Annotated in this window: 56 protein-coding genes and 1 pseudogene (2 of these 57 cut by a window edge); 25 read left to right on the top strand and 32 right to left on the bottom strand. The window is 57.2% G+C overall.

Features of this window, described 5'->3' with window-relative positions; translation table 11 throughout:
* The 9 genes from hisH to tatC form a co-directional block, all read left to right on the top strand.
* A protein-coding gene (gene hisH, locus IPP88_05725; GenBank protein MBL0122238.1) for an imidazole glycerol phosphate synthase subunit HisH crosses the window boundary here: on the top strand, positions 1 to 554 show its 3' portion. Its footprint begins 79 nt before the window's first position; 554 of the gene's 633 nt are visible here — the last part of the coding sequence; its start codon lies beyond the left edge, outside the window; the stop codon is at positions 552 to 554.
* An 80-nt stretch (positions 555 to 634) separates the two neighbouring features.
* The gene (hisA, locus tag IPP88_05720; protein ID MBL0122237.1) at positions 635 to 1,375 is read left to right on the top strand and encodes a 1-(5-phosphoribosyl)-5-[(5-phosphoribosylamino)methylideneamino]imidazole-4-carboxamide isomerase; all 741 of its coding nucleotides are present in this window, start codon (positions 635 to 637) and stop codon (positions 1,373 to 1,375) included.
* A gap of 105 nt (positions 1,376 to 1,480) precedes the next feature.
* Positions 1,481 to 2,242 carry an imidazole glycerol phosphate synthase subunit HisF gene (gene hisF / locus IPP88_05715; GenBank protein ID MBL0122236.1) on the top strand — a complete coding sequence of 254 codons (762 nt, stop codon included), beginning with the start codon at positions 1,481 to 1,483 and terminating at the stop codon, positions 2,240 to 2,242.
* Positions 2,242 to 2,646: a phosphoribosyl-AMP cyclohydrolase gene (gene hisI, locus IPP88_05710; protein ID MBL0122235.1), complete on the top strand. Its 405-nt coding sequence runs from the start codon at positions 2,242 to 2,244 to the stop codon at positions 2,644 to 2,646. The genes hisF and hisI overlap by 1 nt, the downstream gene beginning before the upstream one ends.
* Before the next feature lie 7 nt (positions 2,647 to 2,653).
* The gene (locus IPP88_05705; GenBank protein ID MBL0122234.1) at positions 2,654 to 2,992 is read left to right on the top strand and encodes a phosphoribosyl-ATP diphosphatase; all 339 of its coding nucleotides are present in this window, start codon (positions 2,654 to 2,656) and stop codon (positions 2,990 to 2,992) included.
* Complete coding sequence (locus IPP88_05700; GenBank protein MBL0122233.1) at positions 2,989 to 3,351, top strand: histidine triad nucleotide-binding protein; 363 nt, start codon at positions 2,989 to 2,991, stop codon at positions 3,349 to 3,351. The genes IPP88_05705 and IPP88_05700 overlap by 4 nt, the downstream gene beginning before the upstream one ends.
* A gap of 118 nt (positions 3,352 to 3,469) precedes the next feature.
* The gene (gene tatA / locus IPP88_05695; GenBank protein ID MBL0122232.1) at positions 3,470 to 3,691 is read left to right on the top strand and encodes a Sec-independent protein translocase subunit TatA; all 222 of its coding nucleotides are present in this window, start codon (positions 3,470 to 3,472) and stop codon (positions 3,689 to 3,691) included.
* A 139-nt stretch (positions 3,692 to 3,830) separates the two neighbouring features.
* A complete protein-coding gene (gene tatB, locus IPP88_05690) occupies positions 3,831 to 4,340 on the top strand; it encodes a twin-arginine translocase subunit TatB (GenBank protein MBL0122231.1) in 510 nt (169 codons plus the stop codon).
* A 13-nt stretch (positions 4,341 to 4,353) separates the two neighbouring features.
* Entirely contained in the window at positions 4,354 to 5,109 is a 756-nt protein-coding gene (gene tatC / locus IPP88_05685; GenBank protein ID MBL0122230.1) for a twin-arginine translocase subunit TatC, read from the top strand.
* Here tatC and IPP88_05680 read toward each other — a convergent pair.
* Together IPP88_05680 and mscL are read right to left on the bottom strand one after the other, a co-directional pair.
* On the bottom strand, positions 5,106 to 6,290 hold the full coding sequence (locus IPP88_05680; GenBank protein ID MBL0122229.1) for a trypsin-like peptidase domain-containing protein: 1,185 nt from the start codon (positions 6,288 to 6,290) through the stop codon (positions 5,106 to 5,108). The two genes, tatC and IPP88_05680, sit on opposite strands and share 4 nt — an antisense overlap.
* A 117-nt stretch (positions 6,291 to 6,407) precedes the next feature.
* Positions 6,408 to 6,821, bottom strand: coding sequence for a large conductance mechanosensitive channel protein MscL (gene mscL / locus IPP88_05675; protein MBL0122228.1), 414 nt, complete (start codon positions 6,819 to 6,821; stop codon positions 6,408 to 6,410).
* 267 nt (positions 6,822 to 7,088) lie between these two features.
* Here mscL and petA point away from each other — a divergent pair, with 267 nt between their 5' ends.
* From petA to IPP88_05650, 5 genes are all read left to right on the top strand, one after another.
* Complete coding sequence (gene petA / locus IPP88_05670; GenBank protein ID MBL0122227.1) at positions 7,089 to 7,688, top strand: ubiquinol-cytochrome c reductase iron-sulfur subunit; 600 nt, start codon at positions 7,089 to 7,091, stop codon at positions 7,686 to 7,688.
* Positions 7,689 to 7,735: 47 nt separating this feature from the next.
* Positions 7,736 to 9,016 (top strand): cytochrome bc complex cytochrome b subunit, encoded by a 1,281-nt coding sequence (locus IPP88_05665; GenBank protein ID MBL0122226.1) that lies wholly within the window; start codon positions 7,736 to 7,738, stop codon positions 9,014 to 9,016.
* Positions 9,017 to 9,057: 41 nt separating this feature from the next.
* Positions 9,058 to 9,801, top strand: coding sequence for a cytochrome c1 (locus tag IPP88_05660; protein ID MBL0122225.1), 744 nt, complete (start codon positions 9,058 to 9,060; stop codon positions 9,799 to 9,801).
* Positions 9,802 to 10,065: 264 nt separating this feature from the next.
* Positions 10,066 to 10,665, top strand: a complete 600-nt coding sequence (locus tag IPP88_05655; GenBank protein MBL0122224.1) for a glutathione S-transferase N-terminal domain-containing protein — start codon at positions 10,066 to 10,068, stop codon at positions 10,663 to 10,665.
* A 75-nt stretch (positions 10,666 to 10,740) separates the two neighbouring features.
* Positions 10,741 to 11,226, top strand: a complete 486-nt coding sequence (locus IPP88_05650) for a ClpXP protease specificity-enhancing factor (protein ID MBL0122223.1) — start codon at positions 10,741 to 10,743, stop codon at positions 11,224 to 11,226.
* 63 nt (positions 11,227 to 11,289) lie between these two features.
* Here IPP88_05650 and ilvA read toward each other — a convergent pair whose 3' ends face one another.
* On the bottom strand, positions 11,290 to 12,801 hold the full coding sequence (gene ilvA, locus IPP88_05645) for a threonine ammonia-lyase, biosynthetic (GenBank protein MBL0122222.1): 1,512 nt from the start codon (positions 12,799 to 12,801) through the stop codon (positions 11,290 to 11,292).
* Between the two features lie 85 nt (positions 12,802 to 12,886).
* Here ilvA and rpiA point away from each other — a divergent pair.
* Both rpiA and phoU read left to right on the top strand, forming a co-directional pair.
* Positions 12,887 to 13,583 (top strand): annotated as a pseudogene (gene rpiA, locus IPP88_05640) (ribose-5-phosphate isomerase RpiA).
* Positions 13,584 to 13,690: 107 nt separating this feature from the next.
* Entirely contained in the window at positions 13,691 to 14,401 is a 711-nt protein-coding gene (phoU, locus tag IPP88_05635) for a phosphate signaling complex protein PhoU (GenBank protein ID MBL0122221.1), read from the top strand.
* Between the two features lie 64 nt (positions 14,402 to 14,465).
* Here the strand turns inward: phoU and IPP88_05630 are convergent, their stop codons facing one another.
* The 3 genes from IPP88_05630 to IPP88_05620 form a co-directional block, all read right to left on the bottom strand.
* Positions 14,466 to 14,738, bottom strand: coding sequence for an oxidative damage protection protein (locus tag IPP88_05630; GenBank protein MBL0122220.1), 273 nt, complete (start codon positions 14,736 to 14,738; stop codon positions 14,466 to 14,468).
* Between the two features lie 38 nt (positions 14,739 to 14,776).
* A complete protein-coding gene (argA, locus tag IPP88_05625; protein MBL0122219.1) occupies positions 14,777 to 16,111 on the bottom strand; it encodes an amino-acid N-acetyltransferase in 1,335 nt (444 codons plus the stop codon).
* Between the two features lie 100 nt (positions 16,112 to 16,211).
* Entirely contained in the window at positions 16,212 to 16,952 is a 741-nt protein-coding gene (locus tag IPP88_05620) for a 16S rRNA (uracil(1498)-N(3))-methyltransferase (protein MBL0122218.1), read from the bottom strand.
* A gap of 147 nt (positions 16,953 to 17,099) precedes the next feature.
* Here IPP88_05620 and IPP88_05615 point away from each other — a divergent pair, with 147 nt between their 5' ends.
* The 5 genes from IPP88_05615 to msbA all read left to right on the top strand — a co-directional run bounded on the left by IPP88_05615 (position 17,100) and on the right by msbA (position 23,144).
* A complete protein-coding gene (locus IPP88_05615) occupies positions 17,100 to 17,885 on the top strand; it encodes an inositol monophosphatase family protein (protein MBL0122217.1) in 786 nt (261 codons plus the stop codon).
* A gap of 186 nt (positions 17,886 to 18,071) precedes the next feature.
* Positions 18,072 to 19,193, top strand: coding sequence for a putative lipopolysaccharide heptosyltransferase III (gene rfaQ / locus IPP88_05610; GenBank protein MBL0122216.1), 1,122 nt, complete (start codon positions 18,072 to 18,074; stop codon positions 19,191 to 19,193).
* Positions 19,190 to 20,305, top strand: a complete 1,116-nt coding sequence (locus IPP88_05605) for a glycosyltransferase family 4 protein (protein ID MBL0122215.1) — start codon at positions 19,190 to 19,192, stop codon at positions 20,303 to 20,305. The genes rfaQ and IPP88_05605 overlap by 4 nt, the downstream gene beginning before the upstream one ends.
* Before the next feature lie 119 nt (positions 20,306 to 20,424).
* Positions 20,425 to 21,357 carry an SDR family oxidoreductase gene (locus IPP88_05600; protein MBL0122214.1) on the top strand — a complete coding sequence of 311 codons (933 nt, stop codon included), beginning with the start codon at positions 20,425 to 20,427 and terminating at the stop codon, positions 21,355 to 21,357.
* Positions 21,358 to 21,401: 44 nt separating this feature from the next.
* Positions 21,402 to 23,144 (top strand): lipid A export permease/ATP-binding protein MsbA, encoded by a 1,743-nt coding sequence (msbA, locus tag IPP88_05595; protein ID MBL0122213.1) that lies wholly within the window; start codon positions 21,402 to 21,404, stop codon positions 23,142 to 23,144.
* 121 nt (positions 23,145 to 23,265) lie between these two features.
* On the opposite strand, the gene IPP88_05590 is transcribed toward msbA, so the two are convergent.
* Both IPP88_05590 and IPP88_05585 read right to left on the bottom strand, forming a co-directional pair.
* Positions 23,266 to 24,372: a glycosyltransferase family 9 protein gene (locus IPP88_05590; GenBank protein MBL0122212.1), complete on the bottom strand. Its 1,107-nt coding sequence runs from the start codon at positions 24,370 to 24,372 to the stop codon at positions 23,266 to 23,268.
* Between the two features lie 2 nt (positions 24,373 to 24,374).
* The gene (locus IPP88_05585) at positions 24,375 to 25,496 is read right to left on the bottom strand and encodes a glycosyltransferase family 4 protein (protein MBL0122211.1); all 1,122 of its coding nucleotides are present in this window, start codon (positions 25,494 to 25,496) and stop codon (positions 24,375 to 24,377) included.
* Positions 25,497 to 25,629: 133 nt separating this feature from the next.
* On the opposite strand from IPP88_05585, the gene IPP88_05580 reads away from it, so the two are divergent.
* From IPP88_05580 to IPP88_05570, 3 genes are read left to right on the top strand one after another with little or no spacing between them, the layout of a single operon-like run.
* The gene (locus IPP88_05580; GenBank protein ID MBL0122210.1) at positions 25,630 to 26,583 is read left to right on the top strand and encodes a glycosyltransferase family 2 protein; all 954 of its coding nucleotides are present in this window, start codon (positions 25,630 to 25,632) and stop codon (positions 26,581 to 26,583) included.
* Between the two features lies 1 nt (position 26,584).
* Positions 26,585 to 27,535 carry an NAD(P)-dependent oxidoreductase gene (locus IPP88_05575; protein MBL0122209.1) on the top strand — a complete coding sequence of 317 codons (951 nt, stop codon included), beginning with the start codon at positions 26,585 to 26,587 and terminating at the stop codon, positions 27,533 to 27,535.
* On the top strand, positions 27,525 to 28,697 hold the full coding sequence (locus IPP88_05570) for a glycosyltransferase (GenBank protein MBL0122208.1): 1,173 nt from the start codon (positions 27,525 to 27,527) through the stop codon (positions 28,695 to 28,697). Before IPP88_05575 ends, IPP88_05570 begins: the two co-directional genes overlap by 11 nt.
* 66 nt (positions 28,698 to 28,763) lie before the next feature.
* Here the strand turns inward: IPP88_05570 and IPP88_05565 are convergent, their stop codons facing one another.
* The 23 genes from IPP88_05565 to gspE all read right to left on the bottom strand — a co-directional run bounded on the left by IPP88_05565 (position 28,764) and on the right by gspE (position 55,936).
* The gene (locus IPP88_05565) at positions 28,764 to 30,023 is read right to left on the bottom strand and encodes an O-antigen ligase family protein (protein ID MBL0122207.1); all 1,260 of its coding nucleotides are present in this window, start codon (positions 30,021 to 30,023) and stop codon (positions 28,764 to 28,766) included.
* 28 nt (positions 30,024 to 30,051) lie between these two features.
* Complete coding sequence (locus tag IPP88_05560; protein ID MBL0122206.1) at positions 30,052 to 30,744, bottom strand: class I SAM-dependent methyltransferase; 693 nt, start codon at positions 30,742 to 30,744, stop codon at positions 30,052 to 30,054.
* A gap of 154 nt (positions 30,745 to 30,898) precedes the next feature.
* Positions 30,899 to 33,163, bottom strand: coding sequence for a tetratricopeptide repeat protein (locus IPP88_05555; protein ID MBL0122205.1), 2,265 nt, complete (start codon positions 33,161 to 33,163; stop codon positions 30,899 to 30,901).
* Positions 33,160 to 35,475 (bottom strand): tetratricopeptide repeat protein, encoded by a 2,316-nt coding sequence (locus tag IPP88_05550; GenBank protein MBL0122204.1) that lies wholly within the window; start codon positions 35,473 to 35,475, stop codon positions 33,160 to 33,162. The genes IPP88_05555 and IPP88_05550 overlap by 4 nt, the downstream gene beginning before the upstream one ends.
* Complete coding sequence (locus IPP88_05545) at positions 35,469 to 35,765, bottom strand: hypothetical protein (protein MBL0122203.1); 297 nt, start codon at positions 35,763 to 35,765, stop codon at positions 35,469 to 35,471. Before IPP88_05545 ends, IPP88_05550 begins: the two co-directional genes overlap by 7 nt.
* Positions 35,766 to 37,163, bottom strand: coding sequence for a tetratricopeptide repeat protein (locus IPP88_05540; protein MBL0122202.1), 1,398 nt, complete (start codon positions 37,161 to 37,163; stop codon positions 35,766 to 35,768).
* Positions 37,160 to 38,416 (bottom strand): ABC transporter ATP-binding protein, encoded by a 1,257-nt coding sequence (locus IPP88_05535; GenBank protein ID MBL0122201.1) that lies wholly within the window; start codon positions 38,414 to 38,416, stop codon positions 37,160 to 37,162. The genes IPP88_05540 and IPP88_05535 overlap by 4 nt, the downstream gene beginning before the upstream one ends.
* Before the next feature lie 115 nt (positions 38,417 to 38,531).
* Positions 38,532 to 39,308, bottom strand: a complete 777-nt coding sequence (locus IPP88_05530) for an ABC transporter permease (protein MBL0122200.1) — start codon at positions 39,306 to 39,308, stop codon at positions 38,532 to 38,534.
* Positions 39,309 to 39,320: 12 nt separating this feature from the next.
* Positions 39,321 to 40,049, bottom strand: a complete 729-nt coding sequence (locus IPP88_05525) for a peptidylprolyl isomerase (protein ID MBL0122199.1) — start codon at positions 40,047 to 40,049, stop codon at positions 39,321 to 39,323.
* A gap of 289 nt (positions 40,050 to 40,338) precedes the next feature.
* Positions 40,339 to 41,973 (bottom strand): putative Ig domain-containing protein, encoded by a 1,635-nt coding sequence (locus IPP88_05520; GenBank protein MBL0122198.1) that lies wholly within the window; start codon positions 41,971 to 41,973, stop codon positions 40,339 to 40,341.
* 210 nt (positions 41,974 to 42,183) lie between these two features.
* Complete coding sequence (locus IPP88_05515; GenBank protein ID MBL0122197.1) at positions 42,184 to 43,830, bottom strand: hypothetical protein; 1,647 nt, start codon at positions 43,828 to 43,830, stop codon at positions 42,184 to 42,186.
* A 168-nt stretch (positions 43,831 to 43,998) separates the two neighbouring features.
* On the bottom strand, positions 43,999 to 44,424 hold the full coding sequence (locus IPP88_05510) for a hypothetical protein (protein ID MBL0122196.1): 426 nt from the start codon (positions 44,422 to 44,424) through the stop codon (positions 43,999 to 44,001).
* Between the two features lie 142 nt (positions 44,425 to 44,566).
* Positions 44,567 to 46,732: a type II secretion system secretin GspD gene (gene gspD, locus IPP88_05505; GenBank protein ID MBL0122195.1), complete on the bottom strand. Its 2,166-nt coding sequence runs from the start codon at positions 46,730 to 46,732 to the stop codon at positions 44,567 to 44,569.
* Between the two features lie 138 nt (positions 46,733 to 46,870).
* Positions 46,871 to 47,650: a hypothetical protein gene (locus tag IPP88_05500; GenBank protein MBL0122194.1), complete on the bottom strand. Its 780-nt coding sequence runs from the start codon at positions 47,648 to 47,650 to the stop codon at positions 46,871 to 46,873.
* A complete protein-coding gene (locus tag IPP88_05495) occupies positions 47,650 to 48,300 on the bottom strand; it encodes a hypothetical protein (GenBank protein MBL0122193.1) in 651 nt (216 codons plus the stop codon). Before IPP88_05495 ends, IPP88_05500 begins: the two co-directional genes overlap by 1 nt.
* On the bottom strand, positions 48,297 to 49,682 hold the full coding sequence (locus tag IPP88_05490) for a hypothetical protein (protein MBL0122192.1): 1,386 nt from the start codon (positions 49,680 to 49,682) through the stop codon (positions 48,297 to 48,299). Before IPP88_05490 ends, IPP88_05495 begins: the two co-directional genes overlap by 4 nt.
* Positions 49,683 to 49,704: 22 nt before the next feature.
* Positions 49,705 to 50,580: a general secretion pathway protein GspK gene (locus tag IPP88_05485; protein ID MBL0122191.1), complete on the bottom strand. Its 876-nt coding sequence runs from the start codon at positions 50,578 to 50,580 to the stop codon at positions 49,705 to 49,707.
* 94 nt (positions 50,581 to 50,674) lie between these two features.
* Positions 50,675 to 51,385 (bottom strand): prepilin-type N-terminal cleavage/methylation domain-containing protein, encoded by a 711-nt coding sequence (locus IPP88_05480; protein ID MBL0122190.1) that lies wholly within the window; start codon positions 51,383 to 51,385, stop codon positions 50,675 to 50,677.
* A 43-nt stretch (positions 51,386 to 51,428) separates the two neighbouring features.
* Positions 51,429 to 51,866, bottom strand: coding sequence for a prepilin-type N-terminal cleavage/methylation domain-containing protein (locus tag IPP88_05475; protein MBL0122189.1), 438 nt, complete (start codon positions 51,864 to 51,866; stop codon positions 51,429 to 51,431).
* A 32-nt stretch (positions 51,867 to 51,898) separates the two neighbouring features.
* Entirely contained in the window at positions 51,899 to 52,396 is a 498-nt protein-coding gene (locus tag IPP88_05470) for a GspH/FimT family pseudopilin (protein ID MBL0122188.1), read from the bottom strand.
* A 20-nt stretch (positions 52,397 to 52,416) separates the two neighbouring features.
* Entirely contained in the window at positions 52,417 to 52,866 is a 450-nt protein-coding gene (gene gspG, locus IPP88_05465) for a type II secretion system major pseudopilin GspG (protein ID MBL0122187.1), read from the bottom strand.
* Positions 52,867 to 52,893: 27 nt separating this feature from the next.
* Positions 52,894 to 54,150, bottom strand: a complete 1,257-nt coding sequence (locus tag IPP88_05460) for a type II secretion system F family protein (GenBank protein ID MBL0122186.1) — start codon at positions 54,148 to 54,150, stop codon at positions 52,894 to 52,896.
* A 13-nt stretch (positions 54,151 to 54,163) separates the two neighbouring features.
* Positions 54,164 to 55,936: a type II secretion system ATPase GspE gene (gene gspE / locus IPP88_05455; GenBank protein ID MBL0122185.1), complete on the bottom strand. Its 1,773-nt coding sequence runs from the start codon at positions 55,934 to 55,936 to the stop codon at positions 54,164 to 54,166.
* 472 nt (positions 55,937 to 56,408) lie between these two features.
* On the opposite strand from gspE, the gene IPP88_05450 reads away from it, so the two are divergent.
* On the top strand, positions 56,409 to 57,254 hold the full coding sequence (locus IPP88_05450; GenBank protein MBL0122184.1) for an IS30 family transposase: 846 nt from the start codon (positions 56,409 to 56,411) through the stop codon (positions 57,252 to 57,254).
* Between the two features lie 33 nt (positions 57,255 to 57,287).
* Here IPP88_05450 and rfbD read toward each other — a convergent pair whose 3' ends face one another.
* Positions 57,288 to 57,671, bottom strand: the 3' portion of a protein-coding gene (rfbD, locus tag IPP88_05445; protein MBL0122183.1) for a dTDP-4-dehydrorhamnose reductase. The gene runs 525 nt beyond the window's last position; the window shows 384 of its 909 coding nt (coding positions 526-909); its start codon lies off the right edge, out of view; the stop codon is at positions 57,288 to 57,290.

The raw sequence follows: 57,671 nt of genomic DNA, 5'->3' as shown, positions 1-57,671 counted from the left end.
AGGCGGCTGTCCCCGTGGAAGTGCTGATCAGCGGCTCACCCGACGTCGTCAGCGCAGCAGACCGGGTAGTTTTCCCCGGGCAAGGCGCCATGCCCGACTGCATGCGCCATCTACGGGAAAGCGGACTCGAAGCCGCGGTTCGGCAGGCGGCCGCGGAAAAACCGTTTTTTGGCGTGTGTGTGGGCATGCAGATGCTGTTCGACAATTCGGAGGAAGGCGATACCGCCGGGCTAGGCATTTTCCCTGGGACCGTGAAGCGTTTTCGACCGATCGATCACGCGCTTAAAGTGCCACATATGGGCTGGAACGAGGTCAATCAAACTTCGTCGCATGCTTTGTGGCAAGATATATCCAGTGGTGAGCGTTTTTACTACGTGCATAGTTACTATTGCGATCCATCGAACCCGAAGGACACAACGGCAACAACCAATTATTCAGGGCACTTTACGGCGGCGATTGCGCGCGATAATATTTTTGCAACCCAATTTCATCCCGAAAAAAGCCACCACGCCGGACTCACGCTATACAGGAATTTCCTGAACTGGCATCCTTGATCGCGCGAACAACCCGAACCAGTACGCTCACTCCACGCCAACCTGATCTCAAGCCTCCTTTTCTTCTCATACCTACGACGATGTTGATCATCCCGGCCATCGATATCAAAGACGGAAAGTGCGTGCGCCTTGAACAGGGCGACATGAACTCCGCAACCATCTTTTCCGACAAAGCGGGCGAGACCGCGGGCAAATGGAAAGGGCTTGGCGCGCAGCGCTTGCACGTAGTCGATTTAAACGGCGCCTTCGCCGGCAAACCCAAGAATGAAGCGGCCATCAAGGAAATCGTTGCCGCGATGGACGATGAAGTGCCGATTCAACTGGGTGGCGGTATTCGCGACCTTGAAACCATCGAGCGCTACCTTGATGACGGTATAACCTGGATCGTCATCGGCACCGCCGCCGTAAAGAGCCCGGGCTTTTTGCACGAAGCCTGCGATGCGTTTCCGGGGCACATCATTGTCGCCCTCGACGCAAAGGACGGCAAAGTGGCGACCGATGGCTGGTCGAAACTGACCGGTCACGATGTTATCGATCTCGCCAAGCGCTTTCAGGACTATGGCGTCGAAGCGGTTCTATATACCGACATCGGACGCGACGGCATGATGACGGGCGTCAATATCGAGGCAACCGTCAAGCTGGCAAAGGAGCTTACTGTTCCGGTCATCGCCAGCGGCGGACTCAACAGCCTTGAGGACGTGAAAAAATTGATGGCCGTGCAGGACGAAGGCATCATGGGGGTCATCACTGGCCGCGCGATTTATGAGGGCACACTTGATTTCCAGAAGGCGGTCGCCCTTGCGACGAGGCCGGGCGCCTGAACGCCGCGTCATTCGCAAAACTCTGGTACTGGCGCGCTTTTCCAGCCATTTTTCGCCTGCAAGCCGCACCAGCGCTTGAGTTTGGCAAACGGATACGGTTTACACATGCTCGCCAAAAGAATCATTCCCTGCCTGGACGTCAATGCCGGCCGCGTCGTCAAAGGCGTCAATTTCATCAATCTGCGCGACGCCGGAGACCCGGTCGAAGTCGCCAAGCGTTACAACGATGAAGGCGCGGACGAAATCACGTTTCTCGACATCACGGCAAGTTCGGATCAGCGCGGCCTGATTCTGGATATTATCGAGCGCGTGGCGGATCAGGTATTTATTCCCCTGACCGTTGGGGGCGGCATTCGCGTTGTCGATGATGTGCGCCGCCTGATGAACGCGGGTGCCGACAAAATCAGCATCAACACCTCAGCCGTGACCAACCCTGATCTCGTGAAGGCTGCCGCCGATCGTTTTGGATCGCAGGCGATCGTGGTCGCAATCGATGCGCGCAAACGCGTCAACAGTGAGGGATGGGAAGTGTTCACGCACGGCGGTCGCACGCCAACCGGTCTCGATGCCATTCAGTGGGCGCAACGCGTCACGGAATTGGGGGCCGGGGAAATTCTCTTGACCAGCATGGATCGTGACGGCACCAAATCCGGCTTCGATCTGGCGCTGACCCGCAACGTGGCCGAAGCCGTAAGCGTGCCGGTGATTGCGTCGGGTGGCGTCGGCACGCTCGATCATCTTGCCGAGGGCGTGATTGAGGGCAAGGCCGATGCGGTATTAGCCGCGAGCATTTTTCATTTTGGCGAATTCACCGTTGGACAGGCGAAGCGGCATATGGCGGCGCGCGGCATCGAGATGAGACTGTAATGGACGACGCAAATACGCAACTGCTCGATCAGGTCAAATGGAACGAAAAGGGACTGGTCGCCGCCATCGCGCAGGACGCCACAACGCTGGAAGTCCTGATGCTGGCGTGGATGAATCGCGAATCGCTGCAACTCACGCTTGATACCGGCGACGCACATTACTGGTCACGTTCGCGGCAGGCGCTTTGGAAAAAAGGCGAGACATCCGGCCACTTTCAGCACGTGAAGCAACTGCGCCTTGATTGCGACGGCGATGCGCTGCTACTCACGGTGGAACAAGTCGGCGGCATTGCCTGTCACACCGGACGCCGGCGATGTTTCTACCAGTTGCTTGAAGACGGCCGCTGGGCGATCCATAACGATCATGAGCCCGTGCTAACATCGCCAGGCAAATTCACTGAGTAGAAAACAGATGGCACAAATCAACAATCATAGCGATATTCTGTTCCGGCTTGAAACGCTATTGTACGCACGCAAGCATGTCGCACCGGGTTCCTCCTATGTGGCATCCCTTTACGCAAAGGGGTTGGATGCGGTGCTGAAAAAAGTCGGAGAGGAAGCCACAGAAGCGATACTCGCCGCGAAGAGTGATGACGCGATGCATCTCACGCGCGAGGCGGCCGATCTGTTGTTTCATACGCTGGTCATGCTGGCCGCAAAGGATATCGCGCTTGCCGACGTGTTGGCGGAACTGGAGCGGCGCGAAGGTATATCGGGACTGGAAGAAAAGAAAGCGCGGGCAGGCGGATGAAAACCAACGACACCATATTCGGCAAAATTATTCGGGGCGAAATTCCCTGTCAGAAGGTCTATGAAGACGACGAAATGCTCGCTTTTCACGATATCCAGCCGGCCGCCGAAGTCCATTTCCTGATCATCCCGAAAAAATTCATTCCCTCGCTTGCCGAAACCACAGCAGGCGATTCGGTGCTCCTTGGGAAAATGCTGGCGCTCGCGCCCATCCTGGCGAAGGAGCAAGGCCTCACCGATGGCTTTCGTACCGCGATCAACACCGGGCGACTGGGGCGTCAGGACGTGTATCATTTGCACATACATGTATTTGGCAACAAACCGGGTGGCGAACCACTCAGAGTGATGCTCGGCAAGTAGCGCTGGCGCGTGGTGACCCTGTCTTGGCAGGGGCGCAAGGCGCAATTGCACCTTGCCGCCATTTCGGCGATTCGTCCAGTGCGGCGTCACGCCAACAATTGAATTCAAGGAGATGATCATGGGTAGTTTCAGCATCTGGCACTGGCTCATCGTACTGGTCATCGTACTGGTGATTTTTGGCACCAAGAAACTGCGTAATATTGGTAGCGACCTGGGCGGTGCCGTAAAAGGTTTCAAGGACGGCATGAAGGGTGAAGGCGAAACCGAAGGCGCCAAAAAGCCTGAACAGGTTTCCGGGACCACGTTCGAAGGCGAAGTGAAGGACAAGCAAAAGAGCTGATGAGTGGAATTTCCTGACGCTTGCCGCATGAGAGGTCGCGCGTTACGTTTGCATTTGCGTTTACCTTTTGTGCCGGTCGCTATGCGCGTATCGTGTCACGACTGCCAACTCTTCTGCGCCCACTGTCGACTAACACCTCATGTTTGACTTCGCTTTCTCCGAACTCGTCGTCGTCGGCGTGGTTGCGCTCGTCGTGCTCGGTCCCGAGCGCTTGCCGAAAGTTGCGCGCACCGCCGGGCACCTGTTCGGGCGCCTGCAGCGCTATGTCGCCACTGTCAAGGCGGATCTCAATCGCGAGATTGATATGTCGGAACTTTCCAAGGTCAAGCAGGAAGTGCAGGAGGCCGCACGCGCATTTGAAAAGAGCGCGCAGGAGCATGCCCAGTCGGTCGAGGCCGAGGCGCGGGCGGTAAGTGCGTCACTTGAGCCCCCGGCGACCGACACGTCCGTTATCACGACACCGCCCACCCAGTCGGAATTGCTTGCCACACAGGAACAGGGTTTGACTGGTGACGTCGACACCGCCGCGCCGGCGGCTCCTGTTCCACGCGTTCGGCCATACATGCGGGCCGATCTGCCTGCCGCGGAACCTGGGAAGCAAGGCATGCTTGATCTCGGCATCGAACCCACGCGCCGCTCGCTTTCCTGAGGGCTGACGCGTCATGAACGAAACCGCGCACGACACCTTCATCTCCCACCTGATCGAACTGCGCGACCGCTTGATCCGGGCGCTCATCGTGTTTGGGGTGTTGTTTTTTGCGTCCTTCTTCTGGCCAACCTGGCCAGTGCTGTATGCGCTGTTTGCGCAGCCATTGATGGCTGCGCTGCCCACGGGTGGCCAGATGATCTCCACCGACGTGGTGGGAGTATTTTTGGTGCCGATGAAGATTGCGGCGCTTACGTCATTCCTGATCATGCTGCCCTATGCCCTTTATCAGGCATGGGCATTCATCGCGCCCGGCCTCTATCAGCATGAGAAAAAATTTGTCATGCCGCTGGTGTTTTCTTCAACGTTGCTGTTTTTCGCCGGCATGGCATTCGCCTACTTTCTCATCTTTCCAATGGTGTTCAAATTCATGGCGTCTTTCGCGCCACAGGGGGTCGCATGGATGACGGATATCGAAAAGTATTTCGGATTTGCGCTGTCGATGTTCCTGGTGTTCGGCATCACTTTTGAAACACCTGTGGTCGTGGTACTGCTGGTGAAAATGGGCATCATTTCCGTCGAAAAGCTGAAGGAGATCCGTCCCTATGTTTTCGTGGGGGCATTCATTGTCGGTGCGATATTTACGCCGCCGGACGTGCTTTCGCAGTTCGCTTTGGCCGTGCCGCTTTACGTGCTCTACGAGACCGGCATACTTTGCGCGCAACTGCTGGTCAAAGCCAAGCCCGCCGAAGCGGAGTCGCCACAGGGCTAGTTCTTGGCGCGAGGAGGGCGCGGGCGCTTGGCGACGTTTACCGCCAGCTCGACATCTTTTTGTTGGCGCGTGACCGTGAATTTTGCGTCTTCGCCGGGCTTGAGCGCGGCGATGATGGCCATGGCCGCAACGCTGTCCTGAATCGATTTTCCCTGGATTTGGCTAATGACGTCGCCCACTTTCATGCCGGCTTTGTCGGCCGGCCCGCCACGGTTCACTTGTGCGACCAGCGCGCCGCGCGCAGCCTTGAGCTTCAACGTGTCCGCCAATTCGGGGGTGATATCCTGTGGCGCAATGCCAATGAAGCCCCTGGTTACGGAGCCTTCAGCGATGATTTGCTCCATCACATCCTTTGCCATGGAAACGGGAATCGCAAAGCCGATGCCCAGCGAACCGCCCGTCTGCGAGTAGATAACACTATTGACGCCAATGAGATTGCCGTTGACGTCCACCAACGCGCCGCCGGAATTGCCGGGATTGATGGCGGCGTCGGTCTGGATGAAGTTCTCATAGCGATTGATGCCAAGCCGGTTGCGTCCCAGCCCGCTGATAATTCCCATCGTCACGGTCTGTCCCACGCCAAATGGGTCACCAATCGCCAATACCACATCTCCCACCTGCGCTTTCTCGGACTGGCCAAGTGTAATAGGTGTCAGCCCCTTGCCTTCGACCCGCAAGACGGCGAGATCGGTTTCGGGATCGGTCCCGACTACTTTCGCCGGTATCACCCGACCGTCCGCAAAGGCGAGCTGAATGTCACTTGAACCGCTGACGACGTGATCATTGGTGAGTACGTAGCTGCCCTTGTCATCGGCATTGATAATCACACCTGAGCCCAGGCTCCCGCGCATTTCGAAATCGTCGCCGGATTCTTCGGACTGGCCGAAAAAACGCCGCAAAAGCGGGTCATTCATAAGGGGATGATTTTGGGTGCGCACTTCGCGCGAAGACGAAATATTGACGACCGACTGCATGGCGCGTTTAGCGGCATCCGCGTAACTGGCGCGCGCGCTTCCAGGATTGGCCACAGTCAGTAGCCCGCCGGGAGGCGAGCCGGATTCGCGGATTTCAACCACATTGCGACGCAACGGACTCCAGTCCGGGCGGATGAGGGTAATGACAAACACCACTGCAAGCGTGATGGCGACAAATTCCGCGAAAATTAACCAGAGGCGACGCATAGTTGGGCAAATAAATGACTGAACGGTAAGTATGGGGGGCCAGTCACCCTTTTTCAAGCAAAGAAAAAGGCAGCGGCGACGCCGCTGCCTTCGAGAACACCGTGAAGCTGTAAGTACCTACTTCTTTAAAGAGTCACGTATTTCGCGGAGTAACGTAATATCTTCCGGCGTTGCTGGTGGCGGCGCTTCTTTCTTCAGGCGATTCATTTGCTTGACCATCAGGAAGATGATGAATGCCAAAATCGCAAAATTCAATGCGATGGTGATGAAATTACCATAGGCGAATACCGGGACCCCCGCCTTTTTCACTGCCTCCAGGGTCATCGTCGTTCCCGGCGGAATATCCTTCAATGCGACAAACAAATCGGAGAAATTCAGATTCCCCAGCAATCGGCCTACGACCGGCATGATGAGATCGCCGATGATCGAATCGACGATTTTGCCGAATGCGCCACCAATAATGACGCCAACCGCAAGATCCATCACATTCCCCTTAACTGCAAATTCCTTGAATTCCGACATAAAGCTCATGATTACCCCTCGTAAATGAAATTTCATTGGTACCTGTATGGCGGAAACACTATATTCACGCGTCCTACGGGTGTCAACGCAAAAGGCAGGTACAACTGTTATCAATTGTCTCGCTGGCTGGCTGCCAAAACTTGCCCTAATTCGCGCCGGGGGCTTTAAGTTTGCAGGTGCAATCGGATAAAATAAGGGGTTGGTTTCCCATCCCTCTGCCGTGCATGGCAATTTTTTGCCGCCTCCGGCACCAAATCGCGAAAAAGAACCGATTCCATGAGTGCTATTGTCCTGAATGAAGTTGATCCCAAGAAGCGCCGTTTCCTTATCGCCGCCACCTCGGTTGTGGGTGCTGGCGCGGCGGTTGCGGTGGCGGTGCCATTCGTTGGCAGCATGTTCCCGTCCGCCCGGGCGCTCGCCGCAGGCGCACCGATAGAAGTGGATCTGGTCAAGATTGAGCCAGGCCAGATGCTGACAGTTGAGTTCCGTGGTGCCCCGCATTGGGTCATCAAGCGCACGCCGGAAATGCTTGCGCAACTCGCCAAGAACGACAAGTTGCTGGCTGATCCCAAGTCCGAAGGCTCCAAGCAGCCTGAATACGCGAAGAACGAGGCGCGCGCCATGAAGCCGGAGATTTTCGTCGCCCGCGGCGTATGCACCCACCTGGGTTGCTCTCCAACCTTTCGCAAGGAAATCGCCGCCGCCGATCTTGGCGCCGACTGGCCAGGCGGCTTCTTCTGCCCATGCCATCAGTCGAAGTTCGACATGTCCGGTCGCGTATTCGCCGGTATGCCTGCACCGACCAATCTGGTTATCCCGCCCTACAAATTCCTCGCCGACAGCAAATTGCTGATTGGTGATGATTCCAAAGCCTGAGGAAAAGAATCATGGCAAACGTCACCAAACAAGCGATTGAACCACCGATGGGCGGTCCACTGGGCAAGGCGATTGTCTGGGTCGATGAGCGGTTTCCGCTTATGGCCCTCTGGAAGGCGCACGCGTCCGAATACTATGCGCCGAAGAATTTCAACTTCTGGTACTACTTTGGCATCCTTGCGACAGTCGCGCTGGCGATCCAGATTGTCACCGGAATATTCCTGACGATGAACTACAAACCCGATGCGAAGCTGGCATTTGCCTCTGTTGAATTCATCATGCGCGATGTGTGGGGCGGCTGGGTAATTCGCTATATGCATTCCACCGGGGCGTCGATGTTCTTTATCGTCGTATACCTGCACATGATGCGCGGCCTGATGTACGGCTCATACCGCAAGCCACGCGAATTGCTGTGGATTTTCGGCTGCCTGATTTACCTTTGCATGATGGCGGAAGCCTTCTTCGGCTATTTGCTGCCATGGGGGCAGATGTCCTATTGGGGTGCGCAGGTCATCATCAATCTGTTTGGCGCGATACCTTTCATCGGCGAGGACCTTTCGATTTGGATTCGCGGCGACTTCACCATCGGCGACGCAACGTTAAATCGATTCTTCGCGTTTCATGTCATTGCCGTCCCGCTGGCACTGCTGGGCCTCGTGGTGGCTCATTTGATGGCGCTCCATGAAGTCGGGTCCAACAACCCCGATGGTATTGAAATCAAGAAGGACCTGTCTCCGGATGGCACACCCAAGGACGGTATCCCGTTCCATCCTTATTACACGGTGAAGGACACCGTTGGCACGGTGGTGTTCCTGGCAGTATTCGCGGCAATCATGTTCTTCGCGCCGGACATGGGCGGCTATTTTCTCGAAGGGCCAAATTTCGTTCAGGCTGATCCGTTAACGACGCCCGTGCACATCGCGCCGGTGTGGTATTTCACGCCGTTCTACGCCATGTTGCGTGCCGTGCCTTCAATGTTCGGCTCCCAGTTCCCCGGTGTTGCCGTCATGGGCGCCGCGGTCATGATCCTGTTCGCACTACCGTGGCTGGATCTCGGCAAGGTCAAATCGGTGCGGTACCGCGGTCCGATTTACAAATGGTTCCTTGCGGCCTTTGTATTCAGCTTTCTTATCCTCGGTTATCTGGGAACGGTGCCGACCACGGTATGGGGACAACTGCCCAAAGGGCTGCCTCTCTTAGGCGGCGCGGATACGGGAACACTGGTCGCACGCATCCTGACAGCGGTCTATTTTGCCTTCTTCGTCCTGATGCCGTGGTACACCAGGATAGACAAAGAATTGCCCGAACCGGAAAGGGTGACTTACTAATGAACACCGCACCTTTCATACTTTGCAACATCCTGCACGCCATGCGTTCGCTCACGTCGGTTGCCTTGGCGGCCTTGGCGATCACCAGCACCAGTGCGTTTGCTTCTGGTGGCGAATTAGCGCTCGACAAGGCGCCGATCAACCTGAACGATCAGGCGTCGCTGCAGCGTGGCGCGCGTAATTTCGTCAACTATTGCCTCAACTGCCACAACGCCGCTTTCATGCGTTACAGCGCGCTCACGAAAATCGGCCTGTCGGAGCAGCAAATCCGCGACAACCTGATGTTCACAACTGAAAAATTTGGCGATACGATGGTATCGGCGCTTGATCCCAAGGATGCCAAGGACTGGTTTGGTGTCCTGCCACCCGACCTCACCTTGGTCGCACGTGTGCGTGGCTCGGATTGGCTGTATACCTTCCTGCGCAGTTTTCATCGGGATGACGCATCACCCAGCGGCTGGAATAATGTGATTTTCAATAACGTGGCCATGCCGCATGTGCTGCACGATTTGCAGGGTACGCAAATATTGGCGAAAGCAGGCGAAAAGCCTGGGCACGGCGGTCAGATGGAACCGGTGATGAAATTGGCTGTCGATCGTACAGGCACCTTGAGCCCAGCCGAGTACGACCAGTTTGTCGTCGACCTCGTGAACTACCTGACCTACATGGCCGAACCGGCGCGTGTACAGCGTGGCCAGATCGGCATTCTTGTGCTGTTCTTCCTTACTCTCCTATTCTTCGTCAGTTTGTGGTTGAAGCACGAATACTGGAAAGACGTCAAATAGCGACCGTAACGTCAATCCAGGCCGCCAGCCGCGCTTTCATGCGCGGCTTGGCATTTGAAGAACTTGCTAGCAGCCTGTCGGACTTAGAAAATCGAAGCGAAAAATGATATGGGTGAGGGCAGATTTTCACGGTTTTCAAGCCAATGCTGTTCCATTGGCGCTGAAAAGCGGGGAAATATGCACCGGCCAAATCATTTTGCAGCCGATTTCCTCTAAGTCCGACAGGCTGCTAGATTCACATAACTAGAAAACAGGTAAGCCGCCATGATGACCTTGTACTCGGGGACCACGTGTCCATTCAGCCACCGTTGCCGTATCGTGCTTTATGAAAAAGGCATGGATTTCCAGATACTAGACGTCGACCTGATGAACAAGCCGGAAGATCTCGCGGTGATGAACCCGTACAACCGCACACCGGTGCTCGTTGAACGCGATCTGATCCTGTACGAATCGAACATCATTAACGAGTACATCGACGAGCGTTTTCCGCACCCGCAACTAATGCCCGCTGATCCGGTCATGCGCGCCCGCGCCCGTCTGATTCTGTTCCGCATGGAAAATGAAATTTTCAATCATGTCGATCTTCTTGAGCGCGGCAAGCCAAACCAGCACGACAAGGCGCGACTTTATATTCGCGAGAACCTGATTCAGCTGGCGCCAATTTTCGTTAAGCAAAAGCACATGCTGGGCGATGAATTCTCGATGCTCGATGTCGCGATCGCGCCGTTGCTTTGGCGTCTGGAGCACTATCACGTTGACATGCCCAAGGCGGCGGCACCTCTGCTGAAATACGCTGAACGGCTGTTCTCGCGCCAGGCGTTTATCGATTCCATGACGGCGTCTGAAAAGGCGATGAGGAAGTGATTCGTGCATTTGCAATGCAAACGCACGAATCTCCCTGAGGGTTACAAGGAAGCTGTCCTGCAATGAGCCTGTTTCATGGCTGAACTCTCCACCAAGCCCTACCTCATCCGCGCTATCTACGAATGGTGCGCGGACTGTGGCTTCACGCCTTACCTGAGCATCAAAGTTGACGCGAACACGCGCGTGCCGATGGAGTACGTGAAAAATGGCGAAATCGTACTTTCCGTGAGTCAGCAGGCGACTCGTAACCTGACGATCGGCAATGATCTTGTCCAGTTTTCGGCCCGGTTCAATGGCGCCTCGCGCGAGATCGCCGTGCCGATTTATGCCGTCCAAAGTATCTTTGCAAGAGAAAACGGGCGTGGCGTTTTCTTTGACCCGGAAATACCCCCCGAGCAGGCGCCGAGCCACGCACCGGCGGGCCCTGCCCTGCAATCGGTGCCGACGCTCGCGGTCGCAAAATTGACGGAAAGCACGCCAATCGCCAAAGCTGACGACGATCAGGGTCCTCCCGACAAACCGAAGACCCCTACGCGCAGCAAATTGCGCATCATCAAATAACAAGCACTGGCGCGGCTTCCCGGGCACTTTCGGCCTGCAGGCCGCGCCCACTATGGGGTTTAATTATCTCAGAAATAGCCGGTACGCGGGATTCGCTGTCTCATCCACGTACTCGTAGCCCAGCGTCTTGAGGAATTTCCTAAAGCCCGATCGTTCGTTAGCGGGCACCTGCAAACCCACCAGAATACGTCCTATATCAGCGCCGTGATTCCGGTAGTGAAAGAGCGTGATGTTCCAACTGGGACTCATGCTGGTCAGGAAGCGCATCAACGCGCCCGGACGTTCCGGAAATTCAAAACGGTAGACAAGCTCATCCTTCGCCAGCGCGGAGCGGCCTCCCACCAAATGCCGTACATGCAGTTTGGCCATCTCGTTTTCGGTGAGGTCAACGGTCTTGAAGCCGTGGCCATTGAAATGTGACACCAGCTTCTTGGCTTCATCGCGCCCGCTCACCGCCACGCCGACAAACAGATGCGCCTGCTTGGCATCCGCGATACGGTAATTGAATTCAGTCACGCTTCTCGGCCCCAGAAGCTCGCAAAAACGCCGAAAACTGCCACGCGTCTCCGGTACGGTGGCACCCAGCAGCGCCTCCTGATGTTCACCGACCTGTGCGCGCTCGGCCACAAAACGCAAGCGGTCAAAATTCATGTTGGCGCCGCAGCAGATGGCGACAAAGGTCTTGTTCCTGCACTTCTCGCGCTCGACATAACGCTTGATGCCTGCCAATGCCAATCCGCCCGACGGCTCCATGATGGAACGCGTGTCCTGAAAAATGTCTTTGATCGCGGCACAGATTTCGTCCGTATCCACCAGCACGATCTCGTCCACCAGTTGCTTTGCCAGCCTGAACGTTTCCACGCCCACCTGTTTCACGGCCACGCCGTCAGCAAACAGGTTGACGTGCGATAGCGTGACGCGCTTGTTTGCCTTCAGGGACTGGTACATTGCATTGGAATCCTCTGGCTCAACCCCAATGATCTTCGTCTTCGGCGAAAGCGCTTTGACGTAGGCGGCGATGCCGGCAATCAGGCCACCGCCGCCGACCGGCACAAAGATCGCATCGATCGGGTGCTGGAACTGCCGCAGGATTTCCATGCCGATCGTGCCTTGGCCGGCAATGACCAGTGGATCATCGTATGGATGGACATAGGTGAGATTCTTCTTCGCCGAAAGCTGCTTGGCATAAAGCCCGGCCTCATGGTAACCGTCGCCTTTCAATATGACCTCTGCACCGCGCCGCTCAACCGCCTGTATCTTGATGGAGGGCGTTGTCACCGGCATGACGATCGTGGCCTTGCAACCGAGTTTCTGCGCGGCCAGCGCGACTCCCTGCGCATGATTGCCGGCCGATGCGCAAATAACGCCGCGCTTCAATTCGGCTGCGGACAAATGCGCCATCTTGTTATAGGCGCCGCGCAGCTTGAAGGAAAATACCGGCTGCAAGTCTTCGCGCTTGAGCAACACCTCATTACCCAATGCTTCCGATATGCCAACGCTTCTGGTCAGCGGGCTCTCGATGGCAACGTCGTACACCCGAGCGCTCAAGATGCGCTTCAAATAATCCTGCTTCACATTTTTTCCTGACAAATGACAATTCTCAGGAGAAATGTAGCAGGATTTCCGCTATTCTTTTGGCTGATCTCCCATTTAAAGTCCCATGGACCAAAACGCTCTCAAACAAGCCGCCGCGAAAGCCGCAATTGCCTATGTGCCGGACGACACAATTATCGGCGTCGGAACCGGTTCCACCGTCAATTTTTTTATTGCCGGAACTGGCTAAGATAGCATCGCGCATCAAGGGCGCCGTTTCCAGTTCGGATGCCAGCACGAAGTTGCTGCGGGAAGCGCGCGTTGAAGTGCTGGAACTGAACGACGCTGGTACGCTTTCGGTATATGTCGATGGCGCGGATGAAATTTCCCGCCAGCTACACATGATCAAGGGTGGCGGCGCGGCGCTCACCCGGGAGAAGATTGTTGCGGCAGCTTCCGGAAAATTTGTGTGCATTGCCGATCAATCCAAGCTGGTTGACATACTCGGAAGATTTCCGCTTCCGGTGGAAGTGATCCCAATGGCGCGAAGCTATGTAGCACGTGAATTGGTGCAACTCGGCGGCCACCCCGAATGGCGGCTGCGCGAGGGTAAAGCGGTCGTCACCGACAACGGCAACTGGATACTGGATGTGCGTGGTATGTCTATCGTCAATCCGATCGAACTCGAAACGGCCATCAACCAGATTGCCGGCGTCGTGACCAATGGCCTGTTTGCACGGCGCGGCGCCGATGTTGCATTGTTGGCGTCGGCGGACGGCGTACAGACGCTGCGTCGTGAACGAGCAGAAACGATACCGGCTTAAGCACTTTGCCGTGGATTTGAACCGCGCGAACGGCGCGCGGTCACATTTCTGTCACACCACGCGCTTACACTCGTACAATTCCCGAACACACTATTTCAAGCCGAATCATGCCCAGCGAACACATCTCGAAAAAATTTGATGCCGAACTCGAAGCATTGCGCTCGCGCGTACTGCAAATGGGTGGCCTCGTCGAACAGCAGATCAGTCGCGCAATGGACGCCCTTGCGGCAGGCGATATGGAGTTGGCAGATCAGGTAATTGTCGACGACCATCGTGTAAATGCACTGGAAGTCGCCATCGACGACGACTGTATCCACATCATCGCCAAACGCCAGCCTACCGCGAGCGATCTGCGGATGGTAATGACGGTGGTTAAAACCATCACCGATCTGGAACGCATCGGCGACGAAGCGCAGAAAATCGCCCGCATGGCGAAGCTCATTCACGCGCATGATCGGCGGTTGTCGACGCGCTTCTCCGAAATTCGCTACGCCAGCACGGTTGCGCTCGATATGCTGAAAACCGCGCTGGATGCGTTCGCGCGGCTGGATATCAGCGCCGCGGCCAAGGTCGTCAAGCAGGACCAGGTTGTCGATGAGCAATTCCGCGGCGTGTTACGGCAGCTCGTCACCTTCATGATGGAAGACCCGCGAACCATATCCGCTGCGATTGAAATTCTGTTCGTCGCCAAAGCCATCGAACGCATCGGCGACCACGCCAAGAACATGTCGGAATACGTGGTCTATCTGGTAAAAGGCAAAGACGTGCGGCACATCACACCGGAAGAATTTGAGCGGGAAACGTCTTCGCTGGACTGATTCCATGCAGGCAAGAAATTGAAAAGCCGCCAGATTTCCTGGCGGCTTTCTTATTTTGGAATGCTTAGCCCGGCGGCGGCACGAATCCCGATGCCTGATCGGCGCCTTCACCGAAGAAATGCCGCGTCATCTGCTCTTCAAGATACTTGCGCGCTTTCTGGTCGGCCAGATTCAGCCGGTTTTCGTTCACCAACCGTTTCTGGTGATCGAGCCAATCCTTCCACGCCTGCTTGGATACCTGCTCATAAAGTTGCTTGCCGATCGGTCCGGGATAGGGTGGAAAATCCAGCCCTTCTGATTCGGCTTTGAGTTTGATGCAATTCACCATTCTTGCCATTTGCTGCTCCAGTATGTTTGCTCGACCAATGCCGTGTGCTACAACGGCTTAGAGTATATTTTTGAACGCCGCGAATAGCTATATGCGGCCTGTTTTTCCTGCGGCAACTTCGAAACGTCGCTTTCGACGAAACCGCGCTCCAGAAACCATTGAGTGGTCTGGGTGGAAAGCACGAACAAGGTCTTGAAGCCCTTTTCCTTGGCGCGTTTTTCGGCAAACGCGAGAATCCGTTCCCCGCGTCCGCCGTCGCGGTAAAACGGGTTCACGGCCAGACACGCCAGCTCCACGGCCTTGTCGTTAGGGAACGGATACAACGCCGCGCAGCCGATGATCTCTTCTTCCTGTTCCAGCACCACAAACCGGTCGATTTCATTTTCGAGCTGCGTCCGGTCGCGTCTTACCAGGATTCCCTGTGCAACCAATGGATCGATGATTGCAAGGATGCCGTCTATGTCCGCCAACGTGGCATCGCGGAGTTTGTCGGGCGATTCCAGCACGATCATGGAACCGATGCCGTGATGGGTGAATAGCTCCATCAATAACGCGCCGTCCACATGGCGGCTGATCAGATGCGCACGCTTGACGCCTTCCCGCACCGCACGGATCGCGCACGGCAGGAACAGGCGAATGTCTTCGGTTTGCCCGCCGTAGCGCACCGAACCCAGTGCCTCTTGCGCTTGCAAGGCGGTAAGTTCAGTCAGCAATTTTTCCTTGCTGTCGGTGACACCCAATGTTTCCGTGAGGAAAATCAGTTTCTCGGCCTTGAGTGCGATGGCAACCGATGTCGCCACATCTTCCAGCGTGCAGTTGAAAATATCGCCCGTGGGTGAAAAACCGATCGGCGAAATCAACACCACTTCATCGTCGTCCAGCCGCCGGTTGATGCCTTCGACATCTACCTTGCGTACTTGCCCTGTGTGCCGGTAGTCCACCCCATCGCGTACGCCAAGCGGCTTGGCGGTGATGAAATTGCCGGACGAGACCCGGATATCGGCGTTGGCCATCGGTGAATTGGCCAGCTCGGTGGAAAGCGTGGCCTCGATCTCCACCCGCACAATGCCATTGGCCTCTTTCACGCACTTCAGCGTGGCGTCATCGGTGACGCGGTTTCCATCGATGATTTGCGAGGTGACGCCGTGCTGTTTCAGCTGGTCCTCGACTTGCGGCCGGGTGCCATGTACCAGCACCACGCGGATTTCCAGGCTCACCAGCACGTTGATGTCGTGGGCGAGCTGCATCAATTCTCCGTCGGAAAGCACCTCGCCGCCAAAGGCGATAACGATGGTGCGTCCGCCAAATTCATGGATGAACGGCGTCGCGCTGCGAAACCACTTCACGAACACTTCGAGTTTTTTGACGTCGTTCTTGGCCATTTTTGAGGTTCCGGCAAAAGGCGCGCTTTCGACGGACGGAAGAATTCAAGGGTGAAACCGGCAACGCGAATTTTACGGTATCGCAGCCATCGTTGACCGTCTATCGCAAATCGCCATGCACGGCGTTTATTGTAGCGAGGGCCGCGAGGCCCGCGGTTTCGGCTCGCAGTACGCGCGGACCGAGCCGTACGGACGTTACGCCGGATGTTGCGGCCAGCGTGATCTCTCTTTCCGAGAACCCGCCTTCGGGCCCAATCATGAGGACAAGCGATCGTTCGCTATCGACGGATTCAATCAGCGATCGCGTCGCTTGCGGATGCAACATCAGCCGCACATCATTTGTCGGCAGCGCCAACCAGGCCTCAAGCGTAACTATCTCCGCAACCGGCGGTATGCGATTTCGCCCACATTGCTCGCAGGCTGCCTGTGCGATGGCCTGCCAGTGGGCGGTGCGTTTCTGCGCGCGTTCGCCAGCCAGCTTCAGGGTGGCGCGTTCAGTCGCAATGGGCCGAATCGCACTGGCACCGAGTTCAACCGCTTTTTGCACAATGAGATCCATCTTGTCGCTCGTCGCAAGTGCCTGCACCAGAGTAATTCTCAAGGGCGATTCGCGCTCGACCGGATCAAAGGACAGCAGCCGCAACGATGCCAGTCGCTTGCCGGTGGCGGCAATCACAGCAGACCACTCGCCACCGAGCCCGTCAAACAGCGTAACCGGATCGCCGACGCCCAGACGCAGCACCTGGAAATGCCTGGCAATTTCCTCATTTGCCTCATACAAGAGTTCACCGCACGGTGGACGAGGCAGAGGTTGCGCGGAATAGAAACGGGGGTAGGCCACGGGAGGGGATTGAACAAGGGCGGTGGAGTATTATAGCGGCGCCATACCACCCCTAACCTCATGTCACTCCGAGAATCCGCACCATCGATCGGCGTTGCCGCAAATTATTTTGCGCCGCTCGCCGAAAACAAGTTCCCGCCAGCGCCAATGGTCGATGAAGTCATCGCGCTGGTGCGCGAGGTGTCCGCGCGCGAGCTCATGCCGCGATTCCGGCACGTTCATGCCGAGAAGAAGCACGACGGCTCGCTTGTTACCGAAGCCGATCGCGCGGTGCAGGCTGCTCTGGAGGCGGCATTGCCCGGAATATTTGACTGTCCGGTACTGGGCGAGGAAATGCCCGAACTCGATCAGCGGCGGCTCTGGCGTGAAGCCGAGTGGCTGTGGTGTGTCGATCCGCTTGACGGCACCAGCAATTTTGCCAACGGCAGGCGCTACTTCGGCATTTCGGTAGCGCTGATGCATCACCGCAAGAGTGTTTTTGGCGTGGTGTTCGATCCAAATCTGGACGAGATGTTTCATGCGCATCGCGGCGGCGGCGCGTATCTCGATGGCAAACGTCTCAAGGCGGGGACCACCAAACACCTGGCTGAAGCGTCGATTGAAGTGGGACGCTTCAAGCGCCTGGGCCGGCTGGGCGCGGCGCTATTCGAAAACCGCCCGTTCCGGAAATTGTCGATGAGCGGCGCATCGGTTCTGCAATGGTGTCACATGGCGTGCAGTCGCGTGGACGCGTTTGTGCACGCAGGCGAGCAGCCGTGGGACTATGCCGCCGGTGCACTCGTCCTCGAAGAAGCGGGTGGCCGCATCGCCACGCTGCATCACGACGACTATTGGAAAAGTGACGGCACCGGTGACTGGGCGAAATCGGTCATCGCCGCCCGCCATCCTGCGCTCTTCGATGAGTGGAAACGCTGGATTCGCAATCACCTTTAGTTGACGCGAATTTGCTTACCTCTAGCACTGGAGCGGCTTTTCAGCCATTTTAACGCAGAAAACCGCGCCAGTGCTAGACTTTGCCGGTCCATATCAATCAACAATCGCCGCGCTCGCGGTCGATTTCCTTCAGGCAACACCGCACATCGCATCGCGCCCACAGCAATTTCTGCTATCTTCAGACCCATGGTTCCCGACGCAATCGATCTCACACAAGTACATCGCGCGCTGGTCATCAAGCTGCGCCACCACGGCGACGTGTTGCTGACCTCGCCGGTATTCCAGGTACTCAAGAATCACGCGCCTCACATCGAAATCGACGCGCTGGTTTATCACGATACCCGCGAGATGCTCACAGGGCATCCGGCCATCGCGAACGTATTCACCATTGATCGCGAGTGGAAGCACATGGGGCCGTTGACACAGGCCACGCACGAGATGGGCTTGTACCGTTTACTGCGCGCGCGCAAATACGACCTGGTGATTCACCTGACCGAGCATCCCCGCGGCGCCTGGCTGACGCGCCTGCTGCACCCGAAATACTCCGTCGCACAGCGTGCGCAGGGTATTAACGAGGGTCGCGATTCGCGCTGGTGGAAGAATAGTTTCACTCACACCTTTCCCTCGCCGCGCGCCACCTTCCGCCACACAGTGGAAAGCAATCTCGATGCGCTGCGAAGGCTGGGCATCTATCCGTCGCCGGCTGAGAAAAGGCTCGTGCTCATTCCCGGTGAGGCTGCCGAACAAAAGGTTGCGTCGCTGATGGCGCTGCACAATATCACCGCCGGGCGTTTCATTCATATCCATCCGACGTCGCGCTGGTTTTTCAAAACCTGGCCGGCAGAAAAGTTCGCGCAACTGATTCTCGAATTGGGCCGAAATGGCGAGCGGGTGGTGTTGACCGCTGCACCCGCACCCAACGAGCGCGAGATGATCGCCGTGATCAAAACACAGCTCAAGGCGCCCGTCGTTGATCTGACCGGCTCACTCAGCCTGAAAGAACTCGCCGCGCTGACCGCAAAGGCGCGGGCATTCGTGGGTGTGGATTCCGCGCCCATGCACATGGCCGCCGCCATGCAGACACCGACCGTTGCGTTGTTTGGCCCCTCGGGTGAGGCGCATTGGGGGCCGTGGGAAGTCAAGCATCGTATCGTCGCCTCGGTCGACACGCGCCACACCTGCCGGCCCTGCGGTAACGACGGATGCGGCGGATCGAAAGTCAGCGAGTGTCTGGTCGAGCTACCGGTCGCACAGGTACAGGCCGCGCTGAACGATCTGCTAGCCTCGGAAGTGCACCACCCGGCATGAAGATCGCGTTTATCCGCGCCCGCTACAACCCATTTGGCGGCGCGGAGCGATTCCTGAATAGCGCGGCCGAGGCGCTGCTGGCACAAGGTGATTCCCCGACCATCATCACCCGTTCCTGGCCCGACAGCAGCCACACCGGCATTGAGCACCGCATCATCAATCCGCGCTACGTCACCAAGACCGGACGCGACCGCAGCTTTGCCCGGGCCACCGCCGCACTGCTGGAGTGGGAAAAATTCGACCTGGTGCAATCCTACGAGCGCATGGCCGGCTGCGATGTCTTTCACGCAGTCGATGGGGTTCATGCCGAATGGCTGGTGCAGCGCCAGCGCGTGCAGGGCAGCCTGAAGCGATTGGGCGTACGCATCAATCCGCACCATCGCTATGTGCTGAAGGCCGAACGCGCGATGTACACCTCCGGGAAGCTGAAGGCTGTCATCTGCATTTCGGAAATGGTCAAACGCAATGTCATGCACCACTACGGTGTGCCGGCGGACAGGCTGCACGTCATCTACGGCGACATCGACAACGACCGGTTTCATCCCCGGCTACGCGACGAATATCGCATCGCCCAGCGCAAGGCGCTGAATATTCCCGACGATGCGCCGGTGGCGATTTTTGTCGGCTCCGGTTTCGAGCGCAAGGGCGCAGCCGGTTTCCTGGGCGCCGTGGCGCGTGTGAATGGCCTCTACGGTCTGGTAGTGGGGCACGACAAGCACCTGCCGCGCTACCGCGCGCTTGCCGCGAAGCTGGGACTTGCCGGGCGCGTGATTTTCACCGGCGGCATCAAAGACGTGCGGCCCTATTACGGTGCCAGCGACGTCTACCTGATGCCAACGCTGTACGAACCATTCGGACTGGTGTTTGGCGAAGCGATGGCTTGCGGCCTGCCGGCGATAACCAGCCCGCAGGCCGGTGCGGCGGACTGGATCCGTCACGGCGAGAACGGGTTTATCGTTGATCCGCTCGACATCGCGAGCCTCGCCAGCGCGTTGGAGCGAGCGATCGCCGAACCGGCGATGGGCGCTCGCGCACGCGAAGCAGTTTTGCCATACACGCAGGTCGATACGGCATCACGCTATGCAGCGCTCTACCGGCAATTGCTCGCATAAGGCACGATCGCGACAGGCCGGGACCGACGCCTGCGGAACGGTAAAATAGCGGCAACCCGCGAGAGCCCGCCACAGCGCTGTCTTTCGCAACCTCTGCAACCCCCACAGCGGAATTCCACATGGACAAAGTACTGGTCACCGGCGGCGCAGGATTTCTCGGCTCGCATCTGTGCGATCGGCTGATCGCAAGCGGCGCCGATGTGTTGTGCGTCGACAATTTTTTCACCGGCACCAAATCGAATATCGCGCATCTGCTCGGTAAACCTTATTTCGAGATGATGCGTCACGATGTGACCTTTCCGCTCTACGTCGAAGTAGACCAGATTTACAATCTCGCCTGTCCCGCGAGCCCGATCCACTATCAGTTCGATCCGGTGCAGACCACCAAGACCAGCGTGCACGGCGCCATCAACATGCTGGGCCTCGCCAAACGCACCCAGGCGACCATCCTGCAAGCGTCAACCTCCGAAGTGTATGGCGACCCGGAAATTCACCCGCAGACCGAAGACTATTGGGGACGCGTCAATCCGATCGGCCCGCGCAGTTGTTACGACGAGGGCAAGCGTTGCGCGGAAACCCTGTTCTTCGATTACTACCGCCAGCACAAGCTCGCTATCAAGGTCGTGCGCATTTTCAATACCTACGGCCCGCGCATGCACGCCAACGACGGACGCGTGGTCAGCAACTTCATCGTGCAGGCGCTGCGCGGCGAGGACATCACCATTTATGGCGACGGCCAGCAGACCCGCAGTTTCTGTTATGTCGACGATCTCATCGACGGTATGTTCCGCATGATGAAATCGCCCGCGGAAGTCACCGGCCCCGTCAACATGGGCAATCCGGTCGAGGTGACCATGCTGGAATTGGCCGAGCGCATTTTGCGCCAAACCGGATCGAAATCGAAGTTGTGCACCAAGCCGCTGCCGCAGGACGATCCCAAGCAGCGACAGCCGGACATCAGTGTTGCAAAACGCACGCTCGACTGGCAGCCGAAGGTATCGCTCGAAGACGGGCTGAATGAAACCATTGCGTACTTCAAGCGCGTGCTGTGACCGTGAAGTTCGCCGGCATCATTTGCGCATCCATCCACTGAGCCATGGCCGCCGCTAGCAACCGGGAGCTTTATGCGCGGCTGCTGACCTACGTGAAGCCCTATCGCCTGGCGTTCGCGGGCAGCGTGCTGGCGATGGTGGTCGGTGGCGCGGCGCAAGGCTCGTTTGCGTATTTCCTGAACAAGCTGCTGGACAAATTGTTCGTGGAAGGCAACGAGCAATACGCCCTGATTGCCGCCATCGGCATCGTGCTCATTTTCCTGATCAACGGGCTGTCGCATTTCATCGCCGGCTACGGCATGCAGTGGGTCGGGAACAAAGTCATTCTCGATTTCCGCAGCCAGATGTTCCAGCGCCTGATCCGCCTGCCGGAACCGTTCTTCAGCCGCACGTCGACCGGCTCACTGATGTCGAAGGTGACTTACGACGTGCTGGGCCTGCAGGAAGCGACCACCAATACCCTGAACGCATCGGTGCGCGGCAGCGTGACGCTGGTCGTCGCACTCGGCTACATGTTCATCCTCAGTTGGAAACTGACGCTCATCATCTTCGCCACCGTGCCGATCCTGGCGCTGATCATCGGTGCATTCGGCAAACGCCTGCGCGAAGTCAGCCGGGAATCGCAAGTTGCGCAGGGGGCGATCACCGACGTGCTGGAAGAATCGATACGCGGCCACAAGGTCATCAAGATCTTTGGCGGCGAACAATACGAAGCCGCGCGCTTTGACGCCTCGGCCAACCGCATCCGCAAGCTCAGCATGAAGCACGGCGCCGCCGCCGCCGCCGGCACGCCGTTCACGCACTTCATCGTCTCCATCGCCATCGCGCTCATCGTCTACCTGGCCGCGAGCAAGAGCCTGGGCACCGGCCTCAACGTGGCCGATTTCGTGACCTACATCGTCGCGGCGGCCGGACTGATCCCGCAGATCAAGGGGCTCACCGGCGTCAGTGAGCAAATACAAAAAGGGCTCGCGTCCGCCGAGAGCGTTTTTGCGCTGATCGATGCCAAACCGGAAGCGGACAGCGGAAGCATCACCATTGCGCGCGCAGAGGGCAGAATCGAATTTAATGGCGTCGGGTTGCAATACGAAAACCAGACCGCCCCCGCGCTGCAGGATATCAATCTCGTCATCTCGCCCGGTGAAACGATTGCGCTGGTCGGGCCGTCCGGTGGCGGCAAGACCAGCATCATCAATCTGCTGCCGCGATTCTTTACCCCGAATTCGGGCGCCATCACGCTCGATGGCCACGCGCTGGCCGATATCAAACTCGGCGAATTGCGACGGCAGATGGCGCTGGTGAGTCAGGATGTGGTCCTGTTCAACGACACCGTCGCGGCCAATATCGCCTATGGCGTCGAGGGCGATGTGGACATGGACAAAGTCCGGCGCGCGGCCGAGGCTGGCAATTGCCTCGAATTCATCCAGGCGCTGCCGGAGGGATTCAGCACCAATATCGGCGACAACGGCTCACGGCTTTCCGGCGGGCAGCGGCAACGCCTCGCCATCGCCCGCGCCATTTTCAAGGATGCACCGATCCTGTTGCTCGACGAAGCGACCTCCGCGCTCGACAGTGAATCGGAGCGCGCGGTGCAAAGCGCGCTCGACACCCTGATGAAAGGCCGCACGACGCTGGTGGTCGCGCATCGGCTTTCCACCATTGAGAACGCCGACCGCATCGTTGTGATGGAAAACGGGCGCATCACCGAGATCGGCAGCCATGCCGAACTGCTTGGGCGGAATGGGACTTATGCGGTGCTGCATCGGTTGCAGTTTGCGGGGACCTGAACTTAACGCCTTCTCAAACTCTAGCACTGGTGCGCTTTTCAAGGCCAAAATGCCTGAAAAAACGCTCCAATGCTGGAGTTTACCTGTTTTCTGCTATGAACTGCCGCCGCAGCGAACCGCGTCAAAACGACTGAGCATCCGCATCCACACCCGGCGATGGCATGCCAGGGTGTGAGGAGGGTCGATGCGCCAATGCATCCGCGACTGCGGCAAATACCGTGTCCACTGCAATATCCCCAATCGGTATCGTCTGGTCGGCCCCGGGGCCTGCCAGCGGATGGTCGATCGCATGCAAGGCTGCATGCTGCAGGGGCTTGAACAGCGCGCTGGGCAATGAGGGATGGTACAGCGCCACCATGGGCTTTTGGAGGGCGCTGTAGAGGTGCGTGGGGCCTGTATCAACGCCGATGTACAGGTCGGTCTGCTGCATGATCGCGACCGTTTCACGCAGCGTCAGCTGGCCGGCAAAACTAAACGCTTTGCCCTGCGCTTGTGCCGCCAATTGCAGCGTGCGGGGTCTGTCGTCGGCCGAACCGTAGAGCACAAAGCGCGCGTCGGGCCAGCGTGCGATGATGCGCCGGGTCAATTCGATGAAATGCTCAATGGGCCAATCGCGGTAAGGTTTGGTCGGGAAACTCGCGACCTGCATGCCGATGATCCGCCCCGCCGCGCCGGGCGCCATTCCGGCTTTCGCAAGGTGTGCAATAGCCCATGCGGATTCTGCCGCCGTGACGCGATAGTCGAGACGATAGCCGTCGGCTGGAATGCCCACCGCGTTTGGCAACGACATTGACCACGCCACCGCATGAATGCTCGGCCTGGGTGGCGCGTCGACTGCGCAAAACAGGCGGCTATTCAGTCGCGCATCGGGCTGGCGCACGGCGACCACGTGTTTCGCTTTTCTCAAGGCATAGCGGATCAGCGCGGCGTCGTCACCCCACACGAATGCCCATTCATATTCTGGTCTGCGCAGGACATCTGGCCAGCCTCGATAGAGCGCGTGGTGCTTGGTAATGCCGCCCACTTTGTTGAGGTACGGCAGGTGCTGGATGACCTCCACCCGCTTCGGATGACCGAGGCACGTGATGGCGGCATTGGGGAAGAAACGGGCGATCGCGCGCAGCGCCGGTGTCGCCAGCAACGTATCACCAATGCGCGTTACATTGATGGTCAGAATGCGTTGGGCCGCGGCGGCTTCCTCCGCGGTGATGCGTACCTTGGCTTCCATCATCACCTTGGGCGAGCCACGCGGGCGAATACATCAAGCATGCGATCGAGCATGATGTCGATGCCGAAATTCTCTTGCGCATAATGTAGTCCGGCGGCGCCCATGCGCTCGCGCAATGCGGCATCGGACATGAGCGAGGCGAGCGATTTGGCCAGTGCCTGCGGGTCACGCGGCGGGGTCATGACGCCGGTGACGCCGTCCCGTACCGCCTCGCCGACCGCGCCAACCGGAGTGGCTACGACCGCCAGCCCACAGGCCATGGCCTGCATGATGCCCTGCGGCACACCTTCGCTGCCGTATGAGGGCAGGGTAAAGAGGTCGAGCGCGGACAGCCATTCCGGCACATTTTCCTGATTGCCGGCCAGACGCACGATGGGCCGCAAGCCGAGCGCATCGACGCTCGCTTCCAGGCGCGCGCGTTCGGGCCCGTCGCCGACAATGATGAGCCGCCAGTCGGGGAAACGATCACGCAACATCACCAGCGCCTCCAGCAGGTGCTGATGCCCTTTCCAGTCCCGCAAGGTGGCAAGTATCCCCAAGGTCGGGCAATCTTCGACCCCGAGTTTATTTCTCACTTCCCGCTTGTCGAGCGGGCGAAACCGGGTCAGGTCAATCCCGGTGCGCACCGAGGTCATGCGATCAAGCGAGTAGCCGTTTTCGCGATGCAATTGTTCGCGCAGTGCGTCGCCGGTGGTGACGATATGCGCGGTCGCATTGCGATATAGCCAGCGCGTCGAAGGATGGTTGTTGATTGGCGTTGACACGTGGCGCGTTCGCACCATCGGCGGCAAGTTTCCCAACGTCGCGGAAGCGACCGCGACCAGCCAGCTATCGGTGGAACTATGCGTGTTGATGACGTCATATTCACGGCCATGACGCGCGAGCCAGGCCCGCAACTTGAACAGCGGGCCGACGCGCTTTCTTTCAATGTCGACTGCCTCGACTGGAATGCCCATGCGTGTTGCGGCCGGCAGGATTTCCGCGTTCGGCGGTGTCAGCAACATCACCCGATGGCCACGGTCCTGCATGCCGCGCGCCTCCGTGAGGATGCGAATCTCCTGGCCACCCCAGCCGGTCGAGGATTCCGTGTGCAGAATCGATAATGATTTAGCCGGGCGATTCATGGGTGACGGATGGCGTGAAGCCGAGTGGAAACATTGCCCTCATTGTACCCAATGGCCCGTGATATCCTCGCCCGATATCCTCGCGCATTGACAGGCACCACAGCCGTCAATTAGCCGGCAAATTGAAAGTTGAATGAATACAGCGGATAACACGGCAACAGCACAATCGACGCCGCCTGCGGTGACGATATTACTGTCCACATTCAACGGTGGGGCATTCCTTCAGCAGCAACTGGATTCCCTGTACCAGCAAACTCATCCCAACATCAGAATTGTGGCGAGGGATGATGGGTCTTCCGACGAAACGCAAAGTATCCTGGAACGCGAACATGCGGCGAAGCGCATCGAATTGCTTGCGGGGAACAAGAACCTTGGCGCGGCATTGAGTTTTTTTGAATTATTGCGACATGCGGCCATGACCAATACGGACTTCGTCGCGTTTTGTGATCAGGATGATGTGTGGCTCCCCGACAAGATTTCTCAAGCGGTCTCCGTCTTGTCCGCCGTTCACAACGAGCGTGCGGCGATGTACTGCTCGCGCCTGGAAGTTGTTAACGCCAATATGGCCCCGGTCAGCTTTACGCCATTGCCGAACAGGATCGGCTTTGGCAATGCGCTGGTCGAAAACGTCTGCGTTGGCTGCACCATCGTCCTGAATCGCCAGGCAATCGACCTTGTTTGCCTGAATCAGCCAACCAAGGTCCTGGTCCACGATTGGTGGTGCTATCTGGTGTTGTCATGCTTCGGTGAAGTAATTTTTGATCCGGATGCCCACATTAAATATCGTCAGCATGCGGGCAATGCCTTTGGCGTGGCCCGGAATAGTTGGGACAGGCTCGGGAGAAATTTGCGCAGGTTTGCCGGACGCGGCGATGGCCGGCATTGGCAAAGCGAGCAGGCGTCGGTTTTCCTGTCCGCCTTTGGCGATCGCATCCCGCTTTCCCAACGACGTGTTCTGCATTCGTTTGTCGACGCGAAATCGACCTGGTCGCGCCGCGTCGCACTTGCGTTTTCGAATGTGATTTGGCGGCAGAAGGGAATCGACAGTTTCTTCTGGCGAATCCTGGTGTTGCTCAACAGGTACTAATGTGATTGTCGCGATTACCGGCGGGACGGGGTTCATTGGCAGACATCTCATCGCGAGACATTGCGCGCGCGGCGATCAGGTGCGATATCTGACGCGGAAATCGCCGTCAGAAAATGTTGCCGGTGCATCCGCGTTTGTCGGTGATCTCACATCTCCGGTTGAACAGTTGGAAGAATTTGCGCGCGGCGCGGACGTGATGTACCACTGCGCGGCGGAATTGCGCGATGAAGCGAAGATGCAACAAACGAATGTGCGCGGCACCGCCAATCTCATCGCGGCTGCGGGCGGTGAAATCGGGCGCTGGGTGCAATTGAGCAGCACCGGGGTATATGGACGAAAAACACGCGGCGATGTGTTTGAGGAAACGGCTGTCAACCCGGCAAACGCGTATGAAATTTCAAAAGCCACCGCCGACAAAGTCTTGCTCGACGCGTCACTGCAACAGGATTTTTCCTGTGTGGTGGTGAGGCCATCCAATGTTTATGCGACAGACATGCCGAATCAGTCGCTGTTTCAGCTTATCCGGGCGATCGACAGGGGGATGTTCTTTTTTGTTGGCGGACCAGGGGCCATTGCAAACTACATACACGTGGAAAACGTAGTCGACGCTTTAGTGCTATGTGCCACCGCGTCACTACCCGGGAACGGGCGAAAATACATCGTCTCGGAGCATCGGAAACTGGAAGAACTCATTCAAGTCATTTCGGCGGCATTGGCGAGGACACCTCCACGCCTTCGCCTCCCCGAATCATTGATCCGAGCAATAGCTTCGATCGCCGATGGCTTTCCCGGGTTTCCCCTCTCCTCGTCCAGGGTGGATGCGCTCACCAATTCGACCGTTTATCGCGCTGATCGAATCAGTTCTGAACTGGGATACGCGAACAGAATCTCGATGGAAGCGGGCATGAGCGAACTCGCACGCCATTGGAGAAGCCGGGGCAATGATGCTTAACACGCCCAAGCCAAAGGTTGTCAGAGTCGTTACCGCCTCGTATGTCGTGCCCTGGCACCTCGGCAATACGCTGCGGCGTTTGCCGGCTGATTTTGAGGTCCACGTGGTGGGACAAGATGTATCGTCCAACAAGGACGCGTACCCTGGCGTCCAGTGGGTCGATATTGATCTCAACCGGAAGGTCAGCCTCCTAGCGGACCTCCGGTCTCTTTGGGCGCTTTGCCGCTTTTTACGGGCGCACAAACCCGACATCGTCCATTCGATCATGCCGAAGGCGGGATTGCTCAGCGCATTGGCGGGTTTCATTTGCCGCGTACCGATTCGAATTCATACGTTTACCGGACAGACGTGGGTCAACCGGAATCCGGTGCCGCGCTTTTTCCTCTACATGCTGGATAGAACCGTCAATGCGCTGAACACCGTGTGCCTGACGGACAGCCCGTCGCAATCAAGGTTTCTTCACGAGCACCATATTTCGAATCACGGCGGACCTTTGCCCGCGCTGGGAAAGGGTTCGTTGTCCGGGGTCGAGCTTTCACACTTTGATCGCCCGGGTCTGGAGGCCGGGCACGAGCGCCTGAAGGATGAAATCGGGATCCGCCAAGGAGATTTTGTGTTCGCTTTCATCGCCCGGAAAAGCCGCGATAAGGGCGCCATTGATATGCTCACGGCCTTTTCGCGCGTGCGGAACGCGCATCCGGACGCCAAATTGTTATTCGTCGGACCGGACGAATCAGATGGTGAACTTGTGGCGCTGAGGGCAACTACTCCCGCGTTATTCACGAACGTAAGCGATATTGGCATGACGCAGAATCACCGCCTGTATTTGTCCATCAGCAATGTGCTTTGCCTGCCAAGCTACCGGGAGGGATTTGGATCCATCGTCATTGATGCGGCAGCGGCGGGTTTGCCGACGATTGGCTCGGACATTGTTGGCCTGGTGGATTCAATTGAGGATGGCGAGACGGGCATCCTGATTCCAGCGGGAAACCTGGCCAAGTTTGAACAGGCAATGCTGTCGGTACTGGAAAATCCGGCGCACTGCAAAAAGCTGGGCAATGCCGCAAGAGGTCGGGTCGAAGAATATTTCACGGCCGACAAGATGTACACGCTCCTCAAAAATCTCTACCTTTCGCTCCTCGCCGCGCGAAAACGAGAATAATGACGCGCATGTGGCGCCGTGTAATAGGAACGCCGCTACAGATGTCGATGCGTATTTGGCGAGCGACTAACCGCGATTTTTCGCCGGGCCGGTATTCAGCGGCGGGCGATGCGTCGCCAGTCCCAGCAACATGCCCGCAAAGGCGCCGAAAAACTGGACGGCGTGTCGCGTGAAAAAATCATCGGTCGAATTTCGCAAAAATACGGCAACCACCAATGCGATGCCGCAATAGCCGGCAAGGCGCGCAAGCCCGCCTGCTTGTACGCATTTGACGAATGTCCTGCCCAGTGCCGCGAACAGAAAAAGAATGACGACCGCGCCCATCACCCCCATTTGCAGCATGTAGTTCAGGAACACGTTGTGGGCATGCCGAAAAAGGTGCCTCCATCCCGGATCGAAATGGGCGGCAAAAATTCCCGGGAATTCCGGATTGCTGTAGCCGTAGCCAAAAAACGGGCGTTCGCGAATCATTTCCCACGCCACGCGCCAAAGTTGTACGCGGCTATCGTGCAGCATCAATGCCATCGAACCGGCGCCGCCCGGTGCCTCAGCCTCCGCCCGAAACTGCATTGACGCGACCATCAATAAACCGATCAAGGCGAGCAGTCCGGCAACGACGAAAAACAATCGCATTCGATCAGGTCTGGTCGTGCGGCCCCGGCTCGCAATAGCGGCACTGATCGTCACTGTTGTGGCAAAACAAATCCATATCATGCGATTGCCGGATAGCCATGCCGACCACAGCATACATACCAATCCGACGATAAGCAGGATCGTCGCGCCACGGCGCAGCGAACGAGGTGGAAACATCAATACCGCCATGAGGGGCGCGACCATCACCAGCCAGGCCGTCAGCCAACCGACATCCACGTATTCACGAGCGGGGCCGAATGCCCGCGGGTCGGTCGGATCAAAGATCAACATGCCGGTCAAGATGACAAGGCCCGCGTTCAGGACGCTGATCCAGCGCATCAAATCGTCGCGCGTTCGCGTCAAGGCGTAAAAGACAAAAAACGCCAGCACCGAAGTGAAGATGTCCCGTTTGACGACCGAAAGGCTCTCCATCGCAGACTGACCCAGCAGCGACCATGCCGATGCGGATATCAGCCAGATGGCAACAGCCACAGCGAGTATCTTTTCGCGTGGAAGCAAATACTTCAGTTGTCCGTTTCGAATATGAACAAACAGTATGGCCACGCTCGCCAGCAACAACATGGCACCCCGAACCCCTGCGCTCGCCCAGAACGGGGCCACGAAAATCGCGATGCCGGCCGCGATTTTCGCAAACAGCATTGCACGCGCGTTGGAAATTTGGAGGGAGCGCATGGACAGGTTTCGAGCGGGTCAGCCGCGATCAAGCCGAAACAACCACCGCATCCTGCCCAACCCAAAACGCAATATGCTTGTGCAACACTGGCTTGCAACCCAGCGCGGACTCAATCTGCGCGGTGACAAAACTGTCGGTCGTAAAGGTCGTGCCATATTCATCGGCGCCCAGTTGGGGAGATTCGCTGGAGCGAATGAAATGCGTTCCGCGCTGGTCGAACGTAACGCCCTCCTCCATCGCGGCTTTCTCGTTGTGCACGCTGAACACCAGCAACCCACCCGGTGCAAGCCCACGATGCAGGTGTTTCAGCCATGCGCCCCATCGTTCCACCGGCAAATGCGTGAACAGGGAGAGCACAAAGATGAGTTCATATTGCCGCGGATAAACAATCTCCTCAGGATTTGACGCGGAATAAAATGCATCCACGCCGAACTGATCGCGCAGAAATTCAATCGAACCCGGTTGAATGTCGGTACAGGTTACACGCCCAGGCAAGGCATGGGCGAGATGGCGGGTAAACCGGCCAAATCCCGCCGCGAACTCTAGTACCGACTGCGTTTTCAACAGCGGGCGGTCGAGTTGCTCCAACAACTGCATCAACTCCGACATCGTCCTCCAGCCGTCTGACAGGTACTCGCGAATCGGGTTTTTCGCCAATGCGTGATTGGCAAAAAAACGGAAGATGTCGTCGTGCGGATCGATCACGCAATTGACATGCATCCAGCGACCGTAGCGTTCCACAGCGCCCATCTTTTCAAGCGCGTTGTGTGCGGTCAGGTTTGACGGATCGAGCGCCAGTACTTGTGCGTACGTCTGCGCCGCTTCCACCGGGCGGGAGCTCACGAGCGCTTCGGCACGCGCCAGTATCTTCTCTTTACTGTCCATTTTTATCCATAGTATTGCCTGCCACATCCAGCGAATGGGGATCTCGCACCAGTTTTTCCAGAAGTTGCCCGAACACTTTTGGCGGAACCGGGTCGTTGAACAGGCGATCTCGATGTTTCAGTATTCTTTGCGAAATCTCGTCGCGGTACAAATGATCCTTCGCCAGCTTGTGTGCGATGGCCAAATATTCTTCGGTCGACGCGGCGATCAGCTCTTCCACGCCGAGCAGCTTGAGCATCGCCATCGTTTGCCGCCCCCGCATGAATTCTCCTGGCAAGGTGACAATCGGCAGGCCCATCGCCAGCGCATCAAGCGAGGTATTGCCGCCGGACCAGTGAAGCGTGTCCAGCATGACATCGCAGAGCTGGTTGATGCGCTTGTAGTCATCGTGATTCACTGCGGGCAGTATCTTGACGCGTCCCTGCGGCGCCAATCCCAGTTCGGTGAACGCCATCGATAACCGCGTGACGAACTTCTGCGTGATGTGCTGATTCTGTCCTGCAAACATCACCAATATGCCTTGCTCGTCGTTCGCCATTGCCTGCACCAGCAAGCGATCGTTCGCCGGATGCACCTTGAACAGCGACTGCGGGAACAAGTAGAGATGCCGGTCCCCGGGCAACTGGTAATCGCTGCGGGTCTTCTTTGCAGCCTCTGGTGATAACCGCGGAAGTTCATAGCGGGTACCAATACCTGGCAGCAGGAGCAGACGCTCGTTATAGTGCGCCTGGGCATCCTCGGGCTCCATGGCCGCGCATGAGAGGAAATAATCAATTGTTCGATGGCCGGGTGTAACCGGGTGGCCCCAGCCACAAACCTGCACCGGCGCAAGCCGGAGAGCCGCCAGCAGGAACACCACCCGATCCATGCCGAGTTCGGGATAGACCAGGATGTCCAACTGATCGGCCCGGATTCGCTTCATGAAAAAGTTGAAACTTTCTTCGCTCTGAATGAAATGATCTGCCGCGGCGCGCAACTGTGCAGTGAGGTCATCTTCCATCACGTGCGTGTGGTACAGAAACACCTCAAAGACACTACGATCCAGGTCAGTGATCCAGCTTGCAAAGTAGTTTCCGGCCGTGCTTCGGTAGAAAAAACGGCTACAAAAGCCCACACGAATGCGCCGATCAAGAGCAATTTCGTTCGCAAGCGCCCGTACTTCCAGTGGCAAGACGTGATCGGCGATTCTTCGAACAAAATCGGCGTATGCGCGCTGCAGGTCCCGATCATTGCGCCCCTGATAGGCAAGCAAGAAACTGTTTGGAAGTGTGTCGCCAAATCGTTCTGGCAATAGCGACTGCGATAGCGCTTCCGCCCTGTCGTAAAGACCGGCGATGCCCTGTATGATGCGATCCCGGCATGCTTCGAGGTGCAACTCGCTGGTGTATACATTTGGCAAAAGCAAGGCGGCTCGCGTGGTCGTCGAAAGATCGTCGGGACGGAGTGCAAGGGCATGCTGAAAAGCCTTGGTCGCGACAGCGAGGTCGTCACGCGCCGCCGCAATGTCGCCGAGTGTCGTAAAAATTTCATGGCGTTGCGGTGAAAATGAGAGCGCCTGCTGAAGCACTACTTCCGCCTCTTCGGGGCGTTTTAGTTTTATGAGCGTCTTGGCAAGCAATAGCGAAGATTCGACAAAGTCCGGCTTGAGGCGCAATGCCGTCCTGAGTGCGGCCTCTGCAGCGAGCGCATCTCCTGCCATGGCCAGCGCATTTCCGGAAAGGTGATGCGCGTGGGCGTAGTCCGGCTTGAGTTCGGCTGCCCGTTTCGCCGACGCAAGCGCGTTCTCGAACTGTAATGAACGCAACTGGGCAGCAGCTAGATTTGCATATGCGCGAGCGTAACCAGGCTTCAGCCGAATTGCCTCATGAAAGGCCGGCATCGCCTCATCGATCCGACCGAGATCAGTGAGAATGATGCCGAGGTTGTTGTGTCCCTCCGCAAATGTGGGAAGTATCCGTATCGCCTGACGCAGCAAATCAACAGCCGCCGGCAGATTGCCAAGATCCTGCTGGATATTCGCGGCCGTCAGATAGAGGCCTGCATTGGTGGGATTCAGTTCGATTGCCCGTTCAATCGCCCTCTGGGCTTCCTGGAATTTGCGGATACGTACATTGGCTATGGCCAGCCAACTGAATACATCCGCGTCGGTCGGCCGCGACCTCGCAAGGCTCGCCAATTGCCCGAGGCCCGCTTCGACCCGTCCGTTTTGCAGGAGCGCCACTGCTTGTTCGAGTGTGGTTGCCACGTCGGTCATGTTTTGGTTTCGAGACAAGACTGTGAGTGCCTTTCCCAGGCACCGAAGATGGCTGTTTCAAAACACCGTGTGAATTCCTGCATTGAGAATGGCATGCCCGGCAGCGACGCGTCCATCCAACTCGCTCTGATTCGCTTTGACTGTACAGCGCGTTCATCCGGGTCAACTGCCAAACGCGATGCGGTATCCACGTAATCGCGACCGCTCGCCGCGAGAGGCGATGCCATACCCAAGTGGCTCAATATTGTGAGTCCGACTCTCTCTTCCGGCATGCGACCCGGCATGGTGACAATCGGGATTCCGAGTATGAGGGACGTTCGGACGCTGAAGTAATCACCCCCGGGAATGGTGTCAAGAACGACATCGACAATCCCGGAAAGTGCAGGCACAAACGTGCTTGAGTGCGGTGTAGTGATAGATAAAATCCGCGCGGAATCAATTCCTGCAGCGATCAGAATGTTCCTGATCGGCGCAACATCATCCGAATCGAGTGGGCTCACCAGAAACGCAGCATCGGGCAATCGTTCCGCCAGGATTTTCCACAAGCCAACGCAGCGTGACGATATCATTTCAACCGGCGCAAGCACGCCAAAAATCGCTGTGTTATCGCCAATACCAAGGAAGGCGCGTGTGAACTGCGTCGCATCAGGAATGCCCGGCAGGACGGGCAGTGCACACGTCTCCACGAACAAGGGGGCGGGCAAAATGGAATCTGCTTCCATCGCAAGAGTCATCGTCCGGTCTGAAATCAGAAAATCAAAGTCACCGATACCCGCAGGTTGGCCGAATCCAGGCAAGCCAATCTGAATCGGCGCCGGTCGATATGAGCGCAGGCCGGGTTTTGCATAGAGGCCGAAACTGGACGCGTCAACCAGTATGTCCACATGGTCAGCGCGGATTTTCCAAGCGGAGCGATGTTCATCAAGCCCCGCAAGTATCACTACACCTACTCCGACTGAATCAAGCCGCAGTTGAGGCACAGAATTCAACGGACTCACAGCGTAAACCGTCATCACGAGTCGAGTACGATTTGCATGAACCGCGAGGCTTACAATCAAGTCCTCCACAAGAGGAAGGGAAAAATCAACGAGATAGCCGATCTTCAGCTTGCCGCTTGCCAACTCCGAGGGCGCTCTCAATGCTACCAGCTGCGGATGTATCACACGGGCAGCGGCGTTGTAACGACTATGGAGGCGCTGAAGCAGGCGCGGGGATACGTCGTGGTACGGCAGGATTGACAATAGTTCGCCGACAAGCTCGCAGACCAATGCATCGTCATCCAGCGCGGCGGCCTGCTCAGCGAGCGGAAGCAGGATTTCGGCCTCACGCGCGAGCTCGCCTTGTCGGCGGGCAATTCGGCTTTCTATCAGGCGTGAAAACTCTATGTCAGGATAGGCGCTGACAAATCGCCGTGCTTCGGCTAACCAGTCGCTGGGCTGCTGCCGTGATTTCATGCAATGCAGTAGACGAAAATGTGTTGCCGGTGTCGGGACAATTTTGAGCGCCCGGCGGAACACTTTTTCCGCATCTGCATGATTGCCTAGCTCCGCGAGCAACACCCCTGCGTGGTATGCGGCCTCGGCATGATCCGGGGCAAGAATCAGGGTTCGATTGAGCGTCTCCAGCGCAGCGTCAATTTCGCCGGTATGCGAGAGAACCATTCCATGCCAGAACAGGGCCTGCACATCGGCAGGCGCATATTCAACAACCAATTCACTGTATTGGCGGGCGACTTCCCAACGACGCAAATGGCCATGCGCCCGCACCCGCAATTTGAGGGCCTGGACGTTTGTTCCGGGCAGCATCGACGCGTCGTCGAGGACCCTCAAGGCATCCGCGGCGGCTCCCTGATCGACCAGAAAGGTGGCAAGCTGCAGGCGGGCATCAATGTCGTCCGGAAACTTTTCGAGAAGTGTCGCCAGACAATCCGCGGCCAGCGGTAGATCCTGCAGGGACTGTGCGAGCTCACACTGCGCGCGCAGTAGTGGCGGATAGTCCGGCTGTTCGTTGCGCAACTCGGCAAAGGTCGCCGCAATTGCAAACCTTTCCTTGTCATCCCCCGCCTTGGAGAGGCGCCGCATCGCGTCGTGCAAGGTGTGGAAAAACTGCCGGGCGGTAAGCTGCATGGATGCAGCAACGGGCTTGCGTGTGGCGATTTCTACAATTGCCTTTTCGAGCGCATGCGTATGGGCATCAGCAGCGGCAATCATGATTGCGGCATCAATTTTTTTCCGTGTTTCGGTCATAAAATTGACGTCGCGCACCAACCTGACTGCGGTCACGAAGTACATTTCCTCTGACGCAGTCACCATTTCGGTGACCCCAAATGCGTGAGGATACTCGCGCTGATTCGTTCGCTTTGTCGCTGGCCTGCCAAAGTCACAACGGGAACACCCATGTCCAGTGCGGCAAGCGTAGTGTCACCGCCCGTATAGGGAAAAGTGTCCATTACCGCGTCAACCAGGCGATATCTTGCCCGTAATGAGGCTTCACCTTTTCCCGCTTTGAGAACAGCAATCTGCGCAGCATCAATTCCTGCAGCGGCAGTGATTCGTTTTATTGCCGCCTCGTCAGCGGGATCAAGTGGCGAAAACAGCAGTATCTATTCCGGCACAGCATCCAGCACGCGGCGCCAGAGACCCAGACAACGTGAAGACAACTTCAATATATTGAGAAATGCGCCAAAAACGAATTTCCCTGCCAAATTGAGGTCGGTTGCCAATTCTGGATCGATCTCGACCGGCAAGCCTCGAAGCAAAGGAAAAACGCAGGTTTCAAGGGCGTAGGGAGGTTCAATTTGATAGGCGGCCGCGTCCTCAAGGTCGGCAACATGATCGGTAAGTTTGTAATCGACCGCGCTTAGACCCAAGCAGCCATGATAGCCAAGATGAGTAACAATTGATCTCGCCGGTCGATGAGCATAGATGCCGGGCCGCGCAGAATTGGTGTGGCCGGAAAGATCGACAAGGACATCGATATCCGCTTCAGCGATACTCTTGGCCGCAGCGAAGTCGTCCAGTTCGCTGATATCAGCAAATCCATCCGCATGTTGCTGAAATGCAGCGGTAATCGCGTCGTGCTGCGTGCGCGCGCACGTTGATATCAGCAGAATGCTGAAGCGGCTGCGGTCGTGGCTTGCAATGACATTGAGCATCAAGCGTCCCATTACGTGCTGGCGAAAATCGCCGGATACGTAGCCGATGCGCAGGCGAGCGTCAGCTGCCCGCCGGGTTAGCAATGCAACGGGAGATGGGTTCAGCGCGGAGACGGCAGAGTCGTAGCGACGGTAGCAGGCGAAAATCTCTTCACGACTAACGTCGAAGTACTGGATCAAGCCAAGGATCGGTGCGAATTGCCCCGGTGTAAATTCGGCAAATGGCCAGGCAAGCGCCAATGCGAGGTAGCGGCTTTCGCGTTCACGATCTCCCATTGGGCGGGACAGGGCAAGTCCGGCGACCACCAATTCAGGCGAGGGCTGGACCGCGCGCTCCCACTCGAGAAATGCCTGAATGGCGTCCTCCTGTCGTCCAAGCCCCAGCAAAGTGCGATAAAGGGAATCCCACGCATTTCCGTGTGAGGGGTTGTCGGCGACCGCTTGTCGGAGAACGTCAATCGACGCGTCAAATTGACCACGCACCTGCAACATGATCGCAAGGTTGTAACCTGCCTCGGACAATTTCGGGTTCAGCGATAGCGCTTGCCGGAATGCCTCGATTGCCGCATCGTCATTTTTCAGCGCCTTCAATACATTGCCTAGGTTGTTGTAGCCTTCAGCCAGCTGCGGATTCAGTCGAACCGCGCGCGCGTACATCTCTGCCGCCTCTGGCAATCGCTGCAGATGCTGATATACCAGTGCAAGGTTGTAGCAAGCCGCCCACGAATGCGGTGCGCGTGATAACAGCGTGGCATACACTTGCGCAGCTTCGGCAAAGCGTCCGGCGACTTGGTGTGCGAGCGCGGTTGCTCCGATAGCCTTCAGTTCGGCGGTTGGCGTGCTCATGGGTCTGACTGGCTCTCGTGACCCGGTAACCAGTGATAGTCAAGGCGCACTAGCCCATGGTCACGGGTTTGACCACGAATCGTCACTGCCAACTCACGGGTGTCAAAAAGACGCAGGCCGTGCGCGTCGAGCGTGTGCGCACGCAGGTGATAAATTCCAGGAAGCAGGGTGTTCGATTTGAGCATGAAGCAGAACCCAAACCGATTTGTGGTCAGACGATTGGCGATGAATCCCCGGTCATTTGAAAACGTTCCAAATACAGGCGTGCCATCCATGCGTGTAACTCCCGCCATTAGCACGGTGGATTGATCATCGGGACTATTGAATATCCCGCAAAGGGAAATGTTTTCGCCCATATCAAATAAATCTCGCTTGCCACCCGCTTCGTCCTCTATCCATATTGAATCCAGAAGGGGGTATGGTGCTCCTGCTGGTGGCGGCGCACTCGGCGCAGTCTCTCGCCTGTTCCTCGCCTCGTGGTGCGCCAAGTAAGCCTGGGTGATCTCGAAGCTTTCACCTTGCATCCGCATCCTCCCTGAATGGATCCAGACGGTCTTCTGGCACAGCGATTGGATGTGGTACATGCTGTGTGAGCATAACAACAAGGTACCTCCGCGCGCGCGAAAGTTTTCCATCCAGCGAAGGCATTTTTTCTGAAAAGACTCGTCGCCAACCGCGAGCACTTCGTCGGTAACCAGGAGATCCGGCGACAGTGCTGTAGCCACGGCAAAGCCCAATCGCACCACCATGCCTGACGAATAGGTTTTGACTGGCTGGTCAATATGTTCTCCGATATCCGCAAACGCCAGGATATCCTCTATCCGATCATGCGTTTCGGCGCGGCTCCATCCCATCAATGCGGAAGCAAGAAAAATGTTGTCGCGTCCACTATATTCAGGATGAAATCCGGTGCCCAACTCGAGCAGCGCGCTCACGCGTCCCTGCACAACCAATGTGCCCCGCGTTGGCTTCACCACGCCGGCGATGATTTTGAGCAACGTCGATTTACCGGCGCCATTTTCTCCGATTATTCCCCACGATTCGCCGCGCGGGATCGTCAGCGTGACATCCTCGAGCGCGCGATAAAACTCATGAATTGCCCGACCGCTTAGCAGCTCAAAGATCGTCTGCAGCCGACCGGACCCCGTACGAATGATGGGATAGTCCTTACCAATGCCGTCTATACGGACAAGAATGTCTGAAGCGGTGTGAGGCACAGGGGCATCGCGGGAAGAATCCGGGGAACCCGACATGGGTTTCGCAGGCGGGGATGGAGCTCGCCATTATAAACGAGTGCAGAACATCGTCAGTTGCGATGCGACCCGCGTTTCTCGGCAACGCTCTACTGGGCTAACTTTTCGAGACCGGCTATAGAAAGTCTTCGAAATAGGGCGAAAGGCGCATGAAGAACGCAATGCCGAGCATCGCGGTCATCATGCTGGCAAACAACATCCACAAATCACCTAATTGTGGCCCCCCGCCAAGTATCAATCCGTCGCGTAGCCGCTGCATGACGGTTGCCAACGGATTCCAGCTGAGCCAGTGGCGATACGCCGGTGGAATCAACGTGATGGGATATAAAACCGGCGTCAGGTAATGCAGCATCATGATCGCTGGCGCAACAGCCTGCTCAATATCCCTCAGCAATGTCTGCAACGCCGCCAGAATCGAACCCACCGCTAGCGCGAAAAAGTACAGCGTCGCGATAGCTATGAATACAACCGGAATGCCGACGAGATGGATCTGCGCTCCAGCAAGTGCAAGTACCGCCAAGACCACCACATAGCCCGCCAAATGCACCAGAAAAATGCTATTTATGGCTGCGAGTACGAGTAAAAGGTGGGGAAAGGCGACCTTCTTGACGAGTGAAGAATTGGCCTGAATGCTTTGCATCGCCCTCAAGACCGCATCCGAGAACATCATCCACGGCCACAGCGCGGTGGCGACAAACAGCGTGTAGCTTTCTGTACCCAGATCGCCCAGCCGTTGCTGGAACAGCTGGCCGAAGACAAACGAATAAATCGCCAGCAGCATCAATGGCCCGAGCAGCGCCCAGAGAAATCCCAGCGCGCTACCGGCAAAGCGGGTTGATATCTCGCGTTCGGTAAACCTTGCTAGTAGCAGGGGATAACCTTGCGCATGCATATTTTATTTGCCCTAAGTTTTTGGGGCAGCTGTGGCAGCCGGAACAAGCGGCGGGATCGGGGGTAATTTTGGCCGCAGGGCCTCCAACGCCTCGACGTCCACGTGCAGTTTTGGATCGTTCCTGACTTTCCGAAGGTGGTTTTCCCATACCGAGAGGAGATATTGCGTTTCGGCTTCGTTGAGAAGCTCTTCCTTCACTGCCTCAAACGGGAACTTCTTGGGGGCACGATAATCCCGAAGTTTAGCGACATGAAATCCGAATTCTGATTCAAATACCGGTGAAACTTCGCCAACCTTGAGTTTCTTGACCGCGGCGCCAAAACGAACATCGTAGTTCTTCAGCTCTGCATATCCCAGATTACCTTCGTTCTTTCTCGCGGATTCATCGTCGTACAATGCGGACGCGAGCTGCTCCGGTGACTCGCCGGCCATCAATCTGGCGCGAATTTCTCCCGCTCGCGCCTTCGCTTGTTCCTGGGTGCGGCCTTTTACACCAACTAGCACATGCCATACATCGTGGAGAGCCGGGGTCGTGAATCGCTCCGGGTTTGCCAGGTAGTTTTCCCGGGCGCGTGCCGCGTAATCAATTTTCGGCGCGCTGCTTTGTATTTGCTGTCCACGATACTTTGCCAGTATCTTGTCTGTCTGATTACGAATCTCTGCCTGCACACGGGGATCATTTTCCAGCTTGCTTTCGCGTGCCTCGATGGCAAGCGTCTTGTTGATGAGGATGTTGTCCACCAACTGCGCGAGCGCTGTCGATCCTGCAAAAACTCAAAGTGGTCGCGCTGGGGGATGCGGGCGAGTTCCGCCTCAAAATCCGCGTAAGTGACAGACGTATGCTGGTTGGACGCGAGCACCTTTTCCGGCGGCAGGAGCGGGGTAATTTGCGCATGAAGCCCCGTGAGCGGCGCGACAACGGCGATGAGGACAAACAGGGATTGTTGGAGTTTTGTGGCCATGATCGATTGACGTAAGTAAAACGCAGGCGGAATACCATTCCGCCTGCGTTTGGTGGGGGGAGAAAAACCTAGTACGCGTTGGTAATCGAGATTCGCAAAATCGCCCCGCAACTGGAAGCGTTTTGTGTCGTGCAAGCATCGAGCGTCGGCGTACCAAGTGGCGCGGGGCGCGCATCCTGGAATCGGAGATTCAGGTAGTACTGCCTGCCAGGAACGAGTTTGCATGCAGTGGTCGGCGCATTGGTGATCTGGAATCCGAATCCATTCTCTGCTCCCGCGGTGGTATAGCAGGCTGTTGCCGTCGCAACCTTGGCCACATCAAAGTCGCATAGCGTCTCCGAAATAGTCACAAAAGTGGGCGAAGGCGTTCCGGACGTCCCGGTCTGGATCTGGATATTTCCGTTGTATCCGGTGAATGTGCCAATGCTCGGGGCAACGAAGCCATAGGCCAACGCTTGATTCGGGGCGAATTCGATATTATCGATCGCATTCTGGCCGCCGTAGTCGAGGAAGTTGATGTTGTGATACCAGAGCGTGGTTATGGCCGGCAGGGTGTTCCCGCAACGGGCCGGTGCGACTGACCACGCGCGGATTTCACCGTTAGGATAGTTGCCTCCCCCAGACGGAGCTGGATGTGTGGCGCCAGCCTTCTTGGCTTCCTTTGACGGGAGCGGAGGAGCAGGCGTAATCGCAACGCCATTGATGTCGACCGTTGGCACGCCTGTTCCAACCGGTGGCGCCGCGATGACAACCGAGTAGGTTGTCGAGATCGCGTTGGGCAATGTACCGTTGGCTGCCTGTACCGCGAACATATAGGTGCCCGGCGTAGTCGGTGTTCCGCTGAGCAGCCCGGATCCCGCCAGTGTCAAGCCTGCAGGCAAGGTACCCGAGGAGACCGTCCACGTGATCGGGGCGGTTCCGGCAGATACGCCAAAGGAGAAGCTGTATGGTGTTCCTTGCGTTCCTGCCGGCGGTGTGGCGGTACTTATGACTGGCGCAACGGGCGTGCTAACCGTGATGGTGACTGCTTGAGTCGCATCGGGCAGCGTGCCATTTGCCGCCGTAACCGTAAAGTTATATACACCGCCGGTGGTTGGCGTTCCACTGAGCAGACCGGTAGACGTCAGCGTGACTCCTGGAGGTAATCCCGCCGTTGCGGCATAGGTAACCGGCTGAGCACCAGTTGAGCTGTATTGGAAGGTATACGGCACCCCTACGGTTGCTACGGCTGCTGGCGCGGGCAGTTGAATAGCCGGTGGGCCGCTTGCCGGACTAATGGTTACCGAGCTCGCTAGTGCGGTGCTGGGGCCGCCCGAATTGGACGCTGTAACGGAAAAGGGAAATGTTCCCGTGGCGGTCGGAGTACCAGCGAGTGCGCCCGTCGACGAAAGCGTCAGGCCAGCCGGCAGCGACCCACTGGAAAGGGCCCACGTAATCGGAGTTGCACCGCTCGCAGTAAAAGTGTGGGTGGCATAGATAACATTTACGGTGCCAATGGGCGGCGTACTGGCATTGATCACCGGTGGAGACACGGTGACGCCGCAATTGCTGGTACTAATTGCAATTGAGCCCGCGCCATAAGTCACCGTCGCGCCAGGGCAGCTTGCACCGTTCACGGTGACCGTTTGCGCTTGTACAGTGCCAATTGAACAGGCAACGACCAGCCCTGATATCAGTAGCGATCGTAGTTTGGAGAAATTCATGATATTCCTTTTGAAGATGGCAGATACGTTCACGTATTAGTCCTGGCAGAGTGCAATAAGTTCTTTATTATGGTTAGAGGCACGCGCGGATAGTAGCAGGGGATCACCCCGGAATATGTTAATTTTTGCATACGACCTTCAAGTGTTAAACGACAAAAAGGGGTGCCAAGCACCCCTTTTTGACTATTGCAGTGTTGCAATGTGAATCGATTACGGCGTGATGCTGCGCGTAAACTTGTGATCCACCGTGCCGCCGTAACGCGACACAACGCCGGTGTTCTGGTAGTTATGCAGCATCACGCCAACCACTGGCAGACCGTTGTACACCGCGGCAGCAACTGGAGCAGCTGCGCCACCAAGTGGTGTACGGGTGGTTGTTCCGCCGGTGGTGGCCAGAACTTGTACCAACGCGTTGAAGTTCATGAACATATAGCCGTTCGGGCCTTGCGTAGCACGCGACGTCGGCGTGGTGCGCGAACCTGGAACCGTTGTCGCGCCATTGACAAACTGCTGCAATGACGTGATCAGAGGATTCGTGTTCTGCGACGCAACCAAGCTCGATGCGGCGAACGGTACGACGTTAGCTTCCCAGCACAGCTGTGCGCCGGCAACCGTCACGCCAGGGGGCAGCGGCGACGGATTCGGGATTGGCGTCAGGGAACCTGGAACACCTTCTTCACGATTCAGCACGGAGAAACCATACGGGTCGCAAGAACCAGTCGTCGAGTTCGGGAAGTTGAAGCTGAACGGCGCGGTAGCGGCACCCGTACCAGCGTTAACATACGAACGCTTGGTTGGGAACGTAACGATCCAGTCGGTTTGCGATGCAGTCGCCGCGTCAAGGATATACTCGTTGATCACGGTATTGCGCATCATGGTAGCGGACATCGCATCGCGTGCGCCATTGGCGGTAAGCGGCCAGACGGTGGTCACGATTCCTGCGGACGTAAATACGTTGCTGGTTGGGCCGGCTGCAGGGGTCGAGTCAACGCTTGCGATCGAAGGCAACAGATTGCCGGATTCCGTGTACTTCTGCACGGTGGACCATGCGTCAAATGCCGTCGGGCTGTACGTATAGTTCGAGCCGGTTGCCGAGCTGATGATACTTGCGCGACCGGTCAAACCACCGCGCGGGGGCTGGGTCAGGAAGAACGGACCGGTAACCGGGGTTGAAGCAGGCGTCGTGCCGGTGTTCGGGAAACGAGTCGTTGCCGGGTTGCCGGCGAAGTCGTCGAAGGAATCCAACGCACCGCAGTTTGCCGGAACGCCAGCGCTGTTGTGCTTGATATAACCAGTCACGGTCGCGGCAGTACCTGCACCGATCACGTCACCGTCAATTGTGTTGTCATCGATGACGCCCATTTCGATAACTTCAAAATAACCTTCGCGAGTACGGTCCAGCGATGCGAAGACTGCGGCATCCTGGAAAGTACCCGTGTATTGGTAGTTCTTGAACTCATTCAGCGCATTGCCTGCACCGTCAGTGCGGGTTTCCGCGAACAAATCGCTCGGGGTTACGCAGGAATTGTCATTGGTGACAACGCGGGCACCGTTGGTGGTACCAACGATAGCGCCGGTCCAAACGTCAGCGGGCGACAGGTACAAGTTAAAGTCAAGTACTTCGCGGCTGTTCTTGCCTTCCAGGAAGCGGACTTTGACCATTTTGGTGTTGTTCTGGCTGTTGATAATGGTGATCAACGTCGCCTGACCAGCACGGGCCGTGTAATACGGGTAAATCAGAACCTGGCCGGTTCCGTCCGGATTGATGTGCACTGCTTCAGCGGTACCGGCAGCGCCAATCGCCGCCAAACCCGCGAGTACCGCTACGTGCATGGACTTCATTTTAAACGTATTCATTTTTTAGGTTACTCCATTTAGAGAATAAAGTGATCACTTTAGAAGCTACAACGTTACAAGTTTATACCAGCTACCACCATTTTTCAAACAATTTTCCTGGTGTCTTTTTATTGCTATTTTAGTATTACATTTTGCACTTTTGGTGCATTTAACAACTTCAAACCAACGCTAGCCACGATAGACAAACCACCAGTTGCCACCGTCCAAGATCCATTTTTCATCAACCGTCTGCGAATCCCGCAAATTGGGCAGGACGTAATAGTCCAATTTTACCGATACATCGCATACTTCAGGTTCACAGACTGCCTTGACTACCTTAACATCCAACCAACTCGCACCAGCGATACGACCGCGGAATACTTCAACCGGCAGCGTCTTTCGAGTTGTCGGCGTGATATAGGAATACGCTTTATCGTATTGCCCGGCCTTGAGTGCATCCCAGCGCTCCTGCGCGCGGGCCAAAACTGTTTCTTCTGGCGTCTTGGCTGCTCTTGGGACCTGCGCCAAATCGCCGCCAAGGCTTGTTGCACATCCAGCAGCTATTGCAGCCAAAAAACATGCAAAAAACACTCGACCGATTATCAAAAAACGCACAACGAATCCAATTCTTCAATCAAAAAGTTAAAGTAAAGTCTTAGGAACAGAGTTTACACGCAAAGCGTAGTGAAAACCGTTGACATCGTCAAGCCCCTTTGGGAGAAATTTATCCCGAAGCCGTTTTATGATACCGGAAGTATCATTTTATGCTTTTCGGCAAGTATCCCTCTAGTGATGGGAGCTTCTTGCGAATTTCGTCGGTCACCGCGCGTGCGTCCTCAGGACTCGTGACGACCGTTGGTGTAATCAACAAAACAAGCTCGGTGCGTCTCTTGATGAGGCTTTGCGATCCAAAGAGCCCACCAATCAGCGGAATCTTCGACAAAAGCGGCAACCCGGTTGATCCGGTGGTATTCAACTCCGATATGAGTCCCGCCAATACCATCGTTTCTCCTGAGCTTACGGTAACCACCGTCTGGGCCTTGCGAGTGGAAATGGTCGGATTAGTGCCTTCACCCGGCGCGCTCACTTCCTGATTGACATCCAGCGTCACGCGGCCGCCCGCATTGATCCGCGGCGTTACACTAAGAATCACGCCCGTGCTCAAGTATTGGCGCGTGGTCACAACGGTGCCGCCGGTGCTGGTGCCGGTGGATGCGCCTGTGTCGACCGAAATCTGGTCACCGACATTGATCGTCGCTTTTTCATTATCAAGCACCATTACCCGCGGGGTAGAGATTACCCTCGATCGACCGTCGGTACCCAGCGCATGCAGGACGGCGCGGATGTCGCCGCCAGGCCCAATGTTGATAAGCTGTAATCCGGAAGTCCCTTTGACCACCGTGCGCGGATCAAACGCCTTTCCCGCAGCGTCAAGCAGGCCAGGAAGGGTTGGAAGTGCGGTCGCACCATCACGCATGGAACCGAGCGTATTGTTGCGAGCGTTGACGAACCATTCGATGCCAAACTTTAATTCGTCGTTCAACGTGACTTCCGCAACCAGTACTTCCACCGACACCTGACGCCTCGCAACGTCGAGTTGCCGCAATGCGCTCTGGATGGTTTCATAATCCGATGGCGAGGCAAGAATCAACAACGCGTTATTGTCGTTGTCGGCAATGATTTTCACATCTTTGGAAACCGACACGCCGCTGCCGGAAAACGCAACCAATGATTGGGCCGTCGCCTGTGGAGGTGCGGCAGGCTGTCCTGGTAAGACTGTTGGTGCGGTACCTATCTGTGCGGGACGCTGACCTGGCGCGAGTGTTGGTCCGCCGCTCGAGGATTGCTTGCTGCCATAGACTTCGCTCAGTAATTGCGCCAGCTTTTCGGCTTTTCCATGTTGTACCGCGTACACGTTTAGACGCATTCCCCCGGTTGCGCCGCCCGCACGGTCAAGTCGCTCGATCCATTTCTTGGCTTCCTCAAGGTATTTCGCCTGCGTGGTAACCACCAGCAAACCGTTCATACGCTCAATGGGAATGATGCGCACAATACCCGCAAGCGGGCTCTGCGCGGCGGTACCAAATATTCGATCAAGATCCGCGCTGAGCGCCTTCACGTCGGTCGACATCTGGAACAGCCCAACCGAGTAGCCCGCCAGGAAATCCACATCGAACAGATCGATAATGTCAAACAAATGCCGTAGTTCTCTCTGGGTACCGGAGATAATGATGAGGTTGCGCACCGCGTCGATTTGAACCGAGGCAGCCGGATCGGTAACGTACGGCCCCAGAATGCGTTGCATGTCCACTGCGCCGACAAACTTGAGTTGCACAATCTGCACCGAGAACCCGGCAGGCAGGGGTGTCGTGGTGCCGCCTGCTTGCGGCGTGATCGAGCCTCGCGTTCCTTGCGCGGCAGGCATGATTTTGTAAAGCCCTTCTTCGCGAAGCATGATCTGCCCGTTCTGACGCAGCATCATTTCCAGAATTGGAATCAGGTCCTTGCGAGAAACGGGCTTGGACAGTCGAATGGTGCCTGTCCCCGTCGTTGCCGGATGAATCGTGAACGACTCACGCAAGTAATCTCCCATGATCGATTGAACGATGGCGCGAATGTCCGTTGCCTCAAAATTAAGGCTGAATTCTTCCGGCCCCGACGGCAATGCGGGCTGAGGTGGCGTCGGTTTCACAAAATTGCCGGTACCGGATAGCACCAAAGCATCTTTGGCATGAACTTGTGTGACGGTTGCTCCAGGTGGCAGAGGACCAGGCATCGCATTAACTCTAGCTGCGTCACCCTTTGCGGGAGCGGGCAGCGGTGGCGGATATTGTTCGTGCTGCAAGGTAGAGCACGCGCTCAACACCACGACGACGAATATCGTCAATGCGGCTGATATTGATTTGGTTTGACTGGGCATCATCGTTTTCAATTCAAGAAAGTTGCAGAAAGCATACGGGAGCGTCCAATTCGGAGTGTTCAGAAAGTCTCCCCGAATCCCACAACACGCGATTGGTTTGGCGAACGGCATGAGATGGCGTCGTATAGCGTCGTATGGCTATCATTGTTGCGGTGTCGTCTGAAATCGTCTACGGCGCTGCGCAACAGCGCTTTCGGCCGGCGCCGCTGAAGGTGTGGCAACCTGCGCTGTTCCATTTGGCAGAACAAACCCAGGTAGTTGCGATGAACCTGATGCGGGCACAACTGGGTTCGGCACGGGCCTCGGAGCGGGTTGTGCGGTTTCGGCCATTACGGTGGCAACCGCCGGCTGTGCGCCTCCGGGCGTGGGCGTCACCACGCTGGGCGGCGCATGTGCCGCAGCCATCGGAGCCGGCGGTGGAGATGCCGCCGTTCGCAGGGTCAACTCTTCCGTTTCTTCCCCCTGTTTCAATACCACTCGGTTTGCCTCGACGGCCTCGAGAACCATGCCGTTGATTTCCTTTCCTTTCGTGACTCGCACTGTCTTGCCGGTAGCGGTCTCACGCAGAAAGGCGACCGTGAGATCATTGCTAACTGAAGTACCACTAAGCTTGAACTGGCCTTTCTTCATCACGGGAACATTTGCCGCCAAATTAGCGGCAGCAGGTCGACGCGTCGGCGTAAACAGCGGGCGCTCAGCCGTTTCCCTGAAAGCGCTGTCCAGTGCCAGCATCGTAAAGCCCGGCAAGGTGGCGACAATATCCGGTGCGCGCGCCGCATCACTTGCAGTGGGCAGCGGCGACCGCAGCGCTTGTCCCCAGTCTGTTTCGTAGCCGATCGCAGACATACACCCAACGGCTGCCACACCAAGCATGGCGGTCAGGCCGTAACGTTGCCAAAATACCGGAATCGCGGGGCTCATCATTTTCCAACGCCCGCGGGCCGAGCAGAGATCGCGGCGGCGGCCGAGCCATCGGCACCGATATAGGCGACGCCGGAAACATCCATTTGCACAAACAGTTCGGGCTCAGCCGTGCCGGCCGGTGGCCGGTAGCCAAAGGGAACTTGCGAACGAATCACCAGAGTATCGTTGAACAGGTAGGGTTCCCTCGCTTCCAGGGCATGCAACATGCGCCGCAAATTGACGTTGCTGATATTCAATTGAAAATTGGCATTGGCGAAGCGATAGGTGCCGTCATCCTTGTGAGGATTGGCGCTGGCTGAAATAAGTCTGCCGCCGTTTGCTTCGACTACCTGCCGCACCTGATCCTGCAACTCCGCGGATGCCAAGGCGCTGGTGGTCCCCTTCAGGAAGTACTTGCGAACATCTTTCGCGCGAAGGGCCTCCAGCGCGCGGGTGACTTGCGGGCGCATGGCATTGAATGCGGACTGGCTTTTCCACTGACGAGTCATCCGCGAAAGATTTTGATCATAGTGCCGATTAAGCATTGCCACAGGGACCGCAATGGCGGCTACCAGCATCGCAACAATCAAAACAAGCAGCGCGACAGCAAGAATCCTGCGGTCACGTGGATTGTGCGGAAGCCAGGACTGACCCGTCACTTTCGTCATGGCAGTTTCCGGTTGGTCGGCGCCGGCATCGCCGCTGGCTCGGCTGGCGGCGACTGTCTGGCAGGCGCGGCGGGCACTGTTGCAGCGGACGCTTCAACCTTTGCCGGGCCCGTAATGGACGGCGCCGCCCCCGTGGCCGCTTTCGCAGCGGGTTCGGTCGCTGTAGCTGGAGAAGCAGCAACCGGAGGTACCGCAACAACGGCCGGCGGCGCAATTATTGGTTCCAAAGTTTTTTCCGTAAGTAATTCCGCGGCCGGCAATGGCTTCGGCTTCAACTCCGTGGCGATATGAAACCATTCATTGGTGCCGACGCTACCTCGCCGGGTTATTGAGCGTTGCGACGCATTCTGAAACAAAGGAGACTGTTCCAGAGCTTCGATAACCTTGGATGACGCCAGTGCCTCGCCAATCAACGTCACTTCCCTCGTTTTCCCGCTGGATTTCAAATCCATGCTTTGCGCAACCGTCGTATCTGGAGAGATCTTGGTCAGTTCTTCCAATATGACCAGCGAGGGGTGCATGCCCTGCTTCTTGCCGGTGATGTAGTTATATTCATTGGCCAATTTTGTGTATTCGTCATGCACGCGCTGGTTGATTTCGTATTCGGTGCTCGCTTTGGTAACCAGCGGATTGAGGGCGATGACGGCTTCGCGTTTCTGCCAAATCGGCAATAGCAGGGCAACCAGCCCAAGCAACAGCGCAACCGCGAGCAATGCGAGATTCAGCCTGAGCAGATTTCCCCATTTCCTCGCCGGTTTATCGGCAACCGGCAATAATTCAATCGCCTGCCCAGTGGATTCCGCGGTGACCACCGTAATGCCATCCACAGACAAGCCGGCCTGTCTCAACATCACCAGCAGCGGATCAACCGTGGTACGAGCGGCAACGGCGAGAAGGACATCAATGGTTTCGCGCTGAGGGTCACGCTTTTGCAGTTTAACGTCGTAATAGGCCTGACTCGACACAAAGGGCGTATGCCGGTCTAGCTCAAAGCCCATCACTTCGCGAAGATTCTCTTCTATCGCAGCGGGCAAGGTAATGGTTTTCTGCAGCACCTGATCAGGCCCGAGCAACACACGTACCTGATCGTGGCCTTTTGCACGCAACTCGCGTAACAGCGGGTGCGTGGTCACCTCGGCAGCGGGGATTTTTGTGGCGACGGTCGGCTTTCCGGCTTCTATTCGGACCTGAGAGATGCCGGCCACATCCACCATCACATCCGTCACCGCCACATCGCCAACCACCCAGCTCATGAGCCGCGGGGGAACGAGCGCGCGCAGCTCGCCCGTCCACCAGTGCCAGAAAGTATTCAGGCGCGACGGATTCGGCGGTGCATTGCTGATCGCTGCGATGTTGCTGGTCGCTGTCATGGAATCGTTCATGTTGAATATGCCGCGGGAAATCCTAACTTACTCCACCATTGCCCGATATTGCGTTTGCAATCGGTGGCGTTGATGGGTTGACCGGGGAACCCTCCTGCCAGCGCAGGAAGGTATAGGAACGCTTGGGAAAGGGCAAGCGCAGAACTACTGCTTCCCTTATGAAGGAACTGCCATCCTCACTGGTTGCTTCGACACGCACTTGCATCAATCCGTTCCCGAAGCTCGGATATAGCGCTGCCGGCGAGAACACCGGGATAGGCTGTTTATTGGCACGCGCCAGCTCACGCAGCTTCAGGTACTCGTCAATCTGCGCCTCGGTCGCGCCGGGTATCGCACGCAGTACTTCGCGCGAGGCGATTTGCGAATTGATTCCACCGTGCCGGGAATAAATAGTGATCAATGGCGCCAACCGTTGATACAGCGCCGGCGTCATGCCCATCACAAGACGTAATTCCTCGATCGATTGAAACGTTGCGTTGGCGGGCTTATATGACAGTCCTGCCGCGGCATATTCGGCCTCTTCCGCACCGTGCAGGCGCTTGACGTTGTCGGCATCGCGCCAATCCAGTATCGCGTCCATCAATGCGATGGCTTCTTCTTCGGTGGCGCCCTGGGAACGAAACAACCCACGCATCAGCGCCTCGTTGCCAACATTGATGTCAATTTTACCAGACTCGTCCACGATGCTTACTTGCATGGACTGCCCGTTAAAGCTCCAGGCCTGCGGAACGCCGAAGGTGTTCCATCGATCCGGTATCTGCGGTGGCTTGAATATTTCCAGAATGGCCCGCTGCACGCCAGCATTGGCCGCGGCCTCCAACTTCGCTCGCGTAACGGAGTTGCCGACGATATTGATCTCCGTGCGCATGGCATGAATGAACGAAGAAGAAATCAGCATCAGCAATAAGTCAGGATCCACAGCACGATAATCAGCGCGATTCCGCGCTGGCATCGCCGACCATGAGAATTGCCTGCGTCAATCATGTGCATCGTCACGCCCTGCGCGCCGGGCATTGGCGCTGGAAAGCGTTCTCGTAGCAGCCCGCCTCTTCACCAAGCTTCAGCGCCACAACCAACTCGGGAACGTCGCGCCCCAGGTCGGTCTTGATGGAAATCTTGACCAGCAACGGCATCCGCAATGGCTGCTTCCATTCGTCCACCCACTTCGGATCAGACGTATCATTTTCCGCTCCGAAATAGGCAATTTCAATTTCCTTCACACCGGCAATCAGGCGTGTGGGCTTGGCATTGCCGAGACCATCCCAGTCCTTGGCCTGCAAATCAAACACCTCGCGCTTCAGAAACAGCGATTGACGGCGCCGGCCATCCACACCCTCCTCAGGATCGTCCGCCAGGTATAAGTGCCCCCATTGCAAGCCGCCCTCTTTCACGGCGGCACCCAAATTGAGCGCGGTCACAAATTTGAGCTCTTTCTTTGCACCCTCGAAGGCAATCCTTGATTCCGGAATGCCGCGCCAGCGAATAGGAAATACTTGTCCCAGTTCACGCCGCAGAAAACTTTGCACGATACGCTGATGGCTCGCTTCACTGGCGCGCTGGTCGCCGGTATCCCAGGCGCGAAGGCCGATGTTCAGCGCCGAATAAATCAGGATCAACAACACGCCCAGCAGGGTCAGCCCCACAAGCATTTCGAGTAGCGTAAAGCCCAAGGTCGTGTTGCGCGTTCGGACACCGGCAATCATGTCGGTCCTCCCGCACGCGGCCCAAGTTGCAGCGTGGACAATGTCACAACCCGCTCTTTTCTCGGTCGTCGGTCGCGAACGTCACTTTCGCTTCAATTTCGTAGAGCTGCGCGAAATACTGCTTCTCGAAGTCAACTGACATCTGATCGCGCGGCGCGGTATCGAGATAGGGTTTGATCGTCACCTGCCAGGCGAAATCATCATTGAATTTTCCGCTGGTGGTGCCCTCCTTGATCGTTTCCTCTAATCCGATGGCAGCAAGCCGGGATTCCGCATACATGGTCGCTTTCGCGTAGTGGTCCGCGATGGAGGCACCATTGACGCCGCGCGAAAATATCTGCATAAGCACGCCCAGCGCCACCGCGAACAAAGTGAACGCAACGAGCACCTCTATGAGGGAAAAGCCGCGCGTATATTGATTGCCGGGACGCGTGCTGAGACGGCGCCCAATCGGCATACCGGCTGGAGACGCCCTATTCATGCGCTTCTCCGAGGCAATGCCGTGGAGAACGCCTATCCACGAGCTTCTCCAGCGGGTGCATCTTTGATGGAGACACGCCCGGTGAGCCAATCCACATCCACCTCAAAGGACCGGCCCCCGGCACTGACGGTCACGCGGCCACCATTGGATGAACCGTCGGGATAGAAACGAATCGTGCCGACTTTGTCGGTGATCAGGTCCGCCTGCGAGGTATACAGCTTCACATCGATCTTTTCGTGCAGCTTGTGGACTTTCGAATCGTTCTGCACCGTGAATTCGCGACTGTCCAGATCCAGTGTCATGACGGCTTCGCGCCGCGTGTTGATCGCAGCATCGCGCGTCAGGCGTAACCCGGTCGCCACCGCGCGCACGTTCGATCGCAACTCCGCGCCGGAGACGCCTGAGAACACCATCTTTGGGAGCAACGTGTACGACAGCCCGATGATGACGATCACCACCACCAATTCGAGCAGGGAGTAACCCCGCTGACTTGGCGGCAATCGTCGCGAAAATGGTGCGTGAGAACACATGGGTGGTCACCGGGAAAGTATCACTCCCAGGATTTGATGTCCTTGTTCGCCGGGCCTTCGCCGCCTTCTTGGCCATCCGAGCCGAGTGAAACAATCTCATAGGGCCGGTTGTCGGACCCCGGCGAGCGATAGATAAGATCGTTCTTCCACGGATCTTTCAACTCGTCCATATTCCTCACATAAGGACCGTTCCAGCCGGTGACACCGGATGGCGCCGTCAGCAGCGCCTTCAATCCGTCATTGGTGGTTGGGTATTTGCCGGTATCGAGCTTGTATAGGTCCAGCGCGCCGCTCATTGCCGTGATTTTGCTCTTGGCGATCCGCCCCTGTGCCTGGTCTTGCTTGCCGAAGATACTGGTCGCGGCCCAGCCGACGATGAGCCCGATGATGGTGATGACCACGATGATTTCGATCAGCGAGAAACCTTGCATGCGGGCCTGTGCGCGCCCGGCTTGAATTCCTGAATTCATATAAATCTCCAGCGGGAAAAATAAAATTTAGAGCGGAATATCCATCAGGTCGAACATCGCCACCAGAATCGACATGATGATGCCGCCAATCAGCAGCGCCAGTCCGACAATCATTACCGGCTCGATCAATGCCAGCGCGCGCTTGATCGCGGCGGCCACTTCGCGGTCATACACTTCCGCAACCTGCACCAGCATTTCATCGAGCTTGCCGGTCTCTTCGCCGACACCGATCATTTGGACCGCCAGCTTGGGGAAGACGTTCGCTTCCATCATCGGCTTGGCCATGCCGCGTCCTTCCTTGAGATCGCGCGCGACCACATCGACCGCATCGCGAAAGACCGCATTCCCCAGCGTATCCTTGAGGATCGACAGGCCCGCCAGCAACGGCACGCCGTTTTGCAGCAACGTGCCCAGCGAACGCGAGAACCTTGCCATCTCCACCTTGCCGAGCAAGTTGCCAAGAATTGGCCAGTGCAGAAACCGGGCATCCCAACGCGCACGTGTCGCCGGATTCGCGAACGAGCGGCTGAACAGCCAGATGGCCAGCACCACGCCCGCAAGAATGATCGGCCAGTTCTTGCGCAGGAAAATGCCAGTGGTCAATACCACGTCAGTCGCAAACGGCAGTGCCTTGCCCGACTGATCGAAAATCTGCTTGAACTGCGGAACGACGAAGATCACCAGGATCATTACCGAGGCCACCGCCACCACCAACAGGATGGCGGGGTAAATCAGCGCGGACACCACGCTTTCCTTCAATTCGGCCGAGCGTTCCATGTAGTCAGCCAGCCGCTGCATCACATTGCCAAGCGACCCGCCCGCTTCGCCGGCTTTCACCATATTGATATAGAAGCGCGAGAATACGTCGCGATGCTTGTCGAGCGCCTTGGATAAAGACGTGCCACCGCGAACCTCATTGCGAATTGTCACCAATAGCTCGGAAACGCTCTTCTTCTCGGCGAGGCCAATGAGGATTTCCAGGCCACGATCCAGCGGCAGTCCGGCACGCAGTAGCGTTGCCAATTCGCGTGTGAACGATCCCAGGTCGGTCTGACTGACTTTGCCGCGTCCGCCAAAAACAGATTTCCGGGGTGCCGTGCTGCCAGCACTGGCAGACACGCCGCTCGCCGCGGCCACGCCATCGGCAGTGACTTCCGCCGCACGGATGGGAATCAACCCCAGCGATTGAAGGTGCGCGATCACGCCCGCATGCGTCGCACCTTCGAGGACGCCTTCCTTGACTTCACCGGAAGACGAGACCGCCTTGTACTGGAACATCGGCATGGGCTATTCCGCGCTAGTCTTCACGCGTCACGCGCAGAATTTCTTCGATCGTCGTCACCCCGTTGACCGCCTGCTTGAGGCCATTCTCGTACATGGTCTCCATGCCCTCGGCGATGGCGGCGCTGCGCAATTCGGTCGACGTCGCATGACGCATGATGAGGCTGCGCAGCGTGTCGGTCATCGGCAGCACTTCCATGATCGACTGTCGGCCGAAGTAGCCGGTGTGTGCGCAGTGTTCGCAGCCTTTGGCGTGATATAGGGTTAGCTGTGGCGGACTGGCTGACGCGGTCTTGCGAACAAACCGCATCAAGTCCAGTTGCTGCACCACTTCATCGACCGGGTGATAGGCCTCCTTGCAATGCGGACATAGCGTGCGAACCAGCCGCTGCGCCTGTATGCCGACAATCGTGGAAGTCAAAAGATAATCTTCCAGGTTGATGGTCGCGGCGGCGTCGTTGGTGTGGATGGTGGAAAGCACCATGTGTCCGGTAAGTGCCGACTGCACGGCGATCTGCGCGGTTTCCAGATCGCGGATTTCACCGATCATGATCACGTCCGGATCCTGTCGCACGATTGAGCGCAATGCATTCGCAAAAGTGAGATCGATCTGCGGTTTGACCTGGATCTGGTTGATACCCGCCATCTGGTATTCGACCGGATCTTCCACGGTCAAAATCTTGACGTCGGGCTTGTTCAGGCGATCCAGCGCGGTGTACAAAGTCGTGGTCTTGCCGCTGCCGGTCGGGCCGGTCACCAGCAGAATGCCGTGCGGCAGGTCGAGGATCGAGAGGAAAACCTTCAGGTTGTCGTCATCGAATCCGAGCGAATGAAAATCGAGCGCCACGCCACCTTTGTCGAGGATACGCATCACCACACTTTCGCCGTGCATGGTCGGCACGGTGGACACACGCAAATCGATTTCCTTGCCCTGTACACGCAATTTGATACGGCCGTCCTGCGGCAACCGGCGTTCGGCGATGTCGAGCGTCGCCATGATCTTGATGCGCGAGATGACCGCCGCGGACAAGCGGCGCGGCGGTGATTCGGTTTCATGCAACACGCCGTCGATGCGGTAGCGGACAATCAGCCGGTTCTCGAACGGTTCGATATGAATATCGGAGGCTCGCCGCTCCAGTGCGTGGTTGATGATCAGGTTGACTAGTCGGATGACGGGCGCTTCCGACGCGAGATCCTTGAGTTGTTCGATGTCGCCAAAGTCCTGCTCGTCGTCACGGGTGGCAATGTTATCGACGATCTGCCCCATCGACGATTTGCCGCTGCCGTAGAGCTTCTCGTATACCGCATCAAAATCGGTTGACGACAAGAGCTTGGGGACAATGTGTTTCTGCGTGGCGGCGGCAAGTGCGCGCAACGTGAACTGGTCGGCCGGGTCGGTCATCGCCAGTACCACCTCGCTCTCGGACTCTGTCACCGGTATCGCTCGCGCTTCCTGCAGGAAGCGCGACGAAACCGTTTCTTCCAAAATCGGCAGCTCAGGAAACTCACTTGATTCGACGATCTTCCAGCCGCGCTGGAACGCGAGCGCCTCGGCGACATCGCGCCCAGAATTCATACCCATTCGCGTGAGGATGGAGCCCAGCTTTTCGTGCGACTCGCCAGCGTTGCCTGCGGACTCCTGCACTTTCAGCGCCCGATCCAGATTGGCGGCGTCAAGTTTGCCGTGGGCGATCAGAATTTCGCCGAGCTTTTGGACCGTGCTTTCAACGGTGTTGGCGCCCGCATGCTCAGCCGGGTTTTCAACGAGGGTTTCGACGGGTGTAAGCAAAACAATGCCTTTGATTATTAAGCCAAAAAGCCAAGACGCAGAGTATAGCAGTGGCGTTGTTGGCGGCGGTGCGCGATCGCGGTATCCAAACAGAGGATTCTGCAACGAATCCTAGGGACAGCGATACCGCCAAATGAGTTCGGCACCATTTACGTTGTGTATAGAAAACGATACCGTCGGGATCATTTCGCAACTACGCAGAATCGAGATAACCGCTCGCATCCAGAAGAAACCCTAGCACTGGCGCGGCTAACCAGGTGAAAACGCGAGTTAAACAACGAGTCCCGACACTTTTCTGGTGAATTTAGGGGGTGAGGAGTGAAGCCGCGGTACCCTTTTGTTTCTGAGACGAAAGGAGACCGAAATGAGTGGCACACACCTCACCTTGGAGGAAAGATACCTGATTCACAGCGCGATGTTGGGAGGAATGAGTCCGACGCGGATTGCGCGTCAGTTGAAGCGTGACCGTTCAATGATTTACGACGAGCTCAAGCGCGGTCGGGACGGTCGGGGTCAATATTGCCCGCATGTTGCCGAGGTCAACCGTGCCGCCGCTGCTGCGCGCAGCGCGGCGAATAGCGTGAGGAAGCCGGACGAGGTATGGCGGCAGGTTGGGGAGCGGCTAAGGGAAGGCTGGTCGCCGGAGCAGGTCAGCGGCCGGCTGGGGTGCATCGCACATGAAGTGCGTATCAGCATTCCGGCGATCTACGCGGCGGCGGACCGCAACGGCTGGCGGCAGTTTCTGCACCACACCAAGGCGCGGGCACAAATGAAGCGTCCCGCGCGCCGCCGATGGCCTGGCAAGGCGCGGTCGATCGATGAACGGCCCGAGGATGCCAACCTGCGGATCGAACCCGGCCACTGGGAGGCTGACACCATGTCCGGCAAGCGGAAGGATAAGAAGCGCGTCCTGCACATGGTCGAGCGCAGGAGTCTGTACTGGGAATTGGTGCTTCTCCATGGGGGCGAAACCGTGCCAACGGTCAACAGGATCAAGCGTCGGCTTGAAAATAACGGCCTGCCCTTCGAAACCGTCGCCACCGACCGGGGCGCGGAGTTCACCGCCACCGGTGACATCCTGGGGGACAAGGCGCTCGTCTGCGCCGCCTACTCGCCCAACCAGCGCGGCACCAATGAAAACCAGATCGGCGTGCTGCGCATCGATCTTCCCAAAGGCGTCAGCATGGACAATCTGACACCAAGAAATCTAAGGCGTCTTCAAGAAAAGTACAACCATCGACCGCGCAAATGCCTGGGATTCCTCACCCCTTATGAGGTAGCATTCAACCGCCAACCGCGCGTCGGGACTCGTACTTGAATTGGCGAAAAAGGCTGCAACACCCCGTCAGTGCTAGGGTTTGATGTCTTTTCGCTCAGCGATACAACCCGCCAACTGCACGCGCCAATCGTCTGGTGTGATACCAGACGCCAACTGCAGCTTGGCCAGTGATAGCACCGAATACGCAGGGCGCTTGGCGGGTGTTGGGTAGTCGGCGGTCGAAATCGCGACAGCGCGAGTCGCGCGTCGCGGTTCATCGGATGTGCTTTCAAGTATGGCCGAGGCAAAGCCGTGCCAGGAAGTATGTCCCGCTGCGGTGAGATGATAAATGCCCGAGGGAATACTGATTCGTGCGGCTGTTGACGTCGCGGTCACGCATTGCGCGGTGGCTTCACTCACCGGGCGCACCCAAGTCGGCGTGCCGATCTGGTCGGCCACGACACGAAGTTCATCGCG

The organism is Betaproteobacteria bacterium, assembly GCA_016720925.1.
Taxonomy (GTDB): domain Bacteria; phylum Pseudomonadota; class Gammaproteobacteria; order Burkholderiales; family Usitatibacteraceae; genus UKL13-2.
The sequence above is the reverse complement of the archived record's forward strand: the minus strand, read 5'-3'. Positions and strand labels throughout refer to the sequence as shown.

Coding starts and splice junctions, on each gene's coding strand:
- hisA (MBL0122237.1), top strand. CDS start 635: ATGTTGATCATCCCGGCCATCGATATCAAAGACGGAAAGTGCGTGCGC.
- hisF (MBL0122236.1), top strand. CDS start 1,481: ATGCTCGCCAAAAGAATCATTCCCTGCCTGGACGTCAATGCCGGCCGC.
- hisI (MBL0122235.1), top strand. CDS start 2,242: ATGGACGACGCAAATACGCAACTGCTCGATCAGGTCAAATGGAACGAA.
- IPP88_05705 (MBL0122234.1), top strand. CDS start 2,654: ATGGCACAAATCAACAATCATAGCGATATTCTGTTCCGGCTTGAAACG.
- IPP88_05700 (MBL0122233.1), top strand. CDS start 2,989: ATGAAAACCAACGACACCATATTCGGCAAAATTATTCGGGGCGAAATT.
- tatA (MBL0122232.1), top strand. CDS start 3,470: ATGGGTAGTTTCAGCATCTGGCACTGGCTCATCGTACTGGTCATCGTA.
- tatB (MBL0122231.1), top strand. CDS start 3,831: ATGTTTGACTTCGCTTTCTCCGAACTCGTCGTCGTCGGCGTGGTTGCG.
- tatC (MBL0122230.1), top strand. CDS start 4,354: ATGAACGAAACCGCGCACGACACCTTCATCTCCCACCTGATCGAACTG.
- IPP88_05680 (MBL0122229.1), bottom strand. CDS start 6,290: ATGCGTCGCCTCTGGTTAATTTTCGCGGAATTTGTCGCCATCACGCTT.
- mscL (MBL0122228.1), bottom strand. CDS start 6,821: ATGAGCTTTATGTCGGAATTCAAGGAATTTGCAGTTAAGGGGAATGTG.
- petA (MBL0122227.1), top strand. CDS start 7,089: ATGAGTGCTATTGTCCTGAATGAAGTTGATCCCAAGAAGCGCCGTTTC.
- IPP88_05665 (MBL0122226.1), top strand. CDS start 7,736: ATGGGCGGTCCACTGGGCAAGGCGATTGTCTGGGTCGATGAGCGGTTT.
- IPP88_05660 (MBL0122225.1), top strand. CDS start 9,058: ATGCGTTCGCTCACGTCGGTTGCCTTGGCGGCCTTGGCGATCACCAGC.
- IPP88_05655 (MBL0122224.1), top strand. CDS start 10,066: ATGATGACCTTGTACTCGGGGACCACGTGTCCATTCAGCCACCGTTGC.
- IPP88_05650 (MBL0122223.1), top strand. CDS start 10,741: ATGGCTGAACTCTCCACCAAGCCCTACCTCATCCGCGCTATCTACGAA.
- phoU (MBL0122221.1), top strand. CDS start 13,691: ATGCCCAGCGAACACATCTCGAAAAAATTTGATGCCGAACTCGAAGCA.
- IPP88_05630 (MBL0122220.1), bottom strand. CDS start 14,738: ATGGCAAGAATGGTGAATTGCATCAAACTCAAAGCCGAATCAGAAGGG.
- argA (MBL0122219.1), bottom strand. CDS start 16,111: ATGGCCAAGAACGACGTCAAAAAACTCGAAGTGTTCGTGAAGTGGTTT.
- IPP88_05615 (MBL0122217.1), top strand. CDS start 17,100: ATGGTCGATGAAGTCATCGCGCTGGTGCGCGAGGTGTCCGCGCGCGAG.
- rfaQ (MBL0122216.1), top strand. CDS start 18,072: ATGGTTCCCGACGCAATCGATCTCACACAAGTACATCGCGCGCTGGTC.
- IPP88_05605 (MBL0122215.1), top strand. CDS start 19,190: ATGAAGATCGCGTTTATCCGCGCCCGCTACAACCCATTTGGCGGCGCG.
- IPP88_05600 (MBL0122214.1), top strand. CDS start 20,425: ATGGACAAAGTACTGGTCACCGGCGGCGCAGGATTTCTCGGCTCGCAT.
- msbA (MBL0122213.1), top strand. CDS start 21,402: ATGGCCGCCGCTAGCAACCGGGAGCTTTATGCGCGGCTGCTGACCTAC.
- IPP88_05590 (MBL0122212.1), bottom strand. CDS start 24,372: ATGGAAGCCAAGGTACGCATCACCGCGGAGGAAGCCGCCGCGGCCCAA.
- IPP88_05585 (MBL0122211.1), bottom strand. CDS start 25,496: ATGAATCGCCCGGCTAAATCATTATCGATTCTGCACACGGAATCCTCG.
- IPP88_05580 (MBL0122210.1), top strand. CDS start 25,630: ATGAATACAGCGGATAACACGGCAACAGCACAATCGACGCCGCCTGCG.
- IPP88_05570 (MBL0122208.1), top strand. CDS start 27,525: ATGATGCTTAACACGCCCAAGCCAAAGGTTGTCAGAGTCGTTACCGCC.
- IPP88_05565 (MBL0122207.1), bottom strand. CDS start 30,023: ATGCGCTCCCTCCAAATTTCCAACGCGCGTGCAATGCTGTTTGCGAAA.
- IPP88_05560 (MBL0122206.1), bottom strand. CDS start 30,744: ATGCATGTCAATTGCGTGATCGATCCGCACGACGACATCTTCCGTTTT.
- IPP88_05555 (MBL0122205.1), bottom strand. CDS start 33,163: ATGACCGACGTGGCAACCACACTCGAACAAGCAGTGGCGCTCCTGCAA.
- IPP88_05550 (MBL0122204.1), bottom strand. CDS start 35,475: ATGGTGACTGCGTCAGAGGAAATGTACTTCGTGACCGCAGTCAGGTTG.
- IPP88_05540 (MBL0122202.1), bottom strand. CDS start 37,163: ATGAGCACGCCAACCGCCGAACTGAAGGCTATCGGAGCAACCGCGCTC.
- IPP88_05535 (MBL0122201.1), bottom strand. CDS start 38,416: ATGTCGGGTTCCCCGGATTCTTCCCGCGATGCCCCTGTGCCTCACACC.
- IPP88_05530 (MBL0122200.1), bottom strand. CDS start 39,308: ATGCATGCGCAAGGTTATCCCCTGCTACTAGCAAGGTTTACCGAACGC.
- IPP88_05520 (MBL0122198.1), bottom strand. CDS start 41,973: ATGAATTTCTCCAAACTACGATCGCTACTGATATCAGGGCTGGTCGTT.
- IPP88_05515 (MBL0122197.1), bottom strand. CDS start 43,830: ATGAATACGTTTAAAATGAAGTCCATGCACGTAGCGGTACTCGCGGGT.
- gspD (MBL0122195.1), bottom strand. CDS start 46,732: ATGATGCCCAGTCAAACCAAATCAATATCAGCCGCATTGACGATATTC.
- IPP88_05500 (MBL0122194.1), bottom strand. CDS start 47,650: ATGAGCCCCGCGATTCCGGTATTTTGGCAACGTTACGGCCTGACCGCC.
- IPP88_05495 (MBL0122193.1), bottom strand. CDS start 48,300: ATGACGAAAGTGACGGGTCAGTCCTGGCTTCCGCACAATCCACGTGAC.
- IPP88_05490 (MBL0122192.1), bottom strand. CDS start 49,682: ATGAACGATTCCATGACAGCGACCAGCAACATCGCAGCGATCAGCAAT.
- IPP88_05485 (MBL0122191.1), bottom strand. CDS start 50,580: ATGCTGATTTCTTCTTCGTTCATTCATGCCATGCGCACGGAGATCAAT.
- IPP88_05480 (MBL0122190.1), bottom strand. CDS start 51,385: ATGATTGCCGGTGTCCGAACGCGCAACACGACCTTGGGCTTTACGCTA.
- IPP88_05475 (MBL0122189.1), bottom strand. CDS start 51,866: ATGAATAGGGCGTCTCCAGCCGGTATGCCGATTGGGCGCCGTCTCAGC.
- IPP88_05470 (MBL0122188.1), bottom strand. CDS start 52,396: ATGTGTTCTCACGCACCATTTTCGCGACGATTGCCGCCAAGTCAGCGG.
- gspG (MBL0122187.1), bottom strand. CDS start 52,866: ATGAATTCAGGAATTCAAGCCGGGCGCGCACAGGCCCGCATGCAAGGT.
- IPP88_05460 (MBL0122186.1), bottom strand. CDS start 54,150: ATGCCGATGTTCCAGTACAAGGCGGTCTCGTCTTCCGGTGAAGTCAAG.
- IPP88_05450 (MBL0122184.1), top strand. CDS start 56,409: ATGATTTACGACGAGCTCAAGCGCGGTCGGGACGGTCGGGGTCAATAT.